This window comes from Methylobacterium sp. PvP105, assembly GCF_017876975.1.
In the GTDB taxonomy this organism is placed as follows: Bacteria; Pseudomonadota; Alphaproteobacteria; order Rhizobiales; family Beijerinckiaceae; genus Methylobacterium; species Methylobacterium radiotolerans.
The window spans coordinates 55,254-108,196 of record NZ_JAGIPA010000004.1 but is presented as its reverse complement, the minus strand read 5'-3'; the positions used below and the strand labels follow the sequence as shown (position 1 = coordinate 108,196).

The following is a 52,943-nucleotide window of genomic DNA, read 5'->3' as shown; positions in this document are numbered from 1 at the left end:
GCATCACGGCTCCGTATTTGAACAGGCTCTGCTTGCCTTACGGGCGCTGGCTGTGCTGGCTGCACCGGCCTCCTTGGCATCTTGGACTCCAGGTTCGTCGTTGGCCGAGCGACGATAGCGCTCAGTTCCTGAGAAAACCCGAACTGCGCGCGCTATGGATGATAAGTCAGCACTGACCCACCTGATATGCAGCTTGTTGGTCGGGTTCTTCTTCAGGCACGGGGTGCGGGTAGATCTCGCCTAAACGACTGACACGGCGGGGTAAAGGGCGTAGCTGAGCGCCCATTGAGGATGACTAGCAGGGTGTAACCGTTTCGCAAGAGCCAATGGAACCTAAAGGCAGATCGTCTGACGTCCCGTTGGGGCATATACCTCAAATTGAGCCTTGCTTAGGACTGAAATCAGTGATCTCCATATGTCGCCATCTGAGAATGGGGGTCACTACAATGAAGCGAGCTTCTCTCATCACCGCGACGGTGTTTGCTTTGGTTTCGAGCTTCCCGGCTTTGGCAGAGATTTCGTCCGCGCCGAAGAGCAAATGGACCTTAGCTCAGTCCTGCTCGTCTGAGAGTCAAAATATCTGCAATAGTCGCAACAATAGCTGCCAACAGCGTGCTGGAAACAATAAGGCGATGCAGACATCTTGTTGCGTTGAGTATAAATCCTGCTTGATGCAGCGCGGATGCGACTCTTCGAGCATTAGCTGTATCAGTTATTAACTGCGAAGGCCCCGGGGCTCGCGCTCTGGGGCTCTCCTTAGAAGGTGTCGGCGCAAGCCGCGAAAAAACCCGAGGGTCGTGCGCTATATGAGATAAGTCAGTGATGACACAGCGCCTTGGTAGGGAGGACCAGGCTATGACCATGCGCTTTTGCACCTGCTGCAAGACGGACCAGCCGATCGGCCGCTTCAACGTCGTGCGCGGCCAGCCTCACGGCCACTGCCGGACGTGCAAGACCAACTACAACCGCCAGCAGCGCCGCGCCGCCGGGGTGAAGCCAAAATCAACCGGCCCGATCGTCGATGGCAAGAAGATTTGCAGCGCGTGTCTGACGGCGAAGCCGCTGGCAGACTTCGCGCTTCTCAAGTCCGGCCGCGGTGGCGTCGCCGGCGCGTGCAAGGCTTGTCACACGACCACCGAGAAGGCCCGGCGCGCTGCACAGGGAATCCCGGTCAAGAACCTCTCGCGGATCGAGGGTGACAACAAGCTGTGCGTGACCTGCCAGGAGATGAAGCCCCTCGGGGACTTCTCGCCGAGCGCACGCGGTCTGGGAGGGTGCTCGGCGAACTGCAAGCCGTGCCACAACCTCCGCTACCGGGCGCCCAAAGAGCGGGCGCGCGAGGTGACGGCAAAGCATCGCGCGCGTCACCTGGAGCGGGTGCGGGCGCGCCAGCGGATCTACCAGTTCGAGCGCAACAAGAGCGTGCGGGCGACGGCCGATGGCACCGTCACCGACGAGTTCATGAAGGCGCTCTACGACACCGAGGACTGCGCCTACTGCCTCCGGTTCACCGAGCGGGATCGACGCACCGCGGACCACGCGACACCTCTGGCACGAGGCGGCGCCCACAGCGCCGACAACCTCGTGATGGCCTGTCATCCCTGTAATTCGGCCAAGCGAAATCGGACTGGCGAAGAGTTCCTGGAGATCATAGATGCTACGCTCTGCAGTGATAATTGAGGACAGCGTTTCGCCGCAGGGCGAGCGACTAACGACAGTGCTGTTGAGCTACAGCCGCTTTGTTCATAGCGAAATGATGACCCACCGCGTCTTCTCCCGGAACGGCCGCTCCTCTCGCGCCGTGCCGACCAAGCGGCTGCTCGCGGAGCCGATCGTGGAGCCGCTTTTCTACGGCTCGAACAAGTCGGGCATGGCCGCGGGCGAGGAGCTCACCGGCTGGCGCTACTGGCTCGCCCGGGCCGTCTGGGTCGGCACAGCCCGGCTGACAAAACTCAGCGTGCGGCTGCTGCACTTCGCCGGGCTCCACAAGCAGTGGGCGAACCGGCCGCTGGAGTGGTTCGGCAAGATCGACGTCCTGGTCACGTCGACCGACTGGGCCAACTTCTTCGCTCTGCGCGACGAAGCCGGCGCACAGCCCGAGATCGAGGCGCTCGCCCGGGCGATCAAGGCGGCGCTCGACGCCTCCTCCCCGCGCGTCCTCCAGCCCGGGCAGTGGCACATGCCCTTCGTGACATTGGCGGAGAGGGAAACCATCTCCGCCAACGAGCAGCTCGTCCTCTCCACCGCGCGCTGCGCCCGGCTGACCATCGAGCCCTTCGACGGGAACGCCGACTACGAGGCTGAGAAGGCCCGCTTCGAGCGCCTGGTCATCTCGAAGCCCGTCCACGCGAGTCCGGCCGAGCACCAGGCCACGCCCGACGTGTTCACCGGCCTGCGCCAGCCCTGGAAGCACCCGCACCTGCACGGCAACTTCCGCGGCTGGATCCAGCACCGGAAGCTCCTCGACAGCGAGGCGGTGTTCGACCAGCCCTACGCCGGCAAGGCTCTGTTCCTGCGCCCGGCCGACGAGACCGAGGCCGCCTGAGATCGCCGGCTGCTGGACATCCGGCGGCCACCTAGATAAGTCAGCGCTTACACACGAGGCCGCGATGAGCGAGACCGGAACGGTCGACTTCAAGGACGAGGAGGGAGGCACGTTCGCCTCCGTCACCGTCGGCATCATCCAGCTCGATGCCACGAACAAGCTGGAGCTGTGGCCGGGCTTCTACTTCACCCTGCCCGACCCCGACGCGAAGCCCGGCACGACGGTGCAGCTCTACGGGCCGCACGAGACCCGCGAGGCCGCGCTCGAGGCGGCCGGCACCCTGATCCTGGATCTGGCCGACGCCCGCGCGCAGGCCGTTGTCGAGGGGATCGCAGCGTGAACACGATCCAGATCCCCCTGCGCATCAAGCGCCTGACCCCGACCGCGATCCTGCCGACCTACGGCACCGATCAGGCCGCCGGCATGGATCTCCACGCCGACATCCCGCACCACATCACCGTGCAGCCGGGCGGCCGCGCGCTGATCCCGACCGGCATCGCCATGTCGCTGCCCGCGCACCTCGCGCTGTTCGTCTGCCCGCGCTCCGGCCTGTCGAACAAGTCCGGCATCACCGTCCACAACGGCCCTGGCGTGATCGACGGCGACTACCGGGGCGGGCTCGGCGTGATCCTGCACAACACCACGGACCAGCAGTTCCACGTCGCCCCGGGCGACCGGATCGCGCAGGGCGTGATCGTGCCGGTGTTCCAGGCCGTGTTCGAGGAGGTCGAGGAGCTCGACGAGACGGCGCGCGGCACCGGCGGCTTCGGCTCCACGGGCGTCAGCCAGGCCCCCTCCCCTCCCCTCTCGGTGCTGGACCAGGAGGTTCTTCTCCCGTCGGGCAAGCCGATGGACCGCAACAGCAAGATCGGTCTCCGCGCGCTCGCGCAGGAGGCGGCCGACCGGCGCCGGCACGAGGGTCCGCCTCGCTGGCTCGAAGCTGCCCCTGAGACCGGGGAGGAGCCCGCGTGAGCACGGTTCGCCCAGGGCAGATCTGGATCTCGAACACCCGCCTGCCCGGCGGCGAGGCCCGCTACGTGCGCGTCGACCGGATCGAGGTGCAGACCTCGACCCAGACGGTGCTCGGCCTCTCCCGCACCGTCGAGACGCAGATCGCCCGCGTCTCGACCCGCCCGGCCAGCCGGGCAGAGTTCCGCCCTACCAACCGCTTCATCCGGCTCGCGCGCTTCGCACGCTGCTACCGGCTCATCCAGGACACTCCATGATCGGGTTCACCGGCGCCAGCCGCACTGGCAAGAGCACCCTCGCGCGCCTCGCTGCCGCGAACCTCGGCTTCACCTACCACGAGATGAAGACGGCCGAGATCATGGCCGGCGGCGGCTTCGAGAACATCGGCAACCTGTCGATCGACGTGCGCATCGCCGCCCAGGAGTTCTACCTCAAGCGCTACGCGGAGATCATCGCCGAGCTGCCGCGCCCGGTGCTCGTCGACCGCACGCCGCTCGACCTGATCGGCTACATGATGGCCGAGGTGGGCATGCACGCGACCACGCCCGAACAGGGCGAGCGGATCCGCGTCTTCTGCGAGCGCGCCCTGTCGTTGGCGAACCGCAACTTCGGGATCATCTTCATCCCTGTGCCGCTGCCGACCTACCAGGTCGCCGACGGCAAGGCGCCGGCCAACCCCGCCTACCAGTGGCACACGCACTGGATCATGGAAGGCGCCGCCCAGATGATGCGCGGCCCGACGATGGTGCGGATCTCGGCGCTCGACCTGGAGACCCGGGTCAACGGCGTGTGCAATGTCATCGCCGAATGGCTGGATGAAAACTCGCTGAAACGGTCCGCTTCACCTCTCCAATGAACCGAACCACCTAACCGTTGATCCTTGGCGATCCGAAAAATTCAGCAATATGCCAAGATAACTAATTCCGAAGCTGGATTGATGTGAGCGTAGGCGTCGGTTGAGCGGCGGGCACGGCTTGTATGGTCAACAAAGTGTTCAAAAGAGAGAAGTTTCTCTTCGAAATTCGGTCATCATCCCTGATAGAATACCAGACACCATTTCTCTCGTAGCTGGCAAATGCACCGTAGACAGGATGATTTGTAGTTTGGATCAAAATCAACGCGCGCTGCCCAGCCAGCTTTCGAAACTCGAATTGGGCTTGGGCACTCGGTTCATTCGACGCCATCAACCTGTAATAGGAAGACCAAAGCTCGGCAACACCCAAATCTCCTCTTCCCATGAAATAGAAATCTTGTAAGCAGTTATCTTGTTGTTTATTTTCAAGTATAATACGATTTATTTCGATTTCCGGCAGAAATGCGATGTCATGGTCATTGCCACTGACACTGAGAGCGCCAAGTGCTGAGCGTGTCACAATATACGTCTCGCGCCTTTTTGTGAGCCCAGCGAATAGAAGTATTTCATTGCGACTGCGCTGCTTATAAATAGAAAGCAACTGAGCCCAAAGGCCGCGAGCCAAACCAGATGAGCTTACTGAATTAAAACAAGCAATATTTGCGTCCTCTCGGTTATCAGATACCGCCTTGGAAACGAACCCTCGCTCGTCGAACTTAATCGATACAACACCGTCATCCGCTTGTTGCATAGTGATGGCGCCAAGCGTATCGAGCGCATTGATTATCGCGATAGCCCTAAAATAATCACCGAACTCCGGCGTAAATCTGTTGGTCGAGAATACCAGCAACGGCAGCAAGGGAGAGTTAGAACTCGTCAACTTGAATATGTCATTGATTGATATTGGATCAGAAATTTGACTTATAAGATCATAACCAGTTGTCGCAGTATATTTAACAATTGGCTGATCGTTTGCAGAAAACATGCTGCTAAGCGAGCCGATTGGCAGCATGGCCCCTATGTTGCTTGATCCACCGCTTAAGTTTGCGCCCAAAGATTTGCTGCTCGTGATATCCGATACATTTAAAAAAGTCGGACTTTCCCGATTATACGATCGAACGATATTGGCCATAGTCTGCTGCGTAGAGGTGTAATTAATCGCTTCGTTGTAATCCTGTCTCTCCGCAACTATGCTTGTCACTCCGATGCGCGTGCACGATCCGAGAAATGCGGCCACGATCAAAATCGTTACGCGCCGAGCCATCGTCATGAGCAAATAATCCGTCTGCAAATAGATAGTCACACGCTCGAATATCAGCCCACTGAAGCCAATCACCCAGCGGGCCGGATCTGGAAAATTTGCTGATTAATCAGGATATCGGTCAGGGTTCTGAGGTCTTGGGATACCAGTGTCTGGTCTTTTTTTCTCTTTTTCTTTCTCTTCGTCTTTTTCTTTGTCTTCATCCTTATCGGGAGCGTCATCTTCACCCAAATCTGGATCGACTTTGTCTGGATAGCGGCCCATTGAAGCATTCGACATGCAGACCTCCCATTTCGACAATCTATTTATTCTGGATGTCGGAAACGAGGTAAAGTGCTATTTATATCACAGCGGAGGTTTTCTTTTTCAAAGCCTCCGTCATGAACCGGCCGTCCATATTTACTGATGCTGCGCTGCAAAGCCTCACGATGTCGGCCATTTCAGAGCGTCAAATTTGCTTGGCCGGTCAAGGCAAAGGCGCATTGCCGAAGCGTCGTTTCAAACGCGCCCGCTCAAGTATCTCGCCGAGCTTGATGTGGTGCAGGACGCTCGCAAGGCGGGCAACCCTACGTCAGTGCGGCAGGACGTTGAGCACATGTGGCATGAGACTGGCCAAGCGCATTGCACTCCTCAGCGTGCTGGTTTAGCACGGTAAGTCAGCGCTGACTGTGACAACCCGACGTCGCGTCGCTACAAATGAGTCGTGACGTCGAGCTGACGCGACGCGCACACAGACAGGGAGGCGAAAATGAGCGAGCGACACGAGTTTCATATCGCCTGCCGTGCTGGGGCCGCCGCGCTCAACAAGCACCGGCCCGGCACCAGCGCAGCGGCCCGGCTAATGGTCCTCGCTGGCCGCCTGATCGAGCCGCCGAAGGCGCCCAAGCGCGAAAGCCCGAATGCGAGCAAGAGCGAATGGCCGACGATGCGCGAGGAGCTGACCCGCAAGGCGCTCCAAGCGGTCCAGGACGCCAACGCCGCCCGCGACGCCGGGCGCATGACCGACCGAGACCTGTGGTTCGTGATCGACGCCCTGTTCGACGTGACCCACGGGCTGATCGCCGAGGACATGAGCGCCCTGCTCTACCGGGCGCGGCAGGAGCTCAAGGAGCATGCGCCGAAGTGAGCAAGGTGTTCCGCATCAAGGATGAGAACGGAGCGCCCGTCTACCGGGCCTTCAAGCACGAAGCGGTCCGGGTCGCGCGGCGCGCCTCGGTGAAGACCGACCGGGTGATCGAGATCGAGCGGATCGAGCTCGCGGAGATGCCGAAGCTCCAGCTCGTCGAGGCCCTGTTGAACGACCATGCCTGGAGCGAGGGCGAGCCCGTCGTGGTCGCCCGCTTCCGGGACGGAGACGAGATCGCCGGCAGCCTCGAGGAGGATGTGCCGCTCACCGACGAGGAGAACGAGGCGTGACGCTGATCGCGGGTTGGGACACCGAGACGACGGGATTGCAGCCGGGCGACCATCGGTTTGTCGAGGTCGCGATCCTCACCTACGAGCTGGAGTCTGAGCGGCTCGTGGATACCTACGTGACCAAGGTCGACCCGCAGCGCTCGATCCCGGCCGACGTCCGGCGGATCCACGGCATCGGCCCGAACGACATCGTGGGCTGCCCGACCTGGTCCGAGGTCGCCGAGGAGGTGCGCCGGCGCCTCGAGGAGCCGGTGTTCACCGTCGCCCACAACGGCGAGGGCTTCGACCTCCCCTTCATGAACTACGAGCTGGGCCGCATGCGGCTGCCCGCCCTGACCAAGCCCGTCCTCGACACGATGCTGCGCGGCCGGTTCGCCACCCCGAACGGCGCGGTCCCGAACCTCGGCGTGTTCTGCGCCGCCCTCGGCATCGACTACGACCCGTCCCAGGCGCACCGGGCGGAATACGACGTGGACGTGATGATGCGTGCCTTCTTCAACGCGCGCCGTTGGCGCGCCTTCAAGGACCCCGACCTCGACTTCCTCTACCCCGCCCAGGAGATCTCCCTTGCCGCGTAAGCCCGATCCGCTGAACGACTTCCTCGACATCGAGGCCGGCCGAAACCCGCGCTACGTCAGCTCCGTTTACCTCGCGTTCGAGCGGGGCATCCTCCGGGCACCCGGCTCGCTCATCAACCTCACCTGGTGGCCCCTCGTCACCATGCTGTCGGGCTTCGCCTTCCTGATCGTGGGCCTCGCTCTGTGGGTGCTGATCCGCCTGCACTTCGTGGTGTTCGGTCTGCTGGGTCATCTACGCCCGAAGTCCGTCCAGGGCAGTAAGTCAGTGCTGAGTTCCCACCGATGATCGCGGTCAACGACAATCTCACGATCGCGGAGTTCAAGGCCTACGCCGCGCCCAAGCCCTCGATCGCGATGGTGGTCGAGCACGACCCCGAGATCGCCCGCTACTACCTAATGGGCGGCAACGAGGGCTGGGGCCTCGTGCGCTTCGGCGCCTACCAGTTCGACCGGCGCATGCCGCGCCGGTTCATGGCCTTCCCGGTCGCGGCCGCGCCGCACCCGCTCTGCCCGGCGCACAGCTACACGCCGCCGGCCGCGCACCGCCCTCCCCTTCGCTCGAAGTCCCGTCCCTCTCACCTGCAGGTGGTCGCATGAACTGGCTCGCTCTCATCGCCCTGGCCCTGATCCTGTTCGGGACGGCCGCCTACGACTGGCGCGAGGGCCTCTACGGCTCGTGCGGCTTCAACATCATCCTCGGCACCGCGGCGCTCTCGGCCGGCGGCCTGATGGCCGCAGGCGTCCACTTCTGATCGCATTCAATCAAGCGAGCATGCGCCCATGATCGTCCTCGGCACCGAGATCCCCGACAGCGTCGTGACGGCGCTGACCCACTTCATCACCAGCGGCTCCGGCCCCACGGCCACCGCGATCGAGGGCCGCGCCACGTCGCTGCTCCTCGCCGCCGGCATCACCGACCCGAAGCGGATGGTCCCGCACCGGCTCGCAGACCGGCTCATCCAGAAGCTCCGCACGGCCGGGCAGATCCGGTGCGTGCGCCAGGGCCGGCAGCAGCGCTGGTTCGCCATCCCGTAGCCCATTCGCACAAGCACGAAAGCGAGCATGCCACCATGAAGGCTGTGAAGTTCCACGGGGCGAACCTGCGCCTCACGGCACCCAAGGACTGGGACGAGGCCAAGCACGGCAAGTGCCTCACGATCTACGGCCACCGGAAGGACGGCCAGGTCACGACCGTCTGGGAGCCGACGCCCGAGGAGCGCGCCCAGATCGCCGCCGGCGCCAACATCTGCATGGTCGTCGCGGGCCAAACCATCATGCCGGCCGCGATGCTCGTCGCAGACATCCCGGCAGTTCCCGAAGAATTTGCAGAAGCCGAGTAAAAATTCGGTTGCCATCCCCGAAGTCGCCTCACTATAGATAAGTCACTACTGACTGAGACGGCAAAGATCCACCAGTAGAATACACAGGATAACTATGACCTATTTCCTTCGTAACCTTCTGCTCGCCTCCGTTCTTGCTTGCGCGGCCTCTCCTGTCGCGGCGCAGACCTTTGTCCCGAACGTGCAGGGCACGGGTCAGCCGGGCATCGACGGCGGCACGATGATGATCTGGAACGCGCCGCCGAACTTCGACCCGACGACCAGCTTGCGGGTCGACCGGCACATGAACTCGGGCTCGGGGCAGATGTGGAACACCTACCACACCATCTGGGCGCTGGGCTCGACCAACCCGAACAACAAGGGCTTCGAGTGGGTCCTCACGGGTGAGCTCCACAACAACGCCCTCGCCTCCACGGGCGCCCAGAACGTCGCGGTGAACGGCACGGCCTTCAAGGAGTCGAACGGCATCGGACCGGTCGGTCCGACCTGGGCGGGCAACTTCAACTGCGCGGACATGACGGGCGAGGAAGACCCGGTCGCCTCGTGCATCGGCACCGAGATCGACGTGTCCACCACGGCCAAGGGCACCGACAAGAACCGGCAGCGCGTCGGCATCCAGATCTCCATGTCCGGCACGAACGGCGCCCACTCGGGCTACGGCATCATGATGGGCACCCCGGCCGGCGGCTGGATCGACCGCGGCATCGGCTTCCTGGGCCAGGGCGGGCAGTTCCAGATCGGCCTCGACACCACGCAGGCCTACTTCTCCAAGGCCGCGATCATGATGGCGCCGAACCAGTTCTTCGCGGTCGACGGCGACAACGACGGCAACTTCAAGCACTTCTGGGACTACGACAACACGGCGCTCCGCTACTTCACCCCGGGCGGCCCGATGCTGTCGGTGTTCGATGACGGCCTTGTCCAGGTCGGCCGGATCGCCGCCACGATCCCGCACACCCCGTCCTCGTCGTTCGGCGCGTGCGTGCGCGGCGAGCAGGCCTACGACACCGGCTTCTTCTACCAGTGCGTGTCGGACAACCACTGGAAGCGGGCCGCGCTCCAGGACTTCTGATCCTCGCACATCGTGACCGAACGGCCGGGGCTGGACCCCGGCCGTATGGCGGCAAGCGCGCATCAGCGCATGCGCGCAAGAGCGAAAGCTCCCTTCCTGATCCAAGTCGTTCCAGCCGCATCGCCGAGTTCTCGTAGCTATAACGAGACTGTCGAGAGCAAGAGAGCAACGACAACAGCAACAGAGAAGGAGAACACACAGATGAACGACGCGAGCACCACCGTGATGACTGCCGAAGCCGACGAGCTGGACGCTCTGCTGGGCGGTCTGGATATCCCCGACGAGACCATCGTCGACGTGCAGGCGGTCAGCGACGTCGCCGCCGACGACGTGATCGAGGAGCCGGCGACCGAGGACGGCCAGGTGGAGCTCGCGGCTACCGACGAGACGATCCTCGACGAGGAGACCGCCTCCGCGATCGAGGCCGAGATGCAGCTCCAGGAGGCCCGCGAGGAGGTCTACGCCAGCCACGAGAGCGGCCCGGTCATCGACCTCGCGGCGACCGACGTCACCCCGGCCACGCCCGCTGCCGCCAAGCCCAAGAAGGCTGCCGGCCCGGCGAAAACCCGCACCCCGCGGATCAGCGTCGATGCCCTGCCGGTCGACGCCTTCGTGCTCACCACCCTCGTGCCCGACGACCTCGAGGCGAACAAGGCGGCCGTCATCCGCGCCTGCCCGGCGCAGAAGAAGGTCCAGGAGAAATTCGAGAACCTCCTGGTCTCGATCCACCAGGGCAAGGCGCCGTCCACCTACGTGATGGACTGCTTCCGGGCGCTCGACGCCGCCGGCGAGATCACCTCGTCGGACATGGTCGCGGTGCTGAAGGCGACCAGCACCAAGAACGGCTCGAAGACCTACGCCGAGGGCACCGCCCGCAGCCAGGTCGGCCAGATCATGTCGCTGTTCCCCGCGCTCAAGATCGCGACCCGGGCCGGCAACAAGCTGACCGTGAACCCGGACAGCCTCCTGGTCGAGGCGCTTCGCACCCTCGCCGCCGGGCCCGCCCCGGCGGAAGCCGCCTGATCCACCGGGCGGGGCCGACGCGCCCCGCCCTCACCTCGATCATTCGCGCATTCGAGCAAAGGAGCTTTCGATCATGCTGGCGCCGTCGGCCGCCTACGCCATCGCCTCCCAGTGGGGCAGCTACATCCACTCAGCCGACCCCGGGGCCTGTTTCTACGCCTTCCACGCGGGCGATGGCCGGCCCGTCTCCGAAGAACATCGCACCCAGTGCCTCGCGCACCTCGACGGGACCGTGCTCCCCGAGGCCGAGGACCGGGTCAAGCGCACCTTCCCGCGCCGTCACGGCAAGCGGGGCCACGAGCACTGGAACGCCGTCGAGGACCTCAACGAGCTGCGGGTCCTGCGCGACTTCCTGATTGCAACCCCTCTGCGCGAAAGCGCGCATTAGCGAAAGGACACAAGCGACCATGAAGAACCGTCACATCGCCCTCGCCCTCTGCTGCCTGCTGGCCATCCCGGCGAACTCGATCGCCGCCCGCGCGGGCTGGGTCACGAACCACGAGGACGCCCCGAACGGGCACATCGAGGCGACGAACAAGGACGCCCCGAAGGCGGCCCCGGCCCAGACGCCGCGCCCCGACCAGTCCAAGCTGCCGACCGGCACGCCCGAGCAGATCCGGGAGAGCCGCAACTACCAGACCCAGGCGACCTTCATCGCCCTGAACGAGTTCGTGGACGGCGGCGCCTGCCCGAACGCCAAGTTCGACCCGGTCGGCGCGGCCACCCGGCTCTCCGAGGCCAAGTTCAAGACCGACGGCCTCGACCAGGTGAAGATCAAGGACCTCGCCGATCAGCAGCTCGCCTTCTACCGCGGCATGGAGGCGAAGCGCGCCTGCGACCTGATCTTCTCCGAGTTCGGGCCGACCGGCAGCGCCATCCCGGACGTGATCGTCAGCGCCGGCAAGAAGTAGGCCGCATTCGCTAAAGCGCGCATGCGATCAAGCCCGCATGCGCGCCCCGACACACCCAGCAATCGAGACGGAAATTCGACCATGCGCGCATGCGCTCTTTCGGCCATCGCCCTCGCTCTCGCCCTCACCTCCTCAGCCGGCGCCTACGAGGCCAAGAACGGCTCCCGCGAGATGAAGATCGTCCAGATCGCCTCGGTCAACGTCGTGGCCGCCTTCGTCTGCCGCAACGTCGAGCCCGACTCCGCAGGCCAGGCCGGCGCCATGAAGGGCTACGGCATCACGCAAGCCGATCTCGTGGACAAGCGCTACGCGGCCGACATCGCCGAGCTGACGGACAAGCTGCGCAAGGACCCGGTGAACGGCTGCAAGGGGATCGAGGAGGCGTTCGGACCCCAGGGCACCGTGATCCTCGGGCTCGTGAAGCCGCGCGAGCAGAAGAAGCCGATCACCGAGCGCTTCCCCGACGGCTCGCCGGAGAACAAGGCGGCGCTGCTGATGGCGTCGAGCTCCTACGTCCGGGGCCAGTGCAAGGACATGGAGATCAGCCAGGATACCTTTGTGTCGACGCTCAACGGCCTCGAGGTGCCCCAGGACCACATCAACAGCCCGGCGCTCGCCAACGAGGCGATGAACCAGGTGGCCGCCTACGTGAGGCACCCGAAGGGCTGTGACACCGCCTGGGGCCGCTTCGGCGACGAGGGCAGCGTGATCGCCCACGTCATCACCAAGAAGCACTGACGATCGCAAGGGCGCATGCGGGCAAGCTCGCATGCGCCTATTCGACCAACCCGCTCAAACGAAAGGACCTAGCCCCAGCATGAAGCGCGCCCTGACCACCCTCGCCTTGATCGCCGCGACTACCGCTCCGGCGCTCGCGAAGGAGAAGCCGATGACCAGCCTCGACCGGGTCGGCATCATGATCGCCGTCGCCCGGTTCGTGGACCACAACTGCGCCGGCATGCGCACGAACTACGAGGTGATGGCGCAGGCGGTGCGCGCCAACGGCGTCAGCCGGGCCGAGGTCGAGGGCAAGAAGGTCGCCGCTATCGCCCGCGACTGGGAGGAGCGCTTCCACCGGGGCGCGGTCGGGTCGAACTGCGTCGACCTCTACAGCCGGTTCGGGCGCCGCGGCACCACCCTGCCCGGCCTGATCGTGTGGCCGAACGCGCCGCAGGGCGAGTAAGGGAGCATTCGATCATGCGCGCATTCGCACGAACCGCCCTCCTCGTCGCTCTGATCGCCGGCCCGGCGCAGGCGCAGACCCACTTCCGGCACCAGTCGGAGCCCGACCACTTCGACAAGCTGAAGGCGATGGCCGCCATGTTCGGCGACACCCAGTATGCCGACAAGGCCTGCCCGGGGCTGCGGGTCGACGGCGACGCCGTGACCAAGACGCTCTACGCCAACGGCATCGAGATGATGGACCTCGAGCCCGAGGGCCCCGAGGAGATTTGGCTCGGCCAGCAGAAGCGCCGCGGCAAGCAGGGCGCCCGCACCGCATGCGAGGAGATCCTCGAGGTCTACGGGCCGGCCGGGAGCCGCTACCCCGGCCTCGTTTCGCCCAAGCGCTAAAGGGAGCATGCGATCATGACCGCAACCGCGCTTTCGCCCAAGCCCGACTACCTGCCCGGTCGCGGCTCGATCTGGCGCCACCACAAGGGCACCCGCTACCGCGTCGCCGCCGTCTCCCGACACAGCGAGAACCCGGGCGAGTGGCTCGTGACCTACGAGCCGGTCGAGGGTGGCGACGCCTGGACCCGGGCGCTGCTGTTCTCGGCCGACAACCAGTGGGCGGGCTTCGCCGATAGCTGGGTCGGCGACGGCGGCACCGACCGCTTCACCTACGTGTCGGGCCCGCGCACCTGGCGCGACGAGCCGCCGGCCGAGCCGACCCGCGAGCAGCTCCTGGAGATGCTGGACAACGTCTCGGCCGCGGCCCGCAACCTGATGATTCAGTTCGGCGGCCAGCTCTACCGGGACGATGCAGCCCAGCGCCGGCAGCTCGTGGACGAGGCGAGGGCGCTGTGTGACGGCCTGATCCGGGGCGAGGTCGCCTGACATGGTGCCGTCGATCAGCCACTACGGCAATTCCGGCGTCCGCGGCCCGGTCTACTCGGGCTTCGGGAGCGAGCCGTCCGTCGGCTTCTTCCTGATGGAGGCGGGGCTGATCGCCCTCTTCATCGCCGGCCTGGTGCTCCGGGCGCGACGCTGATAGACGGCGCGCTTTCGCGCATAGGAGCATGCGAGAATGAGCGCCTTCACCGACAAGATCTTCAGGCCCTTCTTTCATCCGGACGCGCAGCTCGCGTTCACGGATGGTGGCGAGACGATCACCGCGACGCTGCCGAACGGCTCGCAGATCACGCTCGGGATGAAGGACATGAAGTGGAAGGGCTCGCCGACGGAGCCGCTGAAGATGGTCCTGCCGCTCCTGAAGCAGGGCGAGACGAACGGCAGCGACGACGGCGACCGCGACCCGGTCTGACGCCGATCTGCTGGGGCGATATCGCAGCCCACTTGCTCTGGCAGAACCTGGCCCGCGCAGCACCCGCTGCTCGGGTCTTTTCGTGAGCGCTTGCGAGCGTGCGCGCATGATCGAATGGGCGAGAGCGCGCAAGCTCTCAGAAGCTCGCACAGCGTCGGGGCGCGCTCGCGCGCACGACGACAGCACGCAGCACGCGAAGCGTCTCAGCGACGCGCGCACGCGATCCCCGGCCTGGTCGAGCGGCCGGGCGGGCAGCGTTCAGACAAACCCGGGCCCTCCCTCGCTATAATAAGTCAGCACTGACTTGTTCGGTGTGCAACAGAGGAGAGGGCGGATGCGCCTCGTAACGCTGGCGGCCATGGTCGCACTGACGATCACGGCCACGACGGGAGAGGCTGCGGCCCGGGTCCGTCATCACCATCACCACCGGCACCACGCGCAGATCGTGGCGCTGGAGCCAGTCGCTGTCGAGGCGCCGGCCGAGGAGCCCAGCTTCCTCGATCAGCTTCTCGGGAAGACCAAGCGCGTCGTCGAGGCGCCGGTCCGCCGGATCAACCGCGGGCTGAACCGCCTCACCGACCAGGCCGAGGGCGGCTCCGTCCAGGCGATCGTCACCCAGGAAGCGGCCCGCGCCGGCGTGCCCCAGCGGATCGCCCACGCGATCATCCGGGTGGAGAGCGGCTACAACTGCCGGGCCCGCAACCGCTCGGGTGCGGCCGGGGCAGGGCAGCTCATGCCGGCGACGGCACGGGCCATGGGCGTGCGCAACCCGATGGACTGCCGCCAGAACATCGCGGGCTCGATGCGCTACCTGCGCCAGGCGATCAGCAGGGGAGGGGCCTCCTGCGCGGGCGTCTCGCTCTACAACACGGGCGTCGGCGCGCGGCCGCGCTGCACCAGTTACGGTCGCAAGGTGATGCACTTCGCCGGTCTGTGAGCATCAGGGCATTCGCGCATGCTCTCATGCCGGCATGCGCGAATGCCGTTTTAACAGTCGGGTCGAGAGTGACTGTGTGTCTGTCGACCGGTGCAACCGCGCCGATCCTGCAAACCGCCGAGGTTCCGCTCGCTTCGACCGCGAACGTCAGTCTCGAACCGCATCTGCCCGGCCTGGGCCGCGCTGCTGCCTCCACCGAACCCGCCGCTGCTGTAACCCCCACCTCCGGGCCAGTTTTGTTCCTTTGGTGCAGCCTGAGCGGTGGCGATCGTGAGCAGGAACGCACCGGCGATGAACAGGTGTCGTGCCATCAGATACTCCATTTGCCGAGCGCACGCCGGCGATCTGTCAACGAACGTGAACGCAAAATAATCCTCGCATCGCCACCCGACCCGGCTGAACGGCTGTCGTAGCTTCTGAGTGTCGAGAGCGACACGAGAGGAGCGACATGCACACCGAAAAGACCATCCTGGCGCTGATCGCCGGCTCCGACGCCGCGGTGAAGCGCGCGATCAAGGCGCTGGCGCCCGCGGGCTTCGACGGCCCGGACGCGGAGTTCCTGGCGGACATCCATCGCAAGCTCCCGCTCTACGACGACCGCATGACCCAGCGGCAATATCGCCGGGCCCGGAAGGCGCTCGCCGGCTACGCGGAGAAGCTGCTCGCAATCGCGAATGCGCGCATGGCCGAAATCGACCAGACCATCGAGGAGCCGGCGCCGGCAGTCGAACCCGCCCTCGAGCGCGTGCCCGAAGACGGCTATGCGTGGGGGAGCTGGTAGCTCAGCCGTGGAACGGCGGATCGTCGAGCATCGTGCCGTCGTCGTGGCGAGAGCCCGCGACCTCAGAGGGTGTCAGCTCCTTGGTCTCCTCGAGATGGACCACGTCCCACGGCTCGCCCGGATGCCGGGTGAACCGCATGCGGTAGACGTGACCGTGATCCTCGACGATCCGCACGGACTCGGGCGGCGCGTTCTTGGAGAAGATGAAGCTGGCGACTTGGTGGAACCCGGGCAGGCTCACCGTCTCCGTCGTCGCGGCCGCGATGATCGTGGAGCCCGTCACGGCCCCGATGATCGACATGGCCATGCGAACGCCGGCGAACGCCCTAGGGCGGCGCCGCGAGCGTCCGACCGGCAGGCGGACAACATTCCCACCGTAGTCGTCGTCGCTGCCCCCGGACCCGTGGGTCCAGATGTCCATTCCGAACGTGAGGGCGTCTTGAGCGAGATCCCTAATCGACTGATGCGATTGGGACATCGCCACGGCACTGTAGACTTGTCCGTGCTCGCGTGCGTAGTGAGCAAGCGTATCCTCGATCCGAGCTACGAGTTCGGAGCTCATGTCGTGGAAGCGATTGACCGACACCTCTGACATCGTGTGTGAGGCTCCCGGGATTTCTTGTGTGTGGTGTGAAGACGGGCCGCATTGCTTCCGGGTCGCCAATCACCCGGGGCCGTAGCTGTCCATAAATCGGACAGCGTTAACATGCTAGTGGGTTACGGGCGTAACCAGCGGTCGTGGTAGCGAAATTTTGCAGACCTCGCAGGTTTCCGTGACATTCCAACCGACACCGCAGGAAAAAATCGCTAATTTCACAACACGTTCATGAAGAAGCTGAGCCATGGAGAAAAAATCCCCTAAGTGCCGCAACCCAAACGCCAAAGTTTTAGCACGCCCAATCTTTAGGCAGCGGGTCATCACCAAGAAGACCTACCAGCGGAAGCCCCGGACCCCCTCCGGGGCTTCCGACGCTTTCAACCTATGGTGAGTCGTTCCGTTCCCTTTTTGTTCTAGCAATCGGTTCCTACACACGCCACGAAAATCTGAGCGACAGCGCGCTATAGATGAGACGCACAGCGCGACACGCGCCACATATCCACAGCGCATCCACAGCCAACAAGGAGACCTCGTGAAGCCCAACACCCTGCTGACCCTGGAGAACACCGTAACCTCACCGATCGAACACGGTGATGCCGGCGTGATCCTCAAGCCCGACGGCACCTTCAAGGTGTTCTCGACCGGCGTCGACGGCCCACTGACGCCCGCGCAGGAGGCACAGGGCCGGAAGCTGATCGCCCTCTCGATCGCCTTGCGCTACCCCGAGGTCATGATGGTCCTCGAGCGCATGGCGAACGATCCGGCCATCGTCGGCGACGGCATCGACACCGGGCCCAGCCACTAGAACCGGGCAGGGCGCTCTCGCGCGCCGTGTTGCCCATCTGCAACAGTCACCACTGACTTACCAGGAGACGAACGTGCTCACTCCCCACCAGACCCGCTACACGCGGGACAAGCGCCAGGTCGTCGTGAAGGACTGGATCACCCGGGTGTTCGGCCTGCGCACCCTGAACCTGCGCTTCCGGGCCGAGCGGGTCCTGGAGGAGGCGTTGGAGCTCGCCCAGGCGGCCGGCTACCCGCAGGAGAAGATCGCCGGGCTCACGGCCAAGGTCTACGCCAATCCGCCGGGCGCGCTGCGCCAGGAGGTCGGCGGCCTCGGGATCAGCGTGCTTGCCCTGTGCGAGACGGCCGAGATCTCCGCGGACGAGTGCGAGGAGGCCGAGATCCTCCGGGTGCTCTCGAAATCCACCGCCCATTTCAAGGCGCGGATCGAGCGCAAGATCGCCGACGGCGTGTGCAGCGAGGACCTGCTCGAGGAGGCTGCATGAACCGGATCATCACGCAGGACGGCACCATCATCGAGGACGGAGAGAGCCGCCCGTCCGACCTGATCCAGGAGGAGCCGTGAAGCCCTACGGCCGCCGGCGCGGGGACAGCGGCTGCTGCCCCGGCCACGACACCTTCCCGTCCGAGACCTACGCCAACCGGCGCAGCAAGCGGGCGCAGACCCGGGACACCGTGCTCCAGCACCAGCGCGCACGCGCCCAGCAGAAGCACGAGACGCGCGCAGCCCTAGAAGACCCCGAGCGCTGCCAGTAGTTCCCCGATCGTCATTCGCGCATTCTCGCATGACAGCAAGCGAGAACGCGCGAATGATCGGTCACGACGCAAACGGGCAGGAGATCGCCCTCGACGCCGACAAGCTCACCGGCACCCACCTCGCGATCATCGGCAACACGGGCGCCGGCAAGACGCACACGGTGCGCAAGGTCCTCGAGCAGCTCTGGGGCCACGGGGTGCAGATCATCATCGACCCCGAGCAGGAGTTCCACACCCTGCGCCAGCTCCACCCCTACGTGATCTTCGGCGGCCCGCACGCCGATGCGCCGCGCGGCGCAGCCTTCCGGCTCGCCCGGTGGATCCTGGAGACCAAGACCTCGGTCATCATCCAGTTCAACGACACCGAGGGTATGGACGCGCAGCGCCTCTGGATCGGCAAGTTCCTCGACGCGCTCATGACCCAGCCGCGCGACCTCTGGCAGCCCGCATTCGTCGTGATCGACGAGGCGCACCGCTACGCCCCGCAGTCCGGGCCGGCCGACACCTCTCGGCGCGCGATCTGCACGCTGATGAGCCAGGGCCGGAAGCGCGGGTTCACCGGCATCCTCTGCACCCAGCGGCTCGCCAAGATCACGAAGGACGCCACCGGCGAGTGCAACACCTGGCTCGTCGGCCGGGTCGGGCAGGTGCTTGACCGCAACGCCGCGGCGAACAATCTGGGCTTCCCGCTCAAGAGCGACGAGGCGCTGGGTCTACGCGACCTCGACCCAGGCCAGTTCTGGGGCTTCGGCATCGCCATCGGCAAGCAGCCGGTCCTCATCTCCGTCGCGCCCACGCAGAGCAAGCACCTCAAGCTCGGCGAAGCCTTCGTGCCGACGAAGCTGGTGAACAGGCCGCGCCTACCGAATGAGTCGCCCTGGTTGGCCAAGCTCGCCGTCGCCGGCGTGCTCATGGCCTTCGTCACCCTGGTCGCGCTGCTTCCGCATCTCGCCTGATGCAACCCGACGCTCTCGCGCTATAGTCAGTCAGCACTTACTCACGACCGGAGCACAGCACATGGACCTCCTGATCCTCCCCACACTGACCGGCACGGCCGGCGCCGCCATGATCCTCGGCTCCTTCGCCGTCTCCCGGTTCATCCTCGCCGGCGCCCGCAAGCGCGCGGCGCAGATCGAGGCGGGCGCCGAAGACCTGGTGCAGTATCGGGTGCGCCAGACGCTCGGCTACATCGACGACGTCCGGGCGCGCTGGCGCCGAATGGACGTGCAGGGCGGCCTCAACGTCGCCGCGGCGCTCGCCGAGCACTTCCGGCTCACGGCTCAGGTCCAGGAGCTGAGCGAGGAGAACGCCGACCTGCGCACAGAGCTCGAGGCCTACAAGGTCGACTCGGTGGAGCAGGGGAGGGCGGCTGACGCCTACGCACGGCAGGCTGGCGAGGCCAACGCCGTGATCGACCACCTGACCTGGGCGATCAACGAGAGCGGCAACTCCATCCACCTGCCCGGGCACCTGGCCGAGGCCCACGCCGAGAGCCTGATCCGCACCGGCTTGAAAGGTCGTATTGGCCGGACAACCCGCACCATCGGGCGCGCCGCGTGATGACCAAGCCGCCGATCGACGGGCTGACCGCGCAGATCGCCACCCAGTCCTGGCTCGCCGAGTGGCGCCGGGCCTGGGTGCGGCTCCACCCGACCAAGGAATGCCCCGTGCTTGCCTGGGAGGCATACTCCTCGGCCGAGCAGGGGTTGATGATCCGAGCAGTGAAGGCGGCCATCGCCGCAGCCAGCCTGGAGAACGTCGCCGCGGTCATCGCCCGACGCGCGGACTGAAGCCACGAGATTTGTCGGATCGCCTACTAATTATCTGTCAAGTAGCTGATCATACGTATGCAGCAAGCAGACAACCTAAGACGCTGTGACAGGCGACCGAAAGAAAATCAGCACTGACTGACTTATTGACAAATTGACGACTAGCGCGTATATCAGGTCGAAGTCGCTTGCCCGGCCACCGAAGGCGATGATTTAAATGGACGTTTTAGAATTTTCTATAGAAGCAGATGTCACCGAGTTCGATAGGGAACCTAAGTTCTATCGCGATAAGGCGCATCGCAAGCCCGTTCTTGTCAAAGAAGATGGCAAGCCTAGCACAGTAGTTGTTGATTACTCGGATTTCATAGAGATGCTGGAAGCTCTCGAAGCCGCTCTTAACTTATTGAAAATTGGCGACACTAAAAGTGACCGCCAAGCTTATACAATTGACAATCTCCCGCCAGACGTCGCTCAAATGATTCTGGAAGCGCCGCCGTCTGATTTGGAGGAATATGAATATTAGGATTTCGCATTGTGATACCACCAGCACCACCCACACCAGGCACTGTTGTTAGATTTAATTACCTATGGGCACGCGAGCGTAGGGAGGGCGAGACAAAGCCTAAGAAGGTTCGCCCCGCAGTTTTGATGATCGCGAGAGATGCGGCATCAGGCCAATGCTTAGTAGCGCCGATAACGCATTCTCCTCCCGAGGAGCCGGATGCAGGCATTGAAATCCCAAATAAAATTAAAGAGCGACTCGGTTTGGACGCGGACCGCCAATGGGTAATCTATACGGAAGTAAATCTGTTTCCTTGGCCCGGAACCGACTTACGACCCGTCCCCGATAAAGAACCGGCTACAGTGATTTACGGCCAATTTCCTAAGAGTTTCTTTGAAAAAATATATGATTATATGGCCGCAGAAGTTAGGCGCGCTGGGGCCAACTTCGAACAAACTCCTCGATCTTAAATGTGTGCGGAGGACCAGCTTGCTACTGATCCTCCGCATCCAGCTCGGTTGACCTAGCCACTGAAAGGTTCGGGAGGTTCACGAGGCCTCCCGGCCCACTCCCGGGCTGCCAGCTTGCTCCAGCGGCCCGACGTGATCGTATAGATAATCGCGCGTCTGCGCCCGAAATCAAGAGGGTAGGGGAGCCGTAAGCGTAGCCGGCACGGCATTCCATCCCGGAACCATGGATTCCACCGCCATCGGCCTGTAATTACTAATTTACTACTTATCTATACTTCTAATTACAGGCCCATGGCACCGGATATTCCCGAGCGCCCCGTGCCACGATCCGGACCAATCCGAGCTTGACGCGCGTTCACAGTTCAGTCACCACTGACTTGCCACACAGCCCCAGCCGACACGTTCGTGCTGCGCAGCTACGTTGTCAGAGCAGACAACGCGCACACAGGAAGTCAGTCAGCGATGACACACCTTCTCCCATCGGTCGGCGACCGGATCCGCCTCCTCGAGATGCCGAACGATCCGTGCCCCATCGAGCCGGGCAGCCTCGGCACCATCCTCTACGTCAGCGCCGGCCCGGGCCAGATCGGCGTGAAGTGGGACAGCGGCCGGACACTGCACCTGGTCATCGGCGTCGACGTCTTCGAGGTGGTCGCCACGCACCGCGTCGTCCTGATCGAGGACTGCGCCTACACCCGCTACGAGCTGCTGATCGAGGCGACCGACCCGGACCAGGCCGCCGGCATCGCCCGCGAGATGGTCACGGACGGCCGAGCCGGCGCGCCCCGCATGGAGCACCGGGACGACGCGCTCCCCTACGTCACCGACGTCATCAACCACGAGGGCGAGGAGTGCGCCTTCAGCGAGGAGCATGGGCACGATGGCGTCATGGTCCCGGACCTGCTCAAGGCGCGCGACACCTGCGCCGACGTGATCGAGTCCATCGACGATTTCGCGGTCGCCTGTGGTCGGGCCCAGCACACCGACACGGGCGAAGCGTGGGACCTGCTCAACCGGATCCGCACCGCGCTGTTCGAGGCGCTGCCCAAGGACATGCAGCAGGAGGCGACCGCCTACCTGCACGAGCGGGCGACCACGGCCGAGCGTGAGGACGCCATCGAGGCCGACCACGCCCAGCACGCCATGACGGTGAGTGCCTGACATGGCCATCCTCGCCTGCACCAAGTGCCACTGCTTCGAGAACGCGGAGCTCCTCAACGACCGGCTGGAGTGCATCGCCTGCGCCGGCGACGACTGGGCGCCGCTCGCCCGCTCCTCGCTCGCCAAGAGCTGCGCCGACCACCTCAAGCACCTCTACGCCGCCTACCGCCTGAAGGTGATCCGGCGCTGGGCTGGCCTCGACGACAACCAGATGCGTCTCCGCTCAGCCGCCTAGAGGCTGTTATGGACCTGGGGCGGGTCTGTGCTCAGATGAGCGGGGATGAGCGCTCCCCGCAAGCCGTATCCGTCCGACGTTTCCGATGAGGAGTGGGCGCTGGTTGCGCCCTACCTGACGCTGCTGCGTGAAGATGCCGGTCAGCGTGAGCATGCGTTGCGCGAGGTGTTCAACGGCCTGCGCTACGTGGTGCGAAGCGGCTGCCCGTGGCGGCTGATGCCGCATGATCTGCCGCCCTGGTTTGCCGTGTATCAGCAGGCCCAGCGTTGGCTGGCTGCCGGCTGTTTCGAGCAACTGGCCGAGGATCTGCGCGCGGTGCTGCGCACGGCGTCGGGTCGCGCGCCGGAGCCGACGGCGGCTGTGCTCGACAGCCGGACTTTGCGCTCCTCGCCCGAGAGCGGCGAGCGGGCCGGCTACGATGGGGCCAAGCGCAAGAAGGGCTCGAAGCTGCACATGGCGGTGGACACCCTCGGCCATCTCCTGGCGCTGCACGTCACGCCCGCCGATGCCGATGATCGCGCTCAGGTCGGCCGGCTGGCCAAGGCCGTGCAGGCGGCCACCGGCGAGAGCGTCGAGGTCGCCTTCGTCGATCAGGGCTACACGGGCGAGAAGCCGGCCACAGCCGCCCGCGAGCATGGCATCGCACTGGAGGTGGTGAAGCTGCCCGAGGCTAAGCGCGGCTTCGTGCTGCTCCCACGCCGTTGGGTCGTGGAGCGCTCCTTTGCCTGGGCCACCCGCTTCCGCAGGCTCGTCAAAGATTACGAGCGCTATGCCAGCACCCTGGCAGACCTGCACCTCGTCGCTTTCGTCTGCCTCATGCTCAGACAGGCCGCTCAAATGGCCACAGGTTCATAACAGCCTCTAGACGTTCCAGGCACACCCGTAAGTCATTGCGCTACAACTTAATTGTCAGTCAGCACTGACACGCAAGAGGAGACAGCCATGACGCCGAAGTCCGCTGCACACGACCGCACCGACGTCCTGCACATGATCGGGCTCCAGCGCGGCGACGCGCTGGGCGGCCTGAACGAGAGCCTCTATCTCGCTGCCCGCGCCGTGCTCTCGAACTGGGAGGGCGGCGACCTCGCCGCCGCCGTGCGCGAGCTCCAGACCGCGGTGAACGGGCTCGACGACCATTACCATGAGGTCGCCGCGGTGGACGCCGGCTGGGAGCGCCGGACCGGCGTCTGGATGCGCTTCGCGGTAGCGGGCGAGACCATCGACCCCGAGCTGCCCAATCACGAGATCTGGGTGTTCGCCGGCATGGTCTACGCCTACCGGGCCGAGCACGCGCTCGCCCAGGACGAGTTCCGCAACGCCAAGGCCGGCGCCCACTGATGGCGCGGACCATGACGCCCGGCACGGATGCCGACGTCCAGCGGATCGGCCACGCGATGTGGCTGCTCCGCGAAGCGCGCAAGGCCCTGAAGGCGGCCGGCGCCCGCACCAGCGCCAAGAAGGTCGCCCGCGCCCTCAAGTCCGCCGACGGCGCTCGCCGTCACGCCCGACACCGCGCGCTGCGCACCGAGCTGGGAGAGGTGTAATGAGGCTCGTGACCAAGGAAATCATGGCCGCCGCGGAGCTGGTCGACCCGGCCAAGCACGCGGGCGTGGTCGACGGCGCCTCGCTGATCGTGCGCAGCGGGCAGAGCTACGACTTCGCAGAGGTCGAGCGGGTGAAGGGCGGCTTGGCCTTCCGCGTCCCGGGCCACTCCACGCTGCTGATGCTCGACGAGGACGCCCTGGTCGGCATCGAGGTCCGGCTCGCCGACGGCGCGGAGGACGCGCACAAGATCCGCTCGCTCACCGACCTGCTCGCCTGGGCGGCGAAGGAGCGGAAGGCGTGAAGCTCCTCGTCTGCGTGAAGGTCCAGGACACCGGCGGCAGCGAACCGCTGGTCGAGACCCGCGTTGCCACCACGGACGGCGAGGCGTGCAAGGCGCTCGCCGACCTTGAGGGCTTCGAGATCGGGCCGGGCGACGGCTACTCCACGGATCCGTTCGAGCTGGCCGAGGAGCTGAGCCAGGACGATCGGCACTTCTACGTCGAGGCCCACGCGCTGGAGCAACCAGCGCCATCGTCAACCTCTGCGCAAGTCAGCCGCAAGTGATTTTTGTCTCGCTTCCTCGAAAATAGCGCTTGTCAGCGCTGACTTACCAGAATAGAGTTCAGAAAGTGATCGAGACGCACTGAGCGACGCGATCGGAGAGCTTCCCACATCGTCTGCGATACTGCTGTTGAGCGGGTCGTTACAGTGTTCGGAAGGGTGTGCTCTGCTCAAAGTGAGCAGTCAGCACTGACTTAGTCCAGCTTGAAAGGGTCAACTACGTGAAGTCCATGCTCAAGAAGCTCGTGCTCGGCGGTATCGCGCTCGCTGCGCTCGCCGGAGCCGCTGTGCCCGCCTCTGCCTCGTGGCAGGGCCCGGCCGGAAACGCCTGGTTCAACAACGACGTGCGGCCCCAGGGCTACAACTACGCGCCGTCGATCATCAACACGGGCGGCACGACCGACGTGTGGTGGTGCGGCCAGGGCGCCACGGACGTCATCTACCACCGCACCGCGACCGGCGCCGGTTTCGGCCCGATCCAGCAGGTGCTCTACTCGCGCCAGACCTGGAACCGGCAGTATACCTGCGATCCGTCGGTCATCCGCGGCAACTTCACCAACCCGCAGGACGGCCAGCACTACACCCACATCATGTATTACTCGGGTGCTGACAATCAGCCCGGGTGGAACAACCAGCTCGGCCTCGCCTACTCGAACGACGGCATCAACTGGGTCGACTGGCAGGGCGACTCCATCCTGAAGCCGATCGGCGACGCCTCGAACAACTACGGCCTGGGTCAGCCCTCGACCTTCAACGCCGACGGTCAGTCCAGCCTGTTCGTGTTCACCACCGACACCTCGGTGCCGGCCGATCCGAACTTCGCCCAGATCTTCGTGCGTCACACCCCGAACGGCGTGAACTTCGAGGCTCCGGTCCGTCTGCCGGCCCGCGCCACCGACGGCACGTCCATCGGCCCGAACTCGGACTTCGGCTACGACTACAACACCGGTGACGTCTACATGATGTCCTCGCTGCCCGGCCGGAACTGCAACGCCGAGCCGTGCAAGGACAAGGTCAACAACCCGGACCGCGAGACCTACCAGATGGGTCTCTACAAGATGCCGATCTCGCAGGTCCTCTCGGGCCAGCCGTTCCAGTGGACCCCGCTGGGCCAGCTCAACACCGACCAGACCGGCTTCTACCTGAACCACTCGCCGGGCTTCAACCGCGACCCGTCGGGCAACATCACGCCGTTCTTCCCGAACATCCAGATCTTCTTCGCCGGTGGCGATCCCTCGCCGACGACCTGGAAGCTGACGTTCTCGATCCTCAACAAGGACGACCCCTTCGCGCCGCTGGTCCGTTACTACAACGGCCAGGTCCACAAGGTGACGTCCGGCTACGCCGGCCCGGGCTTCAACGCTGAGTTCCAGCTCGGCCGCGGCCTGGTCGCTGCGACCGCTGCCACGCACAAGCTCTACTCCTGCTTCACCGGCGCCGACTACTTCCTGTCGACCGACGCCGGCTGTGAGGGTCAGCAGCACCTGGGCGTGACCGCGGAGGTGTTCAACAACCAGGAGGCCAACACCCACGCGATCTACCGCTGCTGGGCTGGCAACCACCACTTCGCGTCCAACGATCCGGGCTGCGAGGGCACCACGACCGAGGGCCCGCTGGGCTTCATCTACAACAACTGAGCAGTCAGCACTGACACGCTACGAGTTGGGGGCGGCCTTCGGGCCGCCCCTTTCTTTTTGCCCGCTCGCTCCCATCCGATGCCGCGCAAAAGCGCGAATGGCTCAGCTAGAAATTGAGCATCGAGAGAGCACAGAGAGCGACATGACCACCGACAAGTTCGTCCCCGCGATCGAGGAGCTGGGCAGCGCCCTCGGCGCCGGCGAGAAGCTGGAGACGGCCCTCGTGGAGATCGCCGACGATTACGGGCTCGCCCCGCAGGCGCTGCGCAACCGGGCCGAGCGCAGCCTGGGCGACCTCGCCGCCTACGCGGTGCAGCGGGCGGCCAGCGACAAGCATGAGCGCCAGTGGGCGATGGCCCGGCGCCACGTCATCGCCCGGGCCGCGGAGCGCGGCGAGACCATGAGCGTCGAGGACGCCGACGCGGAGATCCGGTTCTGGGGCATCGAGGGCGTGATGCGCCCGGCGCCCGAGGGCTTCACCCCGACCAAGGCCACCTGGGACGACGAGTGAGCACCATGCGCAAGATCGCCATCATCACCGCCCTGCTGCTGAGCACCACGGGTGCTCGGGCAGAAGGCGCCTGGGCCGTCGGCCGCGGAAACGATAGCTGCGCCACCTGGCTGTCATCGCCCGCAAACGAGATCGCCGGGGTGGACTACATTCTCGGGTTCTGGACGGGGCTCAACATCGCCGCGCCGACCGGCTTTCACGGGGTCGGCTCCACCACCGACAACGCGGGCATCGTCGGCGAGGTCAGACGCATCTGCCGCCTGTCGCCGTCCAGCTCTCTGATCGTGGCCAGCATGAGCGCCTATCGATTGATCCGCGAGCGCGAATTTCCGGGAACCAAATAGCCCGATCCAGTTCGCGGATGAGGATGCAACCGTAGCGTTTCCGGCCTCATTGACTTCGAGAGCCTCGCGTGAATGGTGAGGTAGATCAGCGCCAGGTGATCTGGCTTTCCCCAGGAGGGGTTGCGTATGGGTTTTCCGATTGGCGCCGGCCACGTCAGCTCCTTCAGGATCGAAGGGCCCCGGGGTCCCACCCCCGACCTCATTCGCCCCGGCGACCTCGGGGCGAACGGCGGCACCGGCCCGAGCCATGATGACCTGCTCATCGAGCGGCTTCGGAAAATGCCTCGTCTGCGCGCCAGCATCGCCAACGCCTACGCGGAGACCTTCCCGCGCGGCCGCTCCCTCGCCGATTTCCTGCACAAGCCCGAGCGGAAGACGGCCCAGGTCATCATGGTCTGGCGCATTCGCGGCGAGCGCAAGCTCCCGCACGACAAGGCCGAGACCGTGTTCGCGCTCGCCATGAACGACGAGGAAGCCTTCGGGCGGCTGCTGCACCTCTCCGGGCTCGACCCGCACGAGATCGAGGATCACGGGCTCACCTTCCGCAAGCTCCAGAGCCCCGTGAACCTGCTGGAGAAGCTCCAGGAGCTCACCGGCGACGAATACGGGATGGCGACCCAGGAGATGACCCTGCCCCTGCTACGGAGCGTCGTGCATCAGATCATGGTCGACCCTGAGACGGCCGATGACCTCTGACCCTGTCATCGTTCAGGCGCTCGCCATCATCGAGAAGCACCACGTCAAGCACGGGCAGCCGTCCGTGCTGGAGATGCAGGACGTGGAGGCGGCGATGGGCGCCCGGGTCAACGGCCACGTCCTGCCCGAGGAGCTGGCCCAGGACACCCTCGAGGAGCTCGGCTGGCACGTCGAGATGGTCGACGGCGAGATCTACCGCCTGGAGCGTGCCGCGGACCGTGCTTGACTTGAACGACCCGCCGTGAATGGTGAAGCGCTGCTGCTCGCCAATTCGGTCGACAGGAGCGCAAATGTCAGACCCTGATCCTCGCAAATTGCAATGGCGGCCGCTCGATAAGCCTCTGACTTGGTCAAACCTCTGCGATTTCGAGAATTTACCCCTTCTAATCAATCCGAAAGCGACGATCGACCTTTCGCTCGGAGCGACGAGTGGGGACGATCCGGTCTTTTCGGCTCCGTCGCTTGGTATGACTCTAGTGCTGGATGAGGTGCTCAAGGGCTTCTTTCAGCCCGAGCCGATCACCGTCGCCAAGCTGATCGCGGATGCCAAGGAGATTGGCTACACCGAGGTCTACGGCGTGTTTCGCTACCGCAATCACGCCGCGCCGGGACGGCATCCTGAGGTGATGGCGATCGTGCCTACGCTTGATGCGGCCGTGAAGAAGCTCCTCTTCATCGCTGGCTTCGATACTCAAGCGGATGTCGAGCTCCTCGGCCTGGACCAGTTCGACGCCAGCAACATCATGGAGCTGTGCGATCGGCTCACGGAGCTCACCGGCGATGACCACATCGTCTGTCCCTACGAGATGCCGATCGAGAACTGAGGGAGCGTAGCAAGGCCCAGGACGGCCGCGCTATGCAGAGGGCATGAAGCTCGCTCGCATAGCCCTCGCGGCCGCCCTGGGCCTGCCCTGCGCAGCCACGGCCACTCCTCGCACCGGACCGCTGGAGGCGGCCGGCCCGCACCGACTCGCCCACGACCAGCTCGCCTGCCAGTTCTGGCAGGACATCGACAACCTGACGGTCGCTCGACGCACCAAGGACCGGCTGACCACCGAGCGGATCTGGGCCCAGACCAACAACCCGGAGGCCCTCGAGCGCGGAAGGCTGTGCATGGTGCTGCGCAAGGGCACCACGGTAAGGGTCGTGAAGCGGCCCGTGGGCTATGAGTGCGTCCAGGTGCGGGGCCACCCGCTGCGCGACTGCCTCTACACCGAGAACGTCTCCGGGATCACCACGACGACCCATGAGCCAGTCTTCTCACCCTGGGATCCGTCTTACTACCGGCCCTGACGCTGGCCCGGCCGCGACCAGGCTCCGCGAGATGATGATGACGGGCAGCCCGGGCCTGACGGACTACGCGCTCCGTCGGGCTCTCACGGCTCTGGCACTGGAGAAGCCGCGCCGGCGTGCTACCAGTCCATACGCGATCCCGGCGCTGGTCCAGGGCCTGCCCAACGCAGAGGCCATCATAACCCGGGCTGTGAGGCTAAGATCGGCATGCTCCTGGTAGAGATGACTCCCGAGGAGATCCGGGACGTGTTCGAGAACCACGGCGACGACTTACGCCGCCTGGATCACGCCATCGAGGTCGCCCTGGACAAGCTGGAATGGATCGAGCGCAAGGGCGAGAAGGCCAAGAGCCCCTACGCCATATCGAAGCTGACGGCCGGCCTGTCCGAGGAGGAGAGGGGTCGGATCATCGACCACGCGATCCGCCTGACGAACGTGAGGGCGCAAAGGCGCGCGGCCGATGATGCGCTTCAGATGAGCGCTCGCGACATCCGCGACTTCCAGAAGATCCTGGATGAGGCTACGAGATCCACGGATGAGTTGAACAAAATGCTCGCCTCGCGCCGGGGCCTCCTGGGGCGGCTGCGGTGGCTCTTCTTTGGGAAATAGACCACGGTCCGCAGGGCTACAGGCCGGACATCTGAGGGACAAACCGTCCCCTAAACGTCCCCTCGGCGTCCAATACGACCAAGCGGGCTTTGTCCCCTCAATGTCCCCCTGGTGTCCCCTAGATGTCCCCCGCTTGTCCGACGATCGGCCGATTTTGCTCGATTTCGGACAAGTGGAGCGCAGCCCGGCAGGGACGCTGAAAATCGCTCACACAGCGTCGGGATAGAGAGAACGCACACAGTCAGCGCACGAGCACGCGACACTTCTCACCAGCGCGCACAAACGATCCCTGACACAGCTCTGGGCTATAGCATCGTGTATGCAGTGAGCACGCACAGAGTGCCCACTCCCAGAGCGAAAGTGACATCGGTCCAATCGAGAGGCGGTCTGTCGCGCATGTCGATCCTCCGGTTGCACGAAACCAACAAGCTCTCGAAGGAGTCGTTCCTGCTCGTTGCCTGACAGAGCCGCATAGGGGAGGGGAGAGCGCCTCTGTATGCATGAGGCCTAGAGAGACACATGCCTGAGAGAGAGCGCACGCAGCCAGGAAGCGCATAGAGAGCACGTCAGGAAATATCCACCGCGGCCGCGGCGACCCGATCTTCCCTCCCGCACCAAATCCGAAACCTTGATGCGTCACCGGGCGATCCGCGCCGGGAACCGAAATCAGGAACGGCCAGGGGTCCCTGCAGGCAGAGGTCCATGGCCGGCCATGCCACGTCTCGCATATCCAGGAACCGGCCTGTTCCTTCCCAAACCGCCAAACTTCATGGAAGCGCCAAATCCATGTTCGGCCATTCACGGGCGAACTTGCGCTGGAAATCGGCCATCAAACCGGTAGATACTCCGCATAATGCGCTGGATTTTCGCCACTGTGCCTTGACGCCCTCTCAGAACTGTTCCGATGGTTGCGTGCGCATCTAATGGAGCTGCAAGTGGACGAAAGTACATCACCTTCGGTATCCGGCCAGACCGATCCCGTCGAGCTCACCACCAGCATCATCGCCGCCTACGTCGCGAACAACTCCGTGCCGGTGTCTGAATTGCCGGCGCTGCTGTCCAGCGTTCACGCTGCCATCACCGGGTTGGGCGGCCCCGCCGCATCGGGCGGCCCTCAAGTGGAAAAGCCGACGCCCGTGCAGATCCGGAAATCGATCCGGCCGGAGGCGCTGATCAGCTTCATCGACGGCAAGCCGTACAAGACGCTGAAGCGCCACCTCACCGGCAACGGCATGAGCATGGAGGAGTACCGGGAGCGCTACGGCTTGCCGAGAGACTACCCCAGCACGGCCGCCAGCTACTCAGAGCAGCGCTCGGCTCTCGCGAAGGCCGCCGGCCTCGGCCAGCAGCGTCGGAATGCTGCCGCTAAGGCCGTCACTGCCGCTGAGACCGTCACGGATGCGCCGAAGGCTTCGGGACGGAAGAAGGCCGTCGAGCCGGCCAAGAAGCCGGCGCGGGCTCGCAAGCCGAAGAAGGCTACGACTGCTGACGCCGAGTGAGGCGGCTCGGGGCTCCCACGGCCCGTAGACGCTCCCGCGCCGTGAGCAGATCGGCGCGGGGCCGCAACGCCGACATCAATCCGGCGGACGGCCACGGGCTCATGTACGCCCTCCTCGGGAGCCTCACATCTCAAGCTCCTCCAGGCGCTGCTGTATGAACTCGGCAAGCTGCCGCGCCGTGTAGTGCCGGGCATCGACGTAACCGTCGTTCGGCAGCACGCCCTCAACGTCTCCCTCTCCGGTCTTGATGTACATGACGCGATCACCTTCGCGCCGGTTTATGATGTCCCGGATGGCGTGGAACTCGACGCCACACCAATCTTTCGCTTGATAGCTGCCGCTGATGAACACCACGATCAGCCTCGATCGCTCGCGATAGATGCCCTGCAGCAGGACATCCATTCCCGGGCGAGCCAAATGACCCGTGTAGTTACGGTCGTAGAAACAGCGATCGGGACCCAGGTCGTGCTCCAACTCGGCCGCGATCTGCTCGACGAGCTTTCTCTGCTCGCCCGGAAACGACAAGGCGACGTCGAACTGATGCGTTGAGATGTTGATCCGGGAACGCTGGGCCCAGTCGGGGAGTGGGACGCCTTTGCGGGCAAGCTCCCGCACCAGGTTGACCTCCTTCACGGCCCAGTGCGTCCGGTTCATCTCCAACTTGCCGATCTCGAGCTCGAACGCCAGGCTCGCTAGGTCATCGTGGACCAGGAACGGATTAACCGGCTCCAGGCGGTATTCGACCCGCACCTCGTTATGCCGCCGCGTCACGTCCACGATACGCCCGAACTGGGGCGGGAGCTCGTGCACGGCCTCATAGGCGAATATGCAGGGGAGCCGCTTGAGCGCGGCCACGGCTTGGCGGTCGAGGCTGCCGTATCTCTCCGTGATCTCCGGCGCGGTGTACTCCCGAACGCACCGGGACAGCTCGATATCGAAAGGCTCGCCGTGCCAAGCCTCGTCATCGCCTGAGACGAAAAGGTTGTACATCGACCTGAGCCCGCAACGCGCCTGGGGGCCTTTTACGCGCCTCTGATACGGTGGCAACAGCACCGCTCGTCAAGTCGGCCACTCTCTGTATCGTACTGCATCGATTGCATCGGACGGCGCCGCAAGTACATTGCCCGCCATACACTTCCATTATCATTATATTAGCGGAGCGTCTAGAACAATACTTGTCGTAACGAAGTGCAATGCTTCAACAGACAAGGATTTCGACAGATGGCCCGCAAGACCTCGAAGAAGATCACCGCCCAGCCCGTCCTGACCGCCGGCGATTTCGGCGCCCACGCCTCCGATCACACCGACCACATGCGCCGCGCGGACCGCGCCGCCTCACTCGCCCAGACCTTCGCCGCCGAGGGTCTCGAGGAGCTGGACACCGCGCTCGCGTCCCTTGAGGTGCAGCCCGAGCCGGCGCTGGAGCTGGCCCAGGAGCTGGAACTGGCCCAGGAGCTGGAGGAGCTGATCGAGGAGGCTCAGACCTCACTGAGCGCCGACGACCCCACCTTCCGCGAGCTGATGCTCTCCCACGACGAGATCGCGGTCCAGAACATGACCGCGGAGATCACCGCGGCGATCGACGCGCGCCTGGCCTTCGAGACCGAGAAACACGGCAGCCACCACAACATCCACAGGACGCTGGCCAAGGTGCGAAAGGCGCTGATGTGGAAAGACACGGCCCGGGTGATGCTCGCGGCGAACGTGGACCCGGGCTTCGTCAACCGCACGCTCCACGACGGCTTCCGCTACAACGTCTACGCGGTCGACAAGGTCGCGGACGCGGTGAAGGGCCTCGCGGACGGCGCCGTATCGAACGCCATCAACCGGGCCTGCATGGTCTCCCTCTTCCAGATGCGGAAGGTGGGCATCCCGTTCACCGGCGAGATCGCCAAGGCGTGCGCCTCCGACAAGGTCCACGTGGATCTGGCCATCCGCAAGCACCTCTTGCGGCACACGGTCAGCGCCTCGACCGCGCCGACCCAGGCGAGCAGCACCATGCAGGCGCTGAAGACTCTCGGGATCGTGCGTCGGGAAGGATCAGCCCGCAACCCAACCTTCCACCTTACCGACGCGCCCATCACCCGACAGCTCGAAATGGTGCTGCTCGCACAGGCCGCCTGAGAGCTGATCGAAGAGGGGAGGGGAGGGGCCGCCGAGGTCTCCTCTTCCTCTCCGGGCTCAAGCGCCGACGGCCCCAGGTGCGGCCAGCGAGAGCTCCGGCCGAGCGGCATCAAAAAACTTGCAAACCGCGATTTGCAAGATTATGTACGGCCGCGGGAGTGAGCGATGACAAACCCTCTGATCGGACTGCGCCTTCGGGCGATGCGCGAGGAACGAAAGGTCAACCAGAGCCGGGTCGCCGAGCTCTTGGGCCTTGCGGACCACCAGAGCGTCTCGAACATCGAGAACGGCGAGCGACGCGCCAAAGCCGAGGAGCTCGGCATCCTGATCGACCATTTCGGGCTCGATCCCGATTATTTCACCGACCCGTTCCGGCTGGTCGGCGAAGGTGAATTCAGCTGGCGTCAGACGGCGTGCTCGCAGGAGGCCCTCAAGGCCTACCAAGCCTCGGCCGGCCGCTGGTTGGCGGCTTATCGCTCGCTCTGTGACGCGGACGACCGGCTCGGTCCGGCCGAGAGGCGCAGCCTGCGCCTGTGGGAGAACTCAACCTACGAGCAGGCGCAGGCGGAAGGCGAGCGCATCGTCCGAGACTACAAGATGGGCGATATCCCCGCGCTCGCGCTCCCGCGGGTCATGGAGAACGATTTCGGCATCTTGGTGCTGATGGTCGACATGGACGAGCGGATCTCCGGTGCGGCCTGCCGGCTTCCGGAGCTGGACGCCGTCCTGGTCAATCGACGTGAGAACAAGGGCCGCCGGAATTTCGATCTCGCCCACGAGTTCTTCCACATCCTGACCTGGGACACGATGCCCCCGAAACCGGTCGAGACGGTAGTCGAGAAAGGTGGAAACCGCGTCGAGCAGCTCGCCAACGCGTTTGCTCGAGCCCTGCTGATGCCGCATCGTCTCCTCAAGCGTTTCGGCCAGTGGCGCGGGCTTGGCGATGCGGAGCGCGCCGCCCGCATGCGTGAGGCCGCTGACTACTTCCACGTCTCGGTCCCGGCGCTGTTCTGGCGGCTGGTCTCCCTGGGCCTGTTGAGCGCTGAGGCGAAACGCGGAGAGGTTGCACCGGCAACGACCAAAGCCGCCGATCCGCTGCCGCCCTTGTTCTCGAGGACTTTCGCGAACACGATCGCCAACGCGATCGAGGGAGGCCGATTGTCCGTCGGCAAGACGGTTAAGATCCTCGGCCAGTCTCGGGAACAGCTGCGGGAGATTTTCGCATCGCACGGGGTGCCGGTCCCGGTGACTGTCTGAGCGGAGCCGGCAAGCTATGGCCTCCGCCCGACAGACAGTCCTGGTCGACAACTGCGCCATCTCTGCCTGCGCGGATGCTGGAGGCTGGAAGGCGCTCGTCCACCGCTACCAGGTCGAGACCGTCGAGGAGGTCGCCAGCGAGGCCGGCACCGGCTACCAGCACCGTGAGATTATCGATCCCGCCGAGTTCCGCGCCGAGGTGACGATCCATCCCGTCACGAGAGACGAGCGCCTTGAGCGTCAGGCCGAGCACGCCGGCCTCGGCGTCCTCGATGACGGCGAGCGCGATCTGTGGATCCACGCCCTGGGCCGAGCCGACGGATGGATCCTGTGCGGTCCGGACGCGGCCAGCATGCGCTTCGGGGTGCGGGCCGGTCTCTCGCATCGGCTCATCTCCCTCGAGGAGCTCCTGGAGAAGATCGGACATTCGACCAAGGGCTTGCAGCCGCATCACACCAAGCGGTGGCTGCGGGACAAGATCTCGGCGTACACGGTCGAGCTTGTATCCGATCAGACAAAGGCCGCCGACGCCGCGAAGGGGAACGCCACCCCGAAGCGCGGCAAAGCCTCGGGCGGCAGACGCTAGCCCAGCGACGGTGCGATCGCGGCATGGCACGCGAAGACGGACCGGCAAGCGGCCGCATGGGCTTATTAGCGAAAGAGCCCATTCGCGCGAGCACGCATGCGCGAATGATAGCCGCAATCTCATTGGCTCCTGGAGCTCACATCAACGATCCCAGCAGAGGGGCTGGAGCCACCCTCCTGATGACTTTGGGATGAGCGGTCGGCGGGACAGCCCGGCCATCGCATTCTGTAGGACCAGGGACAGCCCGCTGAGCGTGCAGAGGCGAGAGCCTAGTGTCGGCACCGACATCAGGTTTCGCAGCCATGAGCCGGCTCTGGCACGCGTGGGGCGAACGGCACGTGACGGGCTCGAAGTGGCAGGGTTCGAACGACCCGACCTCCACCATGCGGCCCATGCGGGTGGGTGACACGAATGCCGGACCGGCTCCGGGTGGACACGGCGAGAGGGCCGATTTCAGGAACGGCCACGTCCTTGTCCAGGATGTGGTCGCCATGGCGGCATACGGGGAGGCGAGGGTGTCCGAGGAAGGGGTTGGATAGACTGGGAAAATGGAAGTCCTAGGGCAGGGATGTGGGGCGGAAGCCCATGCCTTCAGTTTGTATGCGTCCGCAGGAACCATCCTTGGGTGATGGGGTGGATGCACGCCACGGCATCGACGTGCTGGAGCGACAGTGTTGAGGACAGGATCACCCGCCTCGTGGATCAGCCTATACCATCCCCGTCACTGCGGCCGTTCCACGCAAAGTGCGGCAGAACTACAGAACTGGCCAATCTTCAGAGGCTTAGTCGCAAGGACGAGGCCCCTCCCATCCCAGACCAGGAGATTCACCCGGTCGGCGCACTCCGAGTGAAAAACGTGGACCGTGCCGGGGAACGGATCCGCACCCATCGCGTCACGCACCAGAGCCGCGGGCACGTCCATGCTGCGGAAGCGGTGGCCGGGAGGCCAGTATGCTGGGAGCTGTCGACGCCGGGTGAATGATGGACGAAGGCGCCGACTGAAAAATCCCCAGTTCTGCGCGCGTCCGCAGGGTCGGAGGCGCTGATCTGGGCAGCCGGGCGTCGTCACCTCGCCGATGATCGAACCTCGTGAGCGCACGAGGAGTGTCGGCGGTGATCCAGCTCGGAGAACTCGTCATGATCCTGGACCTGCACCGCCAGGGCCTGTCCGTCACGGCCATCGCTCGCCAGCTCAGCCTCGACCGCAAGACGGTACGTCGGTACATCGCCCGCGGCCTCGAACCCCCGGCCTACACACCACGCCCGCCCCGCGAACGTCGCCTCGACCCCTTCACCGCCTACCTGCGCGAGCGCGTCGCCGCCTATCCCGCACTGACCGGCTCGCGTCTCTGGCGCGAGCTCAAGGAGCGCGGCTACGCGGGCGGCTACACCGCTGTCACCGACTACCTGCGCGGGATACGCCCGGCGGTGCCCGCGCCGTTCGAGGTCCGCTTCGAGACCCCGCCCGGCCAGCAGGCCCAGGCCGACTTCGCCCGCTTCGTCGTCTCGTTTGCGGACGAGCCGGGCGTGACGCGCATCGTCTGGCTGTTCTCGATGGTGCTGGGCCACTCCCGCCACGTCTGGGCGCGCTTCGTCCTGCACCAGGATCTGCAGACGGTCCTGCGCTGCCACATCGCCGCCTTTACGGCCCTGGGCGGCGTGCCGCTGGAGATCCTCTACGACCGCATGAAGACCGCGGTGACCGGCGAGAGCGAGGACGGCAACATCGTCTACAACCGCTCGCTCGTGGCGCTGGCCGCCCACTATGGCTTCCTGCCGCGCGCCTGCCGGCCCTACCGGGCGAAGACCAAAGGAAAGGTGGAGCGGCCGTTCCGCTACGTGCGCGAGGACTTCTTCCTCGCCCGTAGCTTCCGCAATCTCGAGGACCTGAACGTCCAGCTTGGCGATTGGCTCGCCACCGTCGCCAACGTGCGCCTGCACGGCACGACGCTGCGCATCGTCTCGGAAGCCTTCGCCGAAGAGCGGCCCAGCCTGCAGCCGCTGCCGGTCGTGCCGTTCCGGGCCGTGCTGCGTCTGGAGCGGCGCGTCACCCACGATGGCCTCGTGAGCGTCGGCGGCAACCTCTACAGCGTGCCCGACCGGACACGGCGTGTCGTCGAGGTCCACCAGTTCGCCGACGAGATCCAGATCTTCGACGCAGGCCGTTTGGTGGCGGCGCACACCGTCGTCGAGGGGCGTCGGCAGATCCTGGTCGCGCCCGGGCATCGCCGCCGGCCGGAACTGACGCGCCGCACCGCAGCGGGACGCGACGGCCCCATCGTGATCGGCCGCACCGGCGAGCACGTCGCGCGGCGCTCGTTGGAGGTCTACGCCGCCGTCGGCCGCCGCTTGGCCGAGGGAGGCCGGCCATGACGGGGCGGCTGGATCCTGCCGCGACGCTGGAGAGCATCCGGCGCAACCTCGTCGGGCTCAAGATGGCTCGGGCATTGGAGGTGCTCGACCAGACCCTGCGCCAGATCGAGCAGGGTCAGATCGGCGCGGTCGAGGCCATCGACGTGCTCCTGACCGAGGAACTGACGCTGCGCCAGACGCGGCGGGTGAAGATGGCGCTGATGACGGCGCGGATCACGACGGTGAAGACGTTGGCCAGCTTCGACTTCGCCTTCCAACCCTCGCTGGACCGCAACCGCGTCCTGGCGCTGGCAGGCCTGGACTTCATCGACCGGCGCGAGGCCGTCCACCTGCTCGGTCCACCCGGCACGGGCAAGAGCCACCTCGCTGTGGCCTTGGGCGTGGAGGCGATCAAGGCAGGGCGCGGGGTCTACTTTGCGACGCTGGCCGACATCATCGCTTCCCTGGCCAAGGCGGAGCGAGAGGGTACGTTGCGCGAGCGCATCCGCTTCCTCGCGGCCTTCGCCCTCCTGATCGTGGACGAGATCGGCTATCTGCCGGTGGTACCGGGTGGGGGCAACCTGTTCTTCCAACTTGTCAACGCGCGCTACGAGCGGGGCGCGATGATTCTGACCTCGAACCGCGGCTTTGCGGAATGGGGCGAGGTGTTCGGCGATCCGGTCGTGGCCACCGCGCTCCTCGACCGCCTGCTGCATCACGCGGTCGTCGTACAGATCGAGGGGGCAAGCTATCGGCTGCGCCAGCACGCCGACCTGGTGCCCGAGCACGTGCGCTCGAAGGCGACGATCACGCCGCCGCCGGCCCCCAAGCGCCGCGGTCGTCCGCCAATGCGTCACGAGCCCGACCCCAATGCGGCCTGACCCACGGGAGTGGGGACTTTTGCTTCGGCGGATCTGAGGACGATGCACTCGGCGTTGACAAGTTTTTGGTGTCGTCGTTCTGAGAGATGACGTCGAGCGCCCAGCGCAGGCGTTCGCCTTGATAGTCGAGCGACAGAGCGCCGAGCCCGGTCTGCCAGTTGCCATCGTTGATCGAGGCTTCCCCGGTGCGACCCAGGCCGTTGAAGCGAATACCCCACTCCTTGTTCTGTCCACCGCGGGTACTGGCATCGACGTGAACGCCAAAATTGCCGGGACTGATGTACTGTGGCGTCACTTGGAGAAGCGGGACATCAAGAGCGCGCTTGGTTACAATGTTGATACTGCCGCCGACACTGCCGCCAGGCGGAATGCCATACATGAACGCGCCTGGCCCCTTCAGCACCTCAATCCGCTCGATGTATTGAGCGGCCACGCGATTTGACGAGATCAATCCGTAGAGGCCGTTCAGGCCAACGTCCTGGGCGGGGACCGGAAAACCGCGGATCTGGAACGTGTCGTCGAACCCGTTGCTGCCTGTGGTAAGACGGACGGACGAGTCATTGACCAGCGTATCGGCGGCGGTTCGCGCCTGCTGATCCTGGATCACCTGCTGCGTGAAGTTGACTGTGCTGAAGGGCGTGTTCAGCGCATCTCTCGTGCCGAGGACACCCAAGGATCCGCCGCGCGCGAACTGTCCACCGGCATAGGGTGCTGGCAGGTCTTTCTGAAGTCCGACTGTCCGCCGTCAGCGGCCGTGAGACAGAGTGAGGCCCTTCACGAACGGAGGATGACTGGTTCATCGTAGCCCCCAAGGAGCGAAGATGAAGCAGACATCCGGGCCGGCACGGAAGCCGGCAGAGGCGGTGATCAAGGACATCCGCCGCGCCACCCGCCGCCAGTTCTCGGCCGAGGAGAAGATCCGCATCGTGCTGGAGGGCCTGCGCGGCGAGGACAGCATCGCAGAGCTGTGCCGACGCGAAGGCATTGCCACCTCGATGTACTACGGCTGGTCCAAGGAGTTCCTGGAAGCGGGCAAGAAGCGGCTGGCCGGCGACACGGCCCGCGCCGCCACCTCGGACGAGGTCAAGGACCTGCGCCGTGAGGCTCGTGCCCTCAAGGAGGTCGTGGCCGATCTCACCCTGGAAAACCGCCTGCTCAAAAAAAGTATGAGCGGAGCTGGGGAAGACGAGGCATGAGGTACTCGGCTTCTGAGAAGCTGGAGATCATCCGGCTGGTCGAGCAGTCCTCTCTGCCGGTGCGCGCCACCCTGGAGAAACTCGGCATCCCGCGCGCCACATTCTACCGCTGGTACGACGCCTACCAGCAAGGGGGACCCGAGGCCCTGGCCGACCGACCCTCTCGGCCCAGCCGGGTCTGGAACCGCCTGCCCACGGCGATCCGCGAGCAGATCGTCGCCCTCGCGCTCGAGCAGCCGGAGCTCAGCCCACGCGAGCTGGCCGTGCGCTTCACCGACGAGCAGCGCTCCTTCGTCTCGGAAGCCACGGTCTACCGCCTGCTCAAGGCGCACGACCTGATCACCAGCCCAGCCTACATCGTTGTCAAGGCAGCCGACGAGTTCCGTGACAAGACCACGGCCTCCAACCAGCTCTGGCAGACCGACTTCACCTACCTGAAGGTGGTCGGCTGGGGCTGGTACTATCTGTCGACGGTGCTCGACGACTTCTCCCGCTTCATCGTGGCCTGGAAGCTGTGCGCCACGATGCAGGCCAGCGACGTCACTGCCACGCTCGACCTGGCGCTCAGCGCCGCCGGGCTCGATCAGGTGCAGGTGGTGCACCGGCCGCGGCTGCTGACCGACAACGGATCGAGCTACGTCGCGGGTGACCTGGCCGACTGGCTCGGCAGCCGCGGCATGACCCACATCCGCGGTGCTCCCCGCCATCCCCAAACTCAGGGCAAGATCGAGCGCTGGCACCAGACGCTGAAGAACCGCATCCTGCTCGAACACGCCTATCTGCCCGGCGAGTTGGAGGCGCGGGTCGGGGCGTTCGTGGAGCACTACAACCACGTCCGAGCTCATGAGAGCCTGAACAATCTCACGCCGGCCGACGTCTACTTCGGCCGGGGCGAGGCCATCCTGCGCGAGCGGGAGCGGATCAAGCGCCAGACTCTCACCGACCGCCGCTTGCGCCACCACGCGCAGGCTGCCTAACTTCTCAACCCAGGTGGACCAGTGCCTCCGTTCCTGAGGCCCGCAGCCTGTCTCAAATCATCTGACGACGGACAGTCACGACGATATTGACCGAGGCTGCATGACGGCGGCACACTGTAGCGTCGACGCCATACACTTCCGCCAGCATCGCAGAAGTCACCGCTTGGTCGGGAGGCCCATCGACCGAGACAGCTCCGTTGTGGATGATGATCATGCGATCTGCCCAGATCGCCGCGAGGCCAAGATCGTGCAGCACGGTCACTACGATCAGGCCATCCATTGCGAGGCTGCGCAGAACCGTCAGGACTTCGTGCTGGTGGCGCAAGTCAAGCGCACTCAGCGGTTCGTCGAGTAGGAGCAGCTGCGGCTGCCGGACCAAGGCCTGTGCCAGGCTCGTCAACTGGCGCTGGCCGCCTGAGAGTTGACCTATCTGGGTTCCGCCGAGGGATGTAAGACCGAGGCGATCGAGCACCGCCGCTGCACGATCGGGTGCCGCGTCTCCGGACAGCGGCCGGCGGCCGGCGCGGGCAGCGTGGATGACGGCCTCGATCACGGTGAAAGCCAAGTCCTGAGGCAGCGCCTGAGGCATGAAGGCTACGTTGGCTGCCCGTCGCCCGGCCGGTGCGCCAACCAACTCATGCCCGTCGAGCTGGATTGATCCAGTAGCCGGCACGAGCCCGGCCAATGCGCGCAGGAACGTTGACTTGCCCGCGCCGTTCGGCCCAGCCACGACTGTAAGTTGGCCCCGCTTGATCACCGGGATCGTTAGACTGTGCAGCACCTCACGCCGGCCATAGCCTACGCGGAGGCTCGATACGGCAAGTCCCGACATGCCATCAGCAGTCATGACGTCCCTGACGGGCGATCAGGATCAGGAAGAATGGCACACCAATCAAGGCCGTGACGATCCCCACCGGCAGCACAACGCCGGGGATGGTGAGTTTGCTGGCGGTCGAGGCAAAGGACAGGAGCAGCGCGCCGGTGCACAGACTCATCGGCAGCAGGAAACGGTGGTCTTCTCCGGTCAGGAGCCGAGCGAGATGAGGACCAACTAAGCCCACGAAGCCGATCGTCCCGACGAACGCTACCCCCGCAGCCGTCAGGAGGCTGATCCGTAGCATGGCCGCCAGACGCAGCCGCCCCACGTCGATGCCGAAGGTACGCGCGCGCTCCGCGCCGAAGCGGAGAGCGGTCAGGTCCGACGCTGATCGCAGCGATAGACCGGTTGCTACCGCCAGGATCGCCGTCAGGATGACGATCTGCGACCAGGTGGTGCGAGCGAGATTTCCCATTGTCCAGAACACCAACTGCTGCAGCGCCTGCTCAGTGGCCGCGAATTGCAGCAGAGCGACCAGCGCATTGAAGGTGAAGAACAGCGCGATGCCGAACAGCAGTACGCCGTCGCGTCCACCCCGCAGCCGCGACAAGGCCTGCAGAAGCAGGGCCGTACCGAACGCAAATGCAAAGGCGTAGGCGGGCACGATCCAGGCCGTTGGCAGGAATGGCACGGTCGTGCCCAGTACAATGCATAGGGCTGCACCGAAGGTCGCGGCGGAGGCGAGACCCAAAGTGAACGGGCTCGCCAACGGATTGTCGAGCACCGTCTGCATCTCCGTACCGGCAAGCGACAGCGCGGCCCCGACGAGGAGCGCCGTCACCGCCGGGGGCAATCGGATCTCCCGAACGATCGCCGCCTCCGCGGGCGTTACGCCTGCTGGATCGAAGAGCGCGCGCAGCACCTTGTCTGGCGATAGCAAGGATGGACCGGTCGCGACATCGAGCAGGAACGCGAGCCCGACGCCGAGAATGGCGAGGGCCAACCATGCTGCCCGCTGCCGCAGCGTCCGCCCATACTCCGAAGCAAGGTCTCGGCCTTCGTGGGGCGAACCGCTCGCCCCATTGAGGAGCCTGGTCATCGCAGTGCCACCCAGTATGCACCATCCATCGGCACCGCGAGAAAACGGGCGTTGATCTCGGCGAGCGTTCTAGCCGGGTCGACGTCCTCCATGAGCTCAGGGTGTAGCCATTTCGCCATGACCTCGACGGCGAGGACATTCAGTGGCGACGTACTGAACCCGTGCCAGAGCCCATAAGCTCGGCCAGCCTTTACGGCGGAAAGGGGCGCGAGGCCCGGGGCGCGTAGAATTGCTTCGAGGGCGGTATGTGCCGCGGCCCGATCGACCCCATCGCCGAGTACGAGCCCCCCTTTATCGGCGAGGTGCGCTCCGCCGGTGGCGACGTAGATCGTCGGATCGAGGCTCAGCAACGCTTCCGGGCTGATCTGGCCTGTCGCCCCTGGCAAGAGGGGCGCTGCCGCGTTCCGCCCCCCTGCAGCGAGAATGTCGTCGTTGAAGGTCCCCTGGCCCGGAGAGAAGCAGCACGCCATCGCGCCGGCATGTGTGTGTAGGAAGAGCACAGGTGCATCCCGTGCCCCTCGCAGCCGGACGGCCACTGCTGCGAGATGCGCCGCGACGAAGGCGTTGAACTCGTCGGCTTCGCGCTCCCGGCCGAGAAGCCGGCCCAGTGCACGCATGGCCGGCGCCGTGTCGCGCAAAGGGTGCTCATGGAAGTCGATCACGGCGGCGGCGATTCCCGCCGCACCGAGGGCGCGCAGTAGGGGCGTGGAACCATCGGCGTCGGGAGATCCGGCTTGGGTGCGGCCGAGGATGACGAGGTCGGGGCCAAGCGCGATCGCACGCTCGGCCGGGAAACCGCCGGGGCCCGTCTCCATCACCGGCAGTTCCGCCAGTCGCGGATATGCCCGCTCGTAGGCTCTCCAGACATCGGGGCTCTGTCGTCTAAGATCCTGCCCAATGCCGACGATCCGGGTGGCCACATCCTTGTCGATCAAAGCCAGGGCGGGCAGGTCGCGGCCGGCAGCCAGGAGAATGCGACGGGCAGGGGCCGCCAAGGCGACGCTGCGCCCGAGGCTGTCGATCGCATTCACTGGTTCCGCCGATGCAGCGCCGGTGAGCGCAGCCAGAAGCAGGCCGGCCCGAACGAGCTGGTGCGCCAATGCATTCATCGCGAGGTGTTCGACCTATTGAGGAGGAAGGGCAGCGCACGGCTGATCGCAGCCGGTACGACTGAAACGTGGTTCTCGCCTGGGAAGACGTGGAATCGCACGATCGGCCCGGCATCGCCACGCGCGCCCAGGCGTTCGGCCATGGTCCGAGCATTGTCGATCATGGCGCGGTCGGGCATCCGGCATGGTGCCTGCCCCCCCGCTCCGTCCAACGCGCGGCTGTCCGGCTGTTCCAACGCCCCCGCCATGATCACCACGGACGCTGACGACGGGATCCGTGCAGTCTCGGCCGTACGAAGCATCGAACCACCGTCGAACCACAACGAGGGGCTGGCAGCGGCGTAAGCCGCAAAGGCGTCCGGTCGGGTCATAAGCGCATGGAGCACGAACAGGCCTCCGAACGAGTGGCCAAACACGACTCGACGCGGTAGGTGAAGACCGAATCGAGCATCGATCATCGGCCCGAGTTCTTCCACGATGAACGCAAGGAACGCGTCGCCGCCGCCGATGGAGGCATCGTCTTCGCTCGAAGCGCGCGCACCACGAGAGGGGGTCAGGTCGTACCGGCGCCGCTCAACGTCGACGACGGTATCGGTCGGATAGCCGATGCCAACAGTGATGGCCGGACCGACGCCGGTGACGTCCGGCCGCCTGTTCTGCATGCGCAGGCTGTCGACGAGGGTGCCGAACCAAGCGTTGCCGTCGAGGAGATAGACGACGTCCCACCCTTCCGATGGTGGCTCCCCCTCGGGCCAGGCCAAAAAGATGCGGTAGGCGAGCCCGGCACGTGAGCAGATATTCCAGCTTTCGGTGTTCGGGACGCGCACCGGGGCTGGAAAATGGGCTGCGGGTCGTGTCAGCACGCGATCACCAGCGGTAGGAGATGGTAGCCAGCACCGTGCGGCTCGATCCGTAAAAGCACTGGTTCGCCGATGCACAGGCCGAGACGTAGTGCTTGTCGAAGAGGTTCGTGGCGTTCACGGCGGCGGTCAGCCCCCGCAATGCGGGGTTCGCTGCACCGAAGTCGTAATGGAACTGTGCATCGGCCAGCAGGTAGCCAGGCACCCTGTAGGCGGCGGAGTTGACTGCATCCCCGAAGGAAGAGCCGATGTAGCGCAGGCCGCCGCCGAAGCCGAACCCGCGCAGGGCTCCGGTTTGGATCGTGTAGTCGCCCCAGCCCGCGATGGTCTGGTCGGGTACGCCGATCGGTCGCTTGCCCTGCACCGCGATCCCGCTCGTCACCACGGTGCTGCGGGTGACCTTGACGTCGGCATAGCCATAAGAGGCGATCAGGGCGAGCCCGGGCAGGGGGGAGGCCTTGGCGCTGAACTCGACACCCTTCGAATTGACCGCGCCGGTTTGGACCTGACAGACCGTGCTGCTGCACCCGGTCAGGGTCGTGTTGGTGCTGGTGTGGACGTTGTCCGTGGTCAGGACGTTGAACTGGGTCAGGTCGAAGGCTGCGACCTGGACGAGGGCGTCAACGCCCGGAGGTTGGTACTTGACGCCGGCCTCGTACTGCTCGCCTGTGGTCGGCTTGAACGCCGTCCCGCCATAGCCCGTACCCGCTTGCGGTTCGAAGGAGGTTGCGTAGTCGGCGAACGGAGCGATGCCGTTCTCGAACTGGTAGAGCAGACCGACACGACCTGTGGTCGCTTGGCTGTCGGTCCGAGCGATCGTCGATTTGGCAGTGGCCAGCGTCGTGGTTTCCGCCCAGTTCCGAGCCCAGTCATGGCGGACGCCCGCCTGCAGGTGCCAGTTCTCGAATTGGATCTGATCCTCGGCGTACAGGCCGAGCTGGCTGTTGTCTTGACGCTGCTCCGTCGTCAGCCCTGGAACGGTGAATGCCCCGTAGGCGGACGTCAGGTAGTTGACGTAACTCGTCGTGCCTGTGCCGTACCTCGCCGTCGGCCCGGTCCACAGGTAGCCGAGACCGGTCAGCACGGTATGCTTGAGCGGTCCCGTCCAGAAATGTGCTTCGGCTTCGTTGTCGAGTGCGATGGAATCGAGGCTCTCGATGTAGTGCTGCGGCGTACGCGCAAGACACAAGTTTGTTCGACCACCGCATAGGGACCCCGCTGCGAACGCGCTGCCGCTCGCCGGGACCGAGAACGCCTTGAAGTCGGTATCGAGGTGAAAGTATCGAAAGTTCTGACGGACGGCGAACGTGTCGTCAAATACGTGCTCGAACTGGTAGCTGAAGGCGGACTGCTCGCGGTTGAAGCTGTTGTAGAGCGGGTTGCCGCTCTGGAAGGTGTAGGGAATCTGCCCGTTCGGATTGCGCAGAAGCGTGCCGAGAGCCGGCATCCAGTTAGACTGGAAACTGTTGGGATCGCGCTGATGCAGTCCCTGTATGGATAGGGTTGTGGAGGCGTCGGGGCGCCACGTCAGCATCGGTGCAATCATCGCACGCTGGTCGGCACTGTCCTTGACGGCGTTATCGGTGTCGCGGCCGAGACCGATCAGCCGGTAAAGCAGATGTCCTTCCGGATCGACCGGCCCACTCAGATCGAAGCCGCCCTCGACATGGCCGTAGCTGCCGAGGCGGGTGAAGACCTCGTTGTAGGGCATGCTGAGCGGCCGCTTGCTCACGAGGTTGATCAGGCCGCCGGGGTTCGATTGGCCATAGAGAACGGAGGCCGGTCCGTGGATGACATCGATGCGCTCGAGCAGGTAGGGCTCGACGGACGGGATCGCGTAGGAGACGCCCTTGGGCAGGCGAAGATTATCGAGGAACTGCACGTAGTTGGCATTGCCGCCGAATCCACCGAAGCCGCGTACAAAGACACTGTCAGACCGGTTGCCGCCCCGCGTCTCGGCGGCAAGGCCGGGCTCGTAGCGAAGGGCTTGGTTGACGGTGACGGATGCCTGCGTCTCGATCTGCGCCCGGGGCACCACCGTGATGAACTGAGGGGTCTGACCGATCGGCGTGGCTGTCTTGGTACCCGTCGACGTGACGGTGGGCGCGTAGCCTACGGAAGCTCCCGTCGTGGATAGGCCGCTGCCTTCTACGGACAGCGCATCGAGTTGTATCTCGGCTGATTGTACCAACGGATGGGACGCCGGCGCAGCGTGCGTGGCGCTCACCTGCAGGGATACAAGCGCGCCGCCGACGAGGAACAGCGGCGACCGAGCCTCGCGGCAGGACGTGGGGAACTTCGACACGTCGTTTGATCCCGAACAGCCATCCTGGGATGAGCGAAGGTTTTCGAACTCCCAGGCGCCCCAGTCATACCGACGGAGATCTAAGCGGAGCAATTTCTGCGACTTTCGAGATTACGCCTATGTCTTTCGATCCTATTTGGAACAATTACGATCTACCATCATCGGAGATTGCGTGGAGACAGTCCGAACCGATTGCGGAACAGTGTCGATAGATAGGCCGGCGTATAGCCGACGCGGTAGGCAGTCTCGGCGACGCCGGCTTTCCCGCTTGCGAGAGTGTCGTAGGCGACCTGAAGCCGATACTCCTGCAGAAATTCGGGAATGCCCGTCCCGAACAGGCACCGGAAAGCGGCGGCCAGTGCCTTGGCGTTCAATCCGACTAGCGCAGCCAGTTGCGGCACGCTCAATGGCTCGGCGTATCGCCGCACTAGGATATCGCGAGCGGTCGTCACGCGATCGATGACGTCGGCGGACAGGCCGCCATTGACCTCTGCAGGGCCGAGGGCCGGCATGCACCGTTCGAGCGCATAGGCGACGAGTTCCAAAGCCTTTCCAAGTAAAAACAAGCTTCGTGCAGCACCGTAGATCGGGCAGACCATGATCTGTGAGGCCAAGGAGCGGACAACGTGGTCAGCGTCCGTTGTGATGAAGGCAGGACCGTAAATCGCTCCCGGCGTTGCTGCCCTCGCGAGCAGCGTCGCGAACGGAACCCCCACGTGGGTTTCCACGACTTCTCTCGACAGATGAACCAAGGCGTATCTAAACGTTTGTTGTCGGACGAATGTCTGCTCGCGCCGATGCTCCGAGGCGTTCAGGATCAAGCTCACGGAAGGCGCTTCGATTTGGATGGGGGAGCGGTCATCGATCTGGCAGGACATGCGTCCCTCGAGGGTAACCGCAGCAGTCAGCCCCTGTTTGAAGGGTGTCAGAACACGCTTCTCTGCATCGAATTCATTTTCACCAGTAGATACGATTATTCCGCCATCAAGAAGTTTTGCAAACCGCTTCGGTAGCAGAATATTATGGTTCACGTCGGACATTAGTATAGATCTAAGGCGCCGGTAAGCCCTGCGAAGGGCGGGGACATTTTCAATTATAACGATTAAACACAACGATTTTCTGCGCATCGTCCTTGAAATCTTACGCCTCTTGACTGGGATGAGCCAGCCCCATTGATAGCGCCGCGCCACATATCGCACCGCAATATTCGTCGCTCAAGGGTCGACTTAGACCTGCAAAATTTCTGCGTATTCAAGCTTATTCATTATTGAAAATTGCGGCATTATCGGCAGTTGCTTGGGTGATTGTTGTCTATAATATTTTCAATACGTGCAATATACCCGCATAACAGCGCCTTCCTTGCTTTCTTCATGGCATCCAGCAGTTCTGTATATATAGGTACTTATGAAAAATTGCTCTTATATCGTCACCGCTATTGAGAATCCATCCTGATCATCTAGGTCTGTCTAAATGCATGCCCCTGAGATGTGGCTCAACCGATCAAGCTGAGGCGCACGGACTACTTCGTCCGGGCTTGAAGCATACGCTTATACGGTGTCAGCCCCTCTTGAACCGCACCGCGTTTTGACTGGACAGGCGGCATATCTCACAAAGGCATCGGCGTTGGCCCATGGGTAAAGCTCTCTCATCCGATCCGACCGCGCCGCCAATGCGCGGCGACATCCTGACCGGCGTTCAGCGTCGCCGGCGCTGGTCCACCACCGAGAAGATCCGCCTTGTCGAGGAGCCAGCAGCCCGGCTCGTCCGTATCATCCGTTGCCCGCCGCTACGGCACCGCGCCAAGCCCGCTGTTCTCGTGGAAGCCTCACATGCTGGAGGGCGGCCAAAAAGCCGTGCGCGCCGATGAGGACGTCGTCGGCACCAGCCGCGTGTCGGAGCTGGAACGGCGCGCGTTCGCCATCTAGCAGATATAGCGCTGCCCGCGAAACGCCGCGCCGTTACCACCGATAATTACACTTATCGTTGATAACAGCGCCCGTAAGGGCTAGAAGGCGGCATGGGCATCAGAACGAGGTTGACATCCGCGTCCGTCGCAAGCGGTCAAGCGCCGCCGCCGGTCCCGCTCGACATGCTCGCCGAGCGACTTGACGGGTACGCGCGCGCGGCGCGAGGCGCGTTCGCCGATAATACCGTTCGCGCGCTCCATGCTGACACAAGGGTGTTCGCGGACTGGTGTCGAGCCAACCACCGTCAAAATATCCCAGCTTCATCTGAGACAGTTGTGGCTTTCATCGACGCGATGAGCCAGCTCAAAGCGCCGGCTACGGTGCGGCGCTATCGTTCGTCGATCGCTGCTCTTCATCGTGCCGCCGAGCTGCCGAACCCCTGCGAAGCGGAGGTCGTGCGCCTTGCTCTGAGGCGAATGAACCGAATGAGAGGCGTTCGGCAAAAGCAGGCGGAGCCTCTCAATCGGAGCGCGATAGAGCGCATGGTCGTAGCTGAAGCGCCAGACAGCTCCGATCTCCTCGGGCTTCGCGACGCGGCTCTGATCTCTGTGGCCTACGACACACTGCTACGACGCTCCGAACTCGTTGGCCTTCTCATTGAGGATCTGCAACGTGCCGACGATGGTGGCGGCACGATCCTGGTACGACGCTCTAAAGGCGACCAAGAAGCGGCAGGCACCATCAAATACTTGGCTCCGGATACGATGGCGCGCGTCGAAGCTTATTTAAACTTTGGGATGCTCGCCGGCGGACCGTTGTTTCGCGCAGTCGACAAAGGCGGCCGCCCAAGCCGTACGCCTCTCGAGGCTCAGGAGGTGCGACGGATATTCCGCAAGCTAGCCGAACTGGCCGACTTGCGACTTAGCCGACCTCCATCTGCGCACTCGACTCGGGTCGGCGCAGCTCAAGATATGCTTTCGGCTGGTCTTGAGCTCAGCGAAGTTATGCAAGCGGGAAGTTGGAAGTCAGTTGTCATGGTTGCACGATATGGTGAGCGGCTGCTAGCCAGAAGGGGCGCAGCAAGAAAGTTGGCGGCGCTTCAGAGTAGAGCTTGATCAGCTGCAATAGCCTGGGTTGCTCAAAGACGGGCGAATCCTGTATGCCGGAACGGGTTGCCGTCGACTTGGCTTCGCCCATCACGGCTATAGACAGCGCCCAGTTTTGCTGTTGAAAGCCCTAGAACGCTACGTCTGGCGCGGATTGAACACGCATAGATCAGCGCTATACTATAGCATTCGGCGATAGACTCTGGTTTATACGCTTGGTTGAGGTTCAGTCTGCCCGTAAATAGGAGAGCACCATGCCGCTGGACGACAACAAGGCAGTGGTCCGCCGCTTTAACGATGAGGTGATTGTCCGAGGCAATCGGGCAGCTTTCGACATGCTCGTAGACCCGAGCTTCGTCAACCGTTCCGCCGCACCAGGTGCACCGGACGGACCAGAAGGCCTTTGGGCTACCTTCGAGGAAATCCTCCGTCCGGCGATGTCAGCTCTTGAGGTCGTGATCCATGATCAGGTCGCCGAGGGAGACAAAGTTACTACGCGGAAAACAATTAGCGGAATACACAGCGGTTCGTTCTTTGGCATTGAGGCGACTGGACGTCCTATATCAATCGATGTCATTGATATTGTTCGCGTGATCGGTGGTCGCTATGTCGAACACTGGGGTATCAACACCCTGCAGGCAGAGCTTGGCAAATTGGCTCGCTGAAACGAGATTTTTGCCAAGCCCCAAATACTGTTCGAGTATCGTTTGATCGTCGAAACCAGCAGCGCCGCGTCGTTTTATTATGGATTGAGGCCGCTGCCCAAATGCACTGTGAGTACTCAGCTGAGGTGAAAGCGTCGGCCCTGTCCCAGCGGCTGCCTGTGTATTAATAGGGACGGCGAGTCAGCGCTCCGACCTCTGCTTAGCCGCGGCTATCAGTCCGTCGAGCCAATCCTGATGTCCGTTGATCATTGGGTTCGGCTTTGTCCTCGCGAGATCGCGCGCTGGCTGCCCTTTCTGAGTTTCCTGTGTAAGGACTCGAACTCGCCCCCCGGGCAGATTTTCGACGAGCCAGGCATGGTGGACATCCAACCGTGTTCCGCCCTCGCCCGCCCAGCCATGCCAAGCGAGCCGTCCCGGCTGGTTGCCCGCTGGGGACTGGTACTCCACGACCTGGGCCTCAACAGGGAAGCCAAACGTTTCGAAATAGAAGCACACCCCAAGTGCCAATGCAGGCCCCTTGCCGTCATGGAATCGAACGTTCGCTGAGTTTGCATAGTAAGTCGGCCATAACGAAGCCTCGCTTAGAAACGGCCACACAAGGGCTGCGCTTAGCCCGGACGCAATCACTTCATTAGAAGCAAAATTATCTGTGAATCCTGGAACGTAGTTCGCGGGCCATTCAATTTCGTGCATGATTTTCTCCAATTTGAAGTATGATTTCGCCTGAAACGCAGCGCGAACGTGTGATCTATCGCCTCAATGCGCCGAGGCGGCTATTGTTCATCTCTATGGTAGCTAGGTTGTCGTCCAGCGTGCTGGCCTACCAAGTTCTCTTCTGAAGAAGGCCGTTCAACTTCGCCCGGGTCAGCGTCCCGCGTTCCGGCTGACCGTCGAGCCAAGCCATGAACGCCTGCCGCACCGGCTCCGACCACTGGGCATCGATGTCGCCGGGGCCGAAGCGGCCTGACTTCAGCGACTCCTGACCGAAGCGGTCCTTGAGGCCGATGAATTCAGCGGTCTCGACCACCTTTTCGGCGAGATGGGCGGGGATGAACAGGACGCCGGTCTTCTCTGAGATCACGAGGTCGCCCGGCAGCACGACGGCACCGCCGATCCGGATGGGCGTATTGTGGCCCATCAACGTCATATCCATCAGGAACGATGGATGAAAATCGCGCACTAGGGCGTTGAAGCCCTTAATCGCCCTCAGGCCGCCGAGGTCGCGTACGGCGCCATCGATCACGACGCCGGTGCCGGTATGGGTGAAGATGGCGTTGCCGAGGTTGTCGCCAATGATTGTGCCGTCCTTGATCTTACCGAAGCCGTCGACGACCAGCACGTCGCCGCGCTGGAGATCTGCGATCGGCCAGGCGTTGGTATCGCCCGTCCTGCCTTGGGCGGCGCCGCGCGCCTTCACCTGCCGCTCCACGTCCGGACGCGAGGGCAGGAAGGCTGCCGTCACGGCGCGGCCTGTGACCGGAATGGCGTCGTCCACCTGCTTCCAGTTGCCCTCGAATTGGTTGCGGTAGCCTTCGTTCTGCAGGACCGTCCAGGCCTCCTCAATGCCGATCCTGGCAGCGCGCCGGATCAGGTCGTCGGAGACGCGGGGGCGCCCGTCTGGGAAGCGCTCGCCCTTCCACTCGGACGTCAGGAACAGCAGTTCGTCGCGCGGAATGGTCTGCGCGTCGGCAGGGCCGGTCAGCGTCAGGGTTAGAAGTGCTAGGACGAGAGCGCGCGTGCGCTTCTGGAGGAACATGGCCTTGCTCAGCCTTCGATCTTCTCGTGGACGTCGGCGACGCCCTTTTTCCAGTAGCCGCTCGCCTTCAGCCATGCGCTGGGGTGGCCGAGGGCTTCGACTTGCACGCGAATGGCGCGAGCGACGCCGGCCTCAGCGGCGGCCCAGACAAAGCCGTCGCCCGGTGGCAGTATGATCTTGGCGAGGGCGTCCAGAACGCGCGCCGGATCGTCGGCCTCTCCAAGCGGGCGATGCACCCAGATCGCGCGATGCGCAGCGGCGGTGTCGAAGCGCTGCTCCTCCGCCTGGCCGGCGATCGCCACGACAGTGGTGACCGGCACGCCCTGCGGCAGTTCCTCAAGCCGGCGGCCGATGGCCGGCAGGGCGGTCTCATCGCCGACGAGAAGCCACCAGTCGAAGTCGAAGGGCACGATCATTGAGCCGCGTGGACCGCCGATCTCGATGATGTCTCCCGGCTTCGTCCCCAGCGCCCAACGGGTTGCGGGGCCGGCCTCATGGAGGGCGAAGTCGAGCGAGAGCTCGCCAGCCTCGGAATCGAAGCGGCGTGGGGTGTAGTCCCGTCGCTCGCCGCCGCTGCCCGGCACGAACAGCTTCACGTGGTCGTCGGGCGACAGGCTTTTGAAGCCGGCTAGTTCAGGGCCTCCGAGGTGAATGCGCAGCATCCCAGGCGTGACCCGCTCGACTCGCTGCACCGTCAGACTGCGACGGTGCAGCTCATGGCGAACGCGGACGATCTCGTGCGGCATGGATCTCCTCCGTAAGGGTCCGAGGTCGGGATCACCCGA

General features: G+C 64.4%; 73 protein-coding genes and 2 pseudogenes (2 of these 75 cut by a window edge). 59 read left to right on the top strand and 16 right to left on the bottom strand.

Annotated elements, in window-relative coordinates; genetic code table 11:
• Positions 1-65, bottom strand: partial view of a hypothetical protein gene (locus tag J3A75_RS33265; RefSeq protein ID WP_209651146.1) — the start only. It extends 337 nt beyond the left edge of the window; the window shows 65 of its 402 coding nt (coding positions 1-65); it begins with the start codon at positions 63-65; its stop codon lies beyond the left edge, outside the window.
• A 790-nt stretch (positions 66-855) separates the two neighbouring features.
• Between J3A75_RS33265 and J3A75_RS33260 the strand changes: the two genes are divergently transcribed.
• The 6 genes from J3A75_RS33260 to J3A75_RS33235 all read left to right on the top strand — a co-directional run bounded on the left by J3A75_RS33260 (position 856) and on the right by J3A75_RS33235 (position 4,370).
• Positions 856-1,680 (top strand): HNH endonuclease, encoded by an 825-nt coding sequence (locus tag J3A75_RS33260; RefSeq protein WP_209651145.1) that lies wholly within the window; start codon positions 856-858, stop codon positions 1,678-1,680.
• A 73-nt stretch (positions 1,681-1,753) separates the two neighbouring features.
• Entirely contained in the window at positions 1,754-2,545 is a 792-nt protein-coding gene (locus tag J3A75_RS33255) for a hypothetical protein (RefSeq protein ID WP_209651144.1), read from the top strand.
• Between the two features lie 64 nt (positions 2,546-2,609).
• Positions 2,610-2,885 (top strand): hypothetical protein, encoded by a 276-nt coding sequence (locus tag J3A75_RS33250; protein WP_209651143.1) that lies wholly within the window; start codon positions 2,610-2,612, stop codon positions 2,883-2,885.
• Complete coding sequence (gene dut, locus J3A75_RS33245; protein ID WP_209651142.1) at positions 2,882-3,517, top strand: dUTP diphosphatase; 636 nt, start codon at positions 2,882-2,884, stop codon at positions 3,515-3,517. The genes J3A75_RS33250 and dut overlap by 4 nt, the downstream gene beginning before the upstream one ends.
• Positions 3,514-3,771 (top strand): hypothetical protein, encoded by a 258-nt coding sequence (locus tag J3A75_RS33240; RefSeq protein ID WP_209651141.1) that lies wholly within the window; start codon positions 3,514-3,516, stop codon positions 3,769-3,771. The genes dut and J3A75_RS33240 overlap by 4 nt, the downstream gene beginning before the upstream one ends.
• Positions 3,768-4,370, top strand: a complete 603-nt coding sequence (locus J3A75_RS33235; protein WP_209651140.1) for an AAA family ATPase — start codon at positions 3,768-3,770, stop codon at positions 4,368-4,370. The genes J3A75_RS33240 and J3A75_RS33235 overlap by 4 nt, the downstream gene beginning before the upstream one ends.
• A 61-nt stretch (positions 4,371-4,431) precedes the next feature.
• Here the strand turns inward: J3A75_RS33235 and J3A75_RS33230 are convergent, their stop codons facing one another.
• A complete protein-coding gene (locus J3A75_RS33230; RefSeq protein WP_209651139.1) occupies positions 4,432-5,703 on the bottom strand; it encodes a hypothetical protein in 1,272 nt (423 codons plus the stop codon).
• Between the two features lie 30 nt (positions 5,704-5,733).
• Positions 5,734-5,907 (bottom strand): hypothetical protein, encoded by a 174-nt coding sequence (locus J3A75_RS33225; protein ID WP_209651138.1) that lies wholly within the window; start codon positions 5,905-5,907, stop codon positions 5,734-5,736.
• A gap of 469 nt (positions 5,908-6,376) precedes the next feature.
• On the opposite strand from J3A75_RS33225, the gene J3A75_RS33220 reads away from it, so the two are divergent.
• From J3A75_RS33220 to J3A75_RS33120, 21 genes are all read left to right on the top strand, one after another.
• A complete protein-coding gene (locus J3A75_RS33220; RefSeq protein ID WP_209651137.1) occupies positions 6,377-6,754 on the top strand; it encodes a hypothetical protein in 378 nt (125 codons plus the stop codon).
• Positions 6,751-7,044, top strand: a complete 294-nt coding sequence (locus tag J3A75_RS33215; protein WP_209651136.1) for a hypothetical protein — start codon at positions 6,751-6,753, stop codon at positions 7,042-7,044. Before J3A75_RS33220 ends, J3A75_RS33215 begins: the two co-directional genes overlap by 4 nt.
• Positions 7,041-7,622, top strand: a complete 582-nt coding sequence (locus J3A75_RS33210; RefSeq protein WP_209651135.1) for a 3'-5' exonuclease — start codon at positions 7,041-7,043, stop codon at positions 7,620-7,622. Before J3A75_RS33215 ends, J3A75_RS33210 begins: the two co-directional genes overlap by 4 nt.
• Positions 7,612-7,908 (top strand): hypothetical protein, encoded by a 297-nt coding sequence (locus J3A75_RS33205; RefSeq protein ID WP_209651134.1) that lies wholly within the window; start codon positions 7,612-7,614, stop codon positions 7,906-7,908. Before J3A75_RS33210 ends, J3A75_RS33205 begins: the two co-directional genes overlap by 11 nt.
• Positions 7,905-8,219, top strand: coding sequence for a hypothetical protein (locus tag J3A75_RS33200; RefSeq protein WP_209651133.1), 315 nt, complete (start codon positions 7,905-7,907; stop codon positions 8,217-8,219). Before J3A75_RS33205 ends, J3A75_RS33200 begins: the two co-directional genes overlap by 4 nt.
• Complete coding sequence (locus J3A75_RS33195) at positions 8,216-8,374, top strand: hypothetical protein (RefSeq protein WP_209651132.1); 159 nt, start codon at positions 8,216-8,218, stop codon at positions 8,372-8,374. Before J3A75_RS33200 ends, J3A75_RS33195 begins: the two co-directional genes overlap by 4 nt.
• 28 nt (positions 8,375-8,402) lie before the next feature.
• The gene (locus J3A75_RS33190) at positions 8,403-8,657 is read left to right on the top strand and encodes a hypothetical protein (protein WP_209651131.1); all 255 of its coding nucleotides are present in this window, start codon (positions 8,403-8,405) and stop codon (positions 8,655-8,657) included.
• A 35-nt stretch (positions 8,658-8,692) separates the two neighbouring features.
• Positions 8,693-8,962 carry a hypothetical protein gene (locus J3A75_RS33185; protein ID WP_209651130.1) on the top strand — a complete coding sequence of 90 codons (270 nt, stop codon included), beginning with the start codon at positions 8,693-8,695 and terminating at the stop codon, positions 8,960-8,962.
• A 94-nt stretch (positions 8,963-9,056) separates the two neighbouring features.
• Positions 9,057-10,034, top strand: coding sequence for a hypothetical protein (locus J3A75_RS33180; RefSeq protein WP_209651129.1), 978 nt, complete (start codon positions 9,057-9,059; stop codon positions 10,032-10,034).
• A 201-nt stretch (positions 10,035-10,235) separates the two neighbouring features.
• Positions 10,236-11,057, top strand: coding sequence for a hypothetical protein (locus J3A75_RS33175; RefSeq protein ID WP_209651128.1), 822 nt, complete (start codon positions 10,236-10,238; stop codon positions 11,055-11,057).
• Between the two features lie 73 nt (positions 11,058-11,130).
• Positions 11,131-11,445, top strand: a complete 315-nt coding sequence (locus tag J3A75_RS33170; RefSeq protein ID WP_209651127.1) for a hypothetical protein — start codon at positions 11,131-11,133, stop codon at positions 11,443-11,445.
• Between the two features lie 19 nt (positions 11,446-11,464).
• The gene (locus J3A75_RS33165; protein WP_209651126.1) at positions 11,465-11,968 is read left to right on the top strand and encodes a hypothetical protein; all 504 of its coding nucleotides are present in this window, start codon (positions 11,465-11,467) and stop codon (positions 11,966-11,968) included.
• A gap of 81 nt (positions 11,969-12,049) precedes the next feature.
• On the top strand, positions 12,050-12,706 hold the full coding sequence (locus J3A75_RS33160) for a hypothetical protein (RefSeq protein ID WP_209651125.1): 657 nt from the start codon (positions 12,050-12,052) through the stop codon (positions 12,704-12,706).
• A 79-nt stretch (positions 12,707-12,785) separates the two neighbouring features.
• Positions 12,786-13,151 (top strand): hypothetical protein, encoded by a 366-nt coding sequence (locus J3A75_RS33155; protein ID WP_209651124.1) that lies wholly within the window; start codon positions 12,786-12,788, stop codon positions 13,149-13,151.
• A 14-nt stretch (positions 13,152-13,165) separates the two neighbouring features.
• Positions 13,166-13,540: a hypothetical protein gene (locus J3A75_RS33150; protein ID WP_209651123.1), complete on the top strand. Its 375-nt coding sequence runs from the start codon at positions 13,166-13,168 to the stop codon at positions 13,538-13,540.
• Positions 13,541-13,555: 15 nt separating this feature from the next.
• Positions 13,556-14,026: a DUF1653 domain-containing protein gene (locus tag J3A75_RS33145; protein ID WP_209651122.1), complete on the top strand. Its 471-nt coding sequence runs from the start codon at positions 13,556-13,558 to the stop codon at positions 14,024-14,026.
• A 1-nt stretch (position 14,027) separates the two neighbouring features.
• Positions 14,028-14,180, top strand: coding sequence for a hypothetical protein (locus J3A75_RS33140; protein WP_209651121.1), 153 nt, complete (start codon positions 14,028-14,030; stop codon positions 14,178-14,180).
• Between the two features lie 36 nt (positions 14,181-14,216).
• The gene (locus tag J3A75_RS33135; RefSeq protein ID WP_209651120.1) at positions 14,217-14,453 is read left to right on the top strand and encodes a hypothetical protein; all 237 of its coding nucleotides are present in this window, start codon (positions 14,217-14,219) and stop codon (positions 14,451-14,453) included.
• Between the two features lie 334 nt (positions 14,454-14,787).
• Entirely contained in the window at positions 14,788-15,390 is a 603-nt protein-coding gene (locus tag J3A75_RS33130) for a lytic transglycosylase domain-containing protein (protein ID WP_209651119.1), read from the top strand.
• A 74-nt stretch (positions 15,391-15,464) separates the two neighbouring features.
• Positions 15,465-15,803: a hypothetical protein gene (locus J3A75_RS33125; protein ID WP_209651118.1), complete on the top strand. Its 339-nt coding sequence runs from the start codon at positions 15,465-15,467 to the stop codon at positions 15,801-15,803.
• Between the two features lie 35 nt (positions 15,804-15,838).
• A complete protein-coding gene (locus tag J3A75_RS33120; RefSeq protein WP_209651117.1) occupies positions 15,839-16,171 on the top strand; it encodes a hypothetical protein in 333 nt (110 codons plus the stop codon).
• Position 16,172: 1 nt separating this feature from the next.
• Here J3A75_RS33120 and J3A75_RS33115 read toward each other — a convergent pair whose 3' ends face one another.
• Positions 16,173-16,478: a hypothetical protein gene (locus J3A75_RS33115; RefSeq protein WP_209651116.1), complete on the bottom strand. Its 306-nt coding sequence runs from the start codon at positions 16,476-16,478 to the stop codon at positions 16,173-16,175.
• A gap of 823 nt (positions 16,479-17,301) precedes the next feature.
• On the opposite strand from J3A75_RS33115, the gene J3A75_RS33110 reads away from it, so the two are divergent.
• From J3A75_RS33110 to J3A75_RS33000, 23 genes are all read left to right on the top strand, one after another.
• Entirely contained in the window at positions 17,302-17,574 is a 273-nt protein-coding gene (locus J3A75_RS33110; protein ID WP_209651115.1) for a hypothetical protein, read from the top strand.
• A gap of 73 nt (positions 17,575-17,647) precedes the next feature.
• Positions 17,648-18,058 carry a hypothetical protein gene (locus J3A75_RS33105; RefSeq protein WP_209651114.1) on the top strand — a complete coding sequence of 137 codons (411 nt, stop codon included), beginning with the start codon at positions 17,648-17,650 and terminating at the stop codon, positions 18,056-18,058.
• Positions 18,059-18,134: 76 nt separating this feature from the next.
• A complete protein-coding gene (locus tag J3A75_RS33100; protein WP_209651113.1) occupies positions 18,135-18,329 on the top strand; it encodes a hypothetical protein in 195 nt (64 codons plus the stop codon).
• 53 nt (positions 18,330-18,382) lie between these two features.
• Positions 18,383-19,285 (top strand): ATP-binding protein, encoded by a 903-nt coding sequence (locus J3A75_RS33095; RefSeq protein ID WP_209651112.1) that lies wholly within the window; start codon positions 18,383-18,385, stop codon positions 19,283-19,285.
• A 61-nt stretch (positions 19,286-19,346) separates the two neighbouring features.
• Positions 19,347-19,889: a hypothetical protein gene (locus J3A75_RS33090; RefSeq protein WP_209651111.1), complete on the top strand. Its 543-nt coding sequence runs from the start codon at positions 19,347-19,349 to the stop codon at positions 19,887-19,889.
• The gene (locus tag J3A75_RS33085) at positions 19,886-20,119 is read left to right on the top strand and encodes a hypothetical protein (protein WP_209651110.1); all 234 of its coding nucleotides are present in this window, start codon (positions 19,886-19,888) and stop codon (positions 20,117-20,119) included. Before J3A75_RS33090 ends, J3A75_RS33085 begins: the two co-directional genes overlap by 4 nt.
• A gap of 196 nt (positions 20,120-20,315) precedes the next feature.
• Positions 20,316-20,621 (top strand): hypothetical protein, encoded by a 306-nt coding sequence (locus tag J3A75_RS33080; RefSeq protein ID WP_209651109.1) that lies wholly within the window; start codon positions 20,316-20,318, stop codon positions 20,619-20,621.
• 911 nt (positions 20,622-21,532) lie between these two features.
• The gene (locus tag J3A75_RS33075) at positions 21,533-22,231 is read left to right on the top strand and encodes a DUF4314 domain-containing protein (protein ID WP_209651108.1); all 699 of its coding nucleotides are present in this window, start codon (positions 21,533-21,535) and stop codon (positions 22,229-22,231) included.
• A gap of 1 nt (position 22,232) precedes the next feature.
• Complete coding sequence (locus tag J3A75_RS33070) at positions 22,233-22,466, top strand: hypothetical protein (RefSeq protein ID WP_209651107.1); 234 nt, start codon at positions 22,233-22,235, stop codon at positions 22,464-22,466.
• Positions 22,467-22,511: 45 nt separating this feature from the next.
• Positions 22,512-23,321, top strand: coding sequence for an IS5 family transposase (locus J3A75_RS33065; RefSeq protein ID WP_209650163.1), 810 nt, complete (start codon positions 22,512-22,514; stop codon positions 23,319-23,321).
• An 87-nt stretch (positions 23,322-23,408) separates the two neighbouring features.
• Positions 23,409-23,804 carry a hypothetical protein gene (locus J3A75_RS33060; protein WP_209651106.1) on the top strand — a complete coding sequence of 132 codons (396 nt, stop codon included), beginning with the start codon at positions 23,409-23,411 and terminating at the stop codon, positions 23,802-23,804.
• Positions 23,804-24,010 (top strand): hypothetical protein, encoded by a 207-nt coding sequence (locus tag J3A75_RS33055; protein ID WP_209651105.1) that lies wholly within the window; start codon positions 23,804-23,806, stop codon positions 24,008-24,010. The genes J3A75_RS33060 and J3A75_RS33055 overlap by 1 nt, the downstream gene beginning before the upstream one ends.
• Complete coding sequence (locus J3A75_RS33050) at positions 24,010-24,312, top strand: hypothetical protein (RefSeq protein ID WP_209651104.1); 303 nt, start codon at positions 24,010-24,012, stop codon at positions 24,310-24,312. Before J3A75_RS33055 ends, J3A75_RS33050 begins: the two co-directional genes overlap by 1 nt.
• Complete coding sequence (locus J3A75_RS33045) at positions 24,309-24,575, top strand: hypothetical protein (RefSeq protein WP_209651103.1); 267 nt, start codon at positions 24,309-24,311, stop codon at positions 24,573-24,575. The genes J3A75_RS33050 and J3A75_RS33045 overlap by 4 nt, the downstream gene beginning before the upstream one ends.
• 227 nt (positions 24,576-24,802) lie before the next feature.
• A complete protein-coding gene (locus J3A75_RS33040; protein ID WP_209651102.1) occupies positions 24,803-26,209 on the top strand; it encodes a hypothetical protein in 1,407 nt (468 codons plus the stop codon).
• Between the two features lie 142 nt (positions 26,210-26,351).
• On the top strand, positions 26,352-26,720 hold the full coding sequence (locus J3A75_RS33035; RefSeq protein ID WP_209651101.1) for a hypothetical protein: 369 nt from the start codon (positions 26,352-26,354) through the stop codon (positions 26,718-26,720).
• A gap of 5 nt (positions 26,721-26,725) precedes the next feature.
• Positions 26,726-27,064 (top strand): hypothetical protein, encoded by a 339-nt coding sequence (locus J3A75_RS33030; RefSeq protein WP_209651100.1) that lies wholly within the window; start codon positions 26,726-26,728, stop codon positions 27,062-27,064.
• Between the two features lie 279 nt (positions 27,065-27,343).
• Complete coding sequence (locus tag J3A75_RS33025) at positions 27,344-27,760, top strand: hypothetical protein (RefSeq protein ID WP_209651099.1); 417 nt, start codon at positions 27,344-27,346, stop codon at positions 27,758-27,760.
• Positions 27,750-27,986: a hypothetical protein gene (locus J3A75_RS33020; protein ID WP_209651098.1), complete on the top strand. Its 237-nt coding sequence runs from the start codon at positions 27,750-27,752 to the stop codon at positions 27,984-27,986. The genes J3A75_RS33025 and J3A75_RS33020 overlap by 11 nt, the downstream gene beginning before the upstream one ends.
• Positions 27,987-28,050: 64 nt before the next feature.
• Entirely contained in the window at positions 28,051-28,584 is a 534-nt protein-coding gene (locus J3A75_RS33015) for a hypothetical protein (RefSeq protein ID WP_209651097.1), read from the top strand.
• Between the two features lie 43 nt (positions 28,585-28,627).
• A complete protein-coding gene (locus J3A75_RS33010; protein ID WP_209651096.1) occupies positions 28,628-29,053 on the top strand; it encodes a hypothetical protein in 426 nt (141 codons plus the stop codon).
• Positions 29,054-29,260: 207 nt separating this feature from the next.
• Positions 29,261-29,662: a hypothetical protein gene (locus tag J3A75_RS33005; RefSeq protein ID WP_209651095.1), complete on the top strand. Its 402-nt coding sequence runs from the start codon at positions 29,261-29,263 to the stop codon at positions 29,660-29,662.
• Between the two features lie 935 nt (positions 29,663-30,597).
• Positions 30,598-31,161 carry a MucR family transcriptional regulator gene (locus tag J3A75_RS33000; RefSeq protein ID WP_312892940.1) on the top strand — a complete coding sequence of 188 codons (564 nt, stop codon included), beginning with the start codon at positions 30,598-30,600 and terminating at the stop codon, positions 31,159-31,161.
• Between the two features lie 123 nt (positions 31,162-31,284).
• Here the strand turns inward: J3A75_RS33000 and J3A75_RS32995 are convergent, their stop codons facing one another.
• The gene (locus J3A75_RS32995; protein ID WP_209651093.1) at positions 31,285-32,151 is read right to left on the bottom strand and encodes a TIR domain-containing protein; all 867 of its coding nucleotides are present in this window, start codon (positions 32,149-32,151) and stop codon (positions 31,285-31,287) included.
• Between the two features lie 231 nt (positions 32,152-32,382).
• On the opposite strand from J3A75_RS32995, the gene J3A75_RS32990 reads away from it, so the two are divergent.
• From J3A75_RS32990 to J3A75_RS32980, 3 genes are all read left to right on the top strand, one after another.
• Positions 32,383-33,285 carry a hypothetical protein gene (locus J3A75_RS32990; protein ID WP_209651092.1) on the top strand — a complete coding sequence of 301 codons (903 nt, stop codon included), beginning with the start codon at positions 32,383-32,385 and terminating at the stop codon, positions 33,283-33,285.
• 165 nt (positions 33,286-33,450) lie between these two features.
• Positions 33,451-34,542 carry an ImmA/IrrE family metallo-endopeptidase gene (locus tag J3A75_RS32985; protein WP_209651091.1) on the top strand — a complete coding sequence of 364 codons (1,092 nt, stop codon included), beginning with the start codon at positions 33,451-33,453 and terminating at the stop codon, positions 34,540-34,542.
• Between the two features lie 16 nt (positions 34,543-34,558).
• On the top strand, positions 34,559-35,128 hold the full coding sequence (locus J3A75_RS32980) for a hypothetical protein (RefSeq protein ID WP_209651090.1): 570 nt from the start codon (positions 34,559-34,561) through the stop codon (positions 35,126-35,128).
• 721 nt (positions 35,129-35,849) lie between these two features.
• Here J3A75_RS32980 and tnpB read toward each other — a convergent pair.
• Positions 35,850-36,050: an IS66 family insertion sequence element accessory protein TnpB gene (tnpB, locus tag J3A75_RS37445; protein WP_209651089.1), complete on the bottom strand. Its 201-nt coding sequence runs from the start codon at positions 36,048-36,050 to the stop codon at positions 35,850-35,852.
• A gap of 191 nt (positions 36,051-36,241) precedes the next feature.
• Between tnpB and istA the strand changes: the two genes are divergently transcribed.
• Both istA and istB read left to right on the top strand, forming a co-directional pair.
• Entirely contained in the window at positions 36,242-37,501 is a 1,260-nt protein-coding gene (istA, locus tag J3A75_RS32970) for an IS21 family transposase (protein WP_209651004.1), read from the top strand.
• Positions 37,498-38,361: an IS21-like element helper ATPase IstB gene (gene istB, locus J3A75_RS32965; protein WP_209651005.1), complete on the top strand. Its 864-nt coding sequence runs from the start codon at positions 37,498-37,500 to the stop codon at positions 38,359-38,361. The genes istA and istB overlap by 4 nt, the downstream gene beginning before the upstream one ends.
• On the opposite strand, the pseudogene J3A75_RS32960 reads toward istB, so the two are convergent.
• Positions 38,348-39,103 (bottom strand): annotated as a pseudogene (locus J3A75_RS32960) (TonB-dependent receptor plug domain-containing protein); the annotation flags it as partial. The gene istB and the pseudogene J3A75_RS32960 sit on opposite strands and share 14 nt — an antisense overlap.
• 79 nt (positions 39,104-39,182) lie before the next feature.
• On the opposite strand from J3A75_RS32960, the gene J3A75_RS32955 reads away from it, so the two are divergent.
• Positions 39,183-40,534 (top strand): IS3 family transposase gene (locus J3A75_RS32955; RefSeq protein ID WP_085987083.1). Its coding sequence is split into 2 segments (ribosomal slippage): positions 39,183-39,519 and positions 39,519-40,534, totalling 1,353 coding nucleotides; the frame shifts between segments, so codons are not numbered across the junction.
• Positions 40,535-40,586: 52 nt separating this feature from the next.
• Here the strand turns inward: J3A75_RS32955 and J3A75_RS32950 are convergent.
• From J3A75_RS32950 to J3A75_RS32925, 6 genes are all read right to left on the bottom strand, one after another.
• Positions 40,587-41,381 carry an ABC transporter ATP-binding protein gene (locus J3A75_RS32950; protein ID WP_209651088.1) on the bottom strand — a complete coding sequence of 265 codons (795 nt, stop codon included), beginning with the start codon at positions 41,379-41,381 and terminating at the stop codon, positions 40,587-40,589.
• Complete coding sequence (locus J3A75_RS32945; protein ID WP_209651087.1) at positions 41,371-42,450, bottom strand: iron ABC transporter permease; 1,080 nt, start codon at positions 42,448-42,450, stop codon at positions 41,371-41,373. The genes J3A75_RS32950 and J3A75_RS32945 overlap by 11 nt, the downstream gene beginning before the upstream one ends.
• A complete protein-coding gene (locus J3A75_RS32940; protein ID WP_209651086.1) occupies positions 42,447-43,559 on the bottom strand; it encodes an ABC transporter substrate-binding protein in 1,113 nt (370 codons plus the stop codon). Before J3A75_RS32940 ends, J3A75_RS32945 begins: the two co-directional genes overlap by 4 nt.
• Positions 43,556-44,422, bottom strand: a complete 867-nt coding sequence (locus J3A75_RS32935; protein ID WP_209651085.1) for an alpha/beta hydrolase — start codon at positions 44,420-44,422, stop codon at positions 43,556-43,558. The genes J3A75_RS32940 and J3A75_RS32935 overlap by 4 nt, the downstream gene beginning before the upstream one ends.
• A gap of 4 nt (positions 44,423-44,426) precedes the next feature.
• A complete protein-coding gene (locus J3A75_RS32930) occupies positions 44,427-46,724 on the bottom strand; it encodes a TonB-dependent siderophore receptor (RefSeq protein ID WP_209651084.1) in 2,298 nt (765 codons plus the stop codon).
• Positions 46,725-46,882: 158 nt separating this feature from the next.
• On the bottom strand, positions 46,883-47,764 hold the full coding sequence (locus J3A75_RS32925) for an AraC family transcriptional regulator (RefSeq protein ID WP_209651083.1): 882 nt from the start codon (positions 47,762-47,764) through the stop codon (positions 46,883-46,885).
• A 590-nt stretch (positions 47,765-48,354) separates the two neighbouring features.
• Between J3A75_RS32925 and J3A75_RS32920 the strand changes: the two are divergent.
• From J3A75_RS32920 to J3A75_RS32910, 3 genes and pseudogenes are all read left to right on the top strand, one after another.
• Positions 48,355-48,634, top strand: a pseudogene (locus J3A75_RS32920) (transposase); the annotation flags it as partial.
• A gap of 332 nt (positions 48,635-48,966) precedes the next feature.
• Positions 48,967-49,746 (top strand): site-specific integrase, encoded by a 780-nt coding sequence (locus tag J3A75_RS36790; RefSeq protein ID WP_312892938.1) that lies wholly within the window; start codon positions 48,967-48,969, stop codon positions 49,744-49,746.
• A gap of 245 nt (positions 49,747-49,991) precedes the next feature.
• Positions 49,992-50,402 (top strand): ester cyclase, encoded by a 411-nt coding sequence (locus J3A75_RS32910; RefSeq protein WP_209651081.1) that lies wholly within the window; start codon positions 49,992-49,994, stop codon positions 50,400-50,402.
• Positions 50,403-51,222: 820 nt separating this feature from the next.
• Here the strand turns inward: J3A75_RS32910 and J3A75_RS32905 are convergent.
• The 3 genes in view from J3A75_RS32905 to J3A75_RS32895 are tightly spaced (at most 31 nt apart) and all read right to left on the bottom strand, a layout consistent with a single transcriptional unit that may run on beyond the window.
• A complete protein-coding gene (locus tag J3A75_RS32905; RefSeq protein ID WP_209651080.1) occupies positions 51,223-52,158 on the bottom strand; it encodes an RraA family protein in 936 nt (311 codons plus the stop codon).
• Between the two features lie 8 nt (positions 52,159-52,166).
• Positions 52,167-52,904: a siderophore-interacting protein gene (locus J3A75_RS32900; protein ID WP_209651079.1), complete on the bottom strand. Its 738-nt coding sequence runs from the start codon at positions 52,902-52,904 to the stop codon at positions 52,167-52,169.
• Between the two features lie 31 nt (positions 52,905-52,935).
• Positions 52,936-52,943: the 3' end of an NADH:flavin oxidoreductase/NADH oxidase gene (locus J3A75_RS32895; protein WP_209651078.1), read on the bottom strand. It continues 1,129 nt past the right edge of the window; 8 of the gene's 1,137 nt are visible here — the last part of the coding sequence; its start codon lies beyond the right edge, outside the window — the gene reads right to left on this strand; the stop codon is at positions 52,936-52,938.

What these genes read in the sequence shown, in the direction of transcription:
- J3A75_RS33260 (WP_209651145.1), top strand. Translation starts at nt 856, where the DNA reads ATGACCATGCGCTTTTGCACCTGCTGCAAGACGGACCAGCCGATCGGC.
- J3A75_RS33255 (WP_209651144.1), top strand. Translation starts at nt 1,754, where the DNA reads ATGATGACCCACCGCGTCTTCTCCCGGAACGGCCGCTCCTCTCGCGCC.
- J3A75_RS33250 (WP_209651143.1), top strand. Translation starts at nt 2,610, where the DNA reads ATGAGCGAGACCGGAACGGTCGACTTCAAGGACGAGGAGGGAGGCACG.
- J3A75_RS33235 (WP_209651140.1), top strand. Translation starts at nt 3,768, where the DNA reads ATGATCGGGTTCACCGGCGCCAGCCGCACTGGCAAGAGCACCCTCGCG.
- J3A75_RS33225 (WP_209651138.1), bottom strand. Translation starts at nt 5,907, where the DNA reads ATGTCGAATGCTTCAATGGGCCGCTATCCAGACAAAGTCGATCCAGAT.
- J3A75_RS33220 (WP_209651137.1), top strand. Translation starts at nt 6,377, where the DNA reads ATGAGCGAGCGACACGAGTTTCATATCGCCTGCCGTGCTGGGGCCGCC.
- J3A75_RS33200 (WP_209651133.1), top strand. Translation starts at nt 7,905, where the DNA reads ATGATCGCGGTCAACGACAATCTCACGATCGCGGAGTTCAAGGCCTAC.
- J3A75_RS33195 (WP_209651132.1), top strand. Translation starts at nt 8,216, where the DNA reads ATGAACTGGCTCGCTCTCATCGCCCTGGCCCTGATCCTGTTCGGGACG.
- J3A75_RS33190 (WP_209651131.1), top strand. Translation starts at nt 8,403, where the DNA reads ATGATCGTCCTCGGCACCGAGATCCCCGACAGCGTCGTGACGGCGCTG.
- J3A75_RS33185 (WP_209651130.1), top strand. Translation starts at nt 8,693, where the DNA reads ATGAAGGCTGTGAAGTTCCACGGGGCGAACCTGCGCCTCACGGCACCC.
- J3A75_RS33180 (WP_209651129.1), top strand. Translation starts at nt 9,057, where the DNA reads ATGACCTATTTCCTTCGTAACCTTCTGCTCGCCTCCGTTCTTGCTTGC.
- J3A75_RS33175 (WP_209651128.1), top strand. Translation starts at nt 10,236, where the DNA reads ATGAACGACGCGAGCACCACCGTGATGACTGCCGAAGCCGACGAGCTG.
- J3A75_RS33170 (WP_209651127.1), top strand. Translation starts at nt 11,131, where the DNA reads ATGCTGGCGCCGTCGGCCGCCTACGCCATCGCCTCCCAGTGGGGCAGC.
- J3A75_RS33165 (WP_209651126.1), top strand. Translation starts at nt 11,465, where the DNA reads ATGAAGAACCGTCACATCGCCCTCGCCCTCTGCTGCCTGCTGGCCATC.
- J3A75_RS33160 (WP_209651125.1), top strand. Translation starts at nt 12,050, where the DNA reads ATGCGCGCATGCGCTCTTTCGGCCATCGCCCTCGCTCTCGCCCTCACC.
- J3A75_RS33155 (WP_209651124.1), top strand. Translation starts at nt 12,786, where the DNA reads ATGAAGCGCGCCCTGACCACCCTCGCCTTGATCGCCGCGACTACCGCT.
- J3A75_RS33150 (WP_209651123.1), top strand. Translation starts at nt 13,166, where the DNA reads ATGCGCGCATTCGCACGAACCGCCCTCCTCGTCGCTCTGATCGCCGGC.
- J3A75_RS33145 (WP_209651122.1), top strand. Translation starts at nt 13,556, where the DNA reads ATGACCGCAACCGCGCTTTCGCCCAAGCCCGACTACCTGCCCGGTCGC.
- J3A75_RS33140 (WP_209651121.1), top strand. Translation starts at nt 14,028, where the DNA reads ATGGTGCCGTCGATCAGCCACTACGGCAATTCCGGCGTCCGCGGCCCG.
- J3A75_RS33135 (WP_209651120.1), top strand. Translation starts at nt 14,217, where the DNA reads ATGAGCGCCTTCACCGACAAGATCTTCAGGCCCTTCTTTCATCCGGAC.
- J3A75_RS33130 (WP_209651119.1), top strand. Translation starts at nt 14,788, where the DNA reads ATGCGCCTCGTAACGCTGGCGGCCATGGTCGCACTGACGATCACGGCC.
- J3A75_RS33120 (WP_209651117.1), top strand. Translation starts at nt 15,839, where the DNA reads ATGCACACCGAAAAGACCATCCTGGCGCTGATCGCCGGCTCCGACGCC.
- J3A75_RS33115 (WP_209651116.1), bottom strand. Translation starts at nt 16,478, where the DNA reads ATGGCCATGTCGATCATCGGGGCCGTGACGGGCTCCACGATCATCGCG.
- J3A75_RS33095 (WP_209651112.1), top strand. Translation starts at nt 18,383, where the DNA reads ATGATCGGTCACGACGCAAACGGGCAGGAGATCGCCCTCGACGCCGAC.
- J3A75_RS33090 (WP_209651111.1), top strand. Translation starts at nt 19,347, where the DNA reads ATGGACCTCCTGATCCTCCCCACACTGACCGGCACGGCCGGCGCCGCC.
- J3A75_RS33080 (WP_209651109.1), top strand. Translation starts at nt 20,316, where the DNA reads ATGGACGTTTTAGAATTTTCTATAGAAGCAGATGTCACCGAGTTCGAT.
- J3A75_RS33075 (WP_209651108.1), top strand. Translation starts at nt 21,533, where the DNA reads ATGACACACCTTCTCCCATCGGTCGGCGACCGGATCCGCCTCCTCGAG.
- J3A75_RS33070 (WP_209651107.1), top strand. Translation starts at nt 22,233, where the DNA reads ATGGCCATCCTCGCCTGCACCAAGTGCCACTGCTTCGAGAACGCGGAG.
- J3A75_RS33065 (WP_209650163.1), top strand. Translation starts at nt 22,512, where the DNA reads ATGAGCGCTCCCCGCAAGCCGTATCCGTCCGACGTTTCCGATGAGGAG.
- J3A75_RS33060 (WP_209651106.1), top strand. Translation starts at nt 23,409, where the DNA reads ATGACGCCGAAGTCCGCTGCACACGACCGCACCGACGTCCTGCACATG.
- J3A75_RS33055 (WP_209651105.1), top strand. Translation starts at nt 23,804, where the DNA reads ATGGCGCGGACCATGACGCCCGGCACGGATGCCGACGTCCAGCGGATC.
- J3A75_RS33050 (WP_209651104.1), top strand. Translation starts at nt 24,010, where the DNA reads ATGAGGCTCGTGACCAAGGAAATCATGGCCGCCGCGGAGCTGGTCGAC.
- J3A75_RS33040 (WP_209651102.1), top strand. Translation starts at nt 24,803, where the DNA reads ATGCTCAAGAAGCTCGTGCTCGGCGGTATCGCGCTCGCTGCGCTCGCC.
- J3A75_RS33035 (WP_209651101.1), top strand. Translation starts at nt 26,352, where the DNA reads ATGACCACCGACAAGTTCGTCCCCGCGATCGAGGAGCTGGGCAGCGCC.
- J3A75_RS33030 (WP_209651100.1), top strand. Translation starts at nt 26,726, where the DNA reads ATGCGCAAGATCGCCATCATCACCGCCCTGCTGCTGAGCACCACGGGT.
- J3A75_RS33025 (WP_209651099.1), top strand. Translation starts at nt 27,344, where the DNA reads ATGCCTCGTCTGCGCGCCAGCATCGCCAACGCCTACGCGGAGACCTTC.
- J3A75_RS33020 (WP_209651098.1), top strand. Translation starts at nt 27,750, where the DNA reads ATGACCTCTGACCCTGTCATCGTTCAGGCGCTCGCCATCATCGAGAAG.
- J3A75_RS33015 (WP_209651097.1), top strand. Translation starts at nt 28,051, where the DNA reads ATGTCAGACCCTGATCCTCGCAAATTGCAATGGCGGCCGCTCGATAAG.
- J3A75_RS33010 (WP_209651096.1), top strand. Translation starts at nt 28,628, where the DNA reads ATGAAGCTCGCTCGCATAGCCCTCGCGGCCGCCCTGGGCCTGCCCTGC.
- J3A75_RS33005 (WP_209651095.1), top strand. Translation starts at nt 29,261, where the DNA reads ATGCTCCTGGTAGAGATGACTCCCGAGGAGATCCGGGACGTGTTCGAG.
- J3A75_RS32995 (WP_209651093.1), bottom strand. Translation starts at nt 32,151, where the DNA reads ATGTACAACCTTTTCGTCTCAGGCGATGACGAGGCTTGGCACGGCGAG.
- J3A75_RS32990 (WP_209651092.1), top strand. Translation starts at nt 32,383, where the DNA reads ATGGCCCGCAAGACCTCGAAGAAGATCACCGCCCAGCCCGTCCTGACC.
- J3A75_RS32985 (WP_209651091.1), top strand. Translation starts at nt 33,451, where the DNA reads ATGACAAACCCTCTGATCGGACTGCGCCTTCGGGCGATGCGCGAGGAA.
- J3A75_RS32980 (WP_209651090.1), top strand. Translation starts at nt 34,559, where the DNA reads ATGGCCTCCGCCCGACAGACAGTCCTGGTCGACAACTGCGCCATCTCT.
- tnpB (WP_209651089.1), bottom strand. Translation starts at nt 36,050, where the DNA reads ATGGACGTGCCCGCGGCTCTGGTGCGTGACGCGATGGGTGCGGATCCG.
- istB (WP_209651005.1), top strand. Translation starts at nt 37,498, where the DNA reads ATGACGGGGCGGCTGGATCCTGCCGCGACGCTGGAGAGCATCCGGCGC.
- J3A75_RS32950 (WP_209651088.1), bottom strand. Translation starts at nt 41,381, where the DNA reads ATGACTGCTGATGGCATGTCGGGACTTGCCGTATCGAGCCTCCGCGTA.
- J3A75_RS32945 (WP_209651087.1), bottom strand. Translation starts at nt 42,450, where the DNA reads ATGACCAGGCTCCTCAATGGGGCGAGCGGTTCGCCCCACGAAGGCCGA.
- J3A75_RS32940 (WP_209651086.1), bottom strand. Translation starts at nt 43,559, where the DNA reads ATGAATGCATTGGCGCACCAGCTCGTTCGGGCCGGCCTGCTTCTGGCT.
- J3A75_RS32925 (WP_209651083.1), bottom strand. Translation starts at nt 47,764, where the DNA reads ATGTCCGACGTGAACCATAATATTCTGCTACCGAAGCGGTTTGCAAAA.
- J3A75_RS32910 (WP_209651081.1), top strand. Translation starts at nt 49,992, where the DNA reads ATGCCGCTGGACGACAACAAGGCAGTGGTCCGCCGCTTTAACGATGAG.
- J3A75_RS32905 (WP_209651080.1), bottom strand. Translation starts at nt 52,158, where the DNA reads ATGTTCCTCCAGAAGCGCACGCGCGCTCTCGTCCTAGCACTTCTAACC.
- J3A75_RS32900 (WP_209651079.1), bottom strand. Translation starts at nt 52,904, where the DNA reads ATGCCGCACGAGATCGTCCGCGTTCGCCATGAGCTGCACCGTCGCAGT.